Origin of the sequence: Emticicia sp. TH156, from assembly GCF_002855535.1 — a bacterium.
In the GTDB taxonomy this organism is placed as follows: Bacteria; Bacteroidota; Bacteroidia; order Cytophagales; family Spirosomataceae; genus Emticicia; species Emticicia fluvialis.
Genome location: NZ_PKRS01000011.1, coordinates 115343 through 173013 on the forward strand (window position 1 = coordinate 115343; position 57671 = coordinate 173013).

At 42.8% G+C, this 57671-nt stretch carries 52 protein-coding genes and 1 tRNA gene (2 of these 53 running past the window's edge); 32 read left to right on the top strand and 21 right to left on the bottom strand.

The features are described 5' to 3' along the window. Positions 1-413: the 5' end (the start) of a cupin-like domain-containing protein gene (locus tag C0V77_RS19485; protein WP_101728143.1), read on the bottom strand. It extends 439 nt beyond the left edge of the window; only the first 413 of its 852 coding nucleotides appear in the window; it begins with the start codon at positions 411-413; the stop codon falls past the left edge of the window. Positions 414-730: 317 nt separating this feature from the next. On the opposite strand from C0V77_RS19485, the gene C0V77_RS19490 reads away from it, so the two are divergent. From C0V77_RS19490 to C0V77_RS19515, 6 genes are all read left to right on the top strand, one after another. Further along, the gene (locus C0V77_RS19490) at positions 731-1219 is read left to right on the top strand and encodes a DUF4442 domain-containing protein (RefSeq protein ID WP_101728055.1); all 489 of its coding nucleotides are present in this window, start codon (positions 731-733) and stop codon (positions 1217-1219) included. A 186-nt stretch (positions 1220-1405) separates the two neighbouring features. Next, positions 1406-3814 carry a 3-hydroxyacyl-CoA dehydrogenase/enoyl-CoA hydratase family protein gene (locus tag C0V77_RS19495; RefSeq protein WP_101728056.1) on the top strand — a complete coding sequence of 803 codons (2409 nt, stop codon included), beginning with the start codon at positions 1406-1408 and terminating at the stop codon, positions 3812-3814. Between the two features lie 80 nt (positions 3815-3894). Continuing rightward, positions 3895-5073 carry an acetyl-CoA C-acyltransferase gene (locus C0V77_RS19500; protein ID WP_101728057.1) on the top strand — a complete coding sequence of 393 codons (1179 nt, stop codon included), beginning with the start codon at positions 3895-3897 and terminating at the stop codon, positions 5071-5073. Positions 5074-5212: 139 nt separating this feature from the next. Continuing rightward, the gene (locus C0V77_RS19505) at positions 5213-6010 is read left to right on the top strand and encodes an SDR family NAD(P)-dependent oxidoreductase (RefSeq protein ID WP_158237977.1); all 798 of its coding nucleotides are present in this window, start codon (positions 5213-5215) and stop codon (positions 6008-6010) included. 54 nt (positions 6011-6064) lie between these two features. Then, complete coding sequence (locus C0V77_RS19510; RefSeq protein WP_101728059.1) at positions 6065-7294, top strand: MFS transporter; 1230 nt, start codon at positions 6065-6067, stop codon at positions 7292-7294. A 13-nt stretch (positions 7295-7307) separates the two neighbouring features. Continuing rightward, positions 7308-7916 (top strand): DUF1684 domain-containing protein, encoded by a 609-nt coding sequence (locus tag C0V77_RS19515; protein WP_101728144.1) that lies wholly within the window; start codon positions 7308-7310, stop codon positions 7914-7916. On the opposite strand, the gene C0V77_RS19520 is transcribed toward C0V77_RS19515, so the two are convergent. Genes C0V77_RS19520 through C0V77_RS19530 form a run of 3 tightly spaced genes read right to left on the bottom strand, consistent with a single transcriptional unit; the run spans position 7913 to position 10392 of the window. Then, positions 7913-8545 carry an acetyltransferase gene (locus tag C0V77_RS19520; protein ID WP_101728060.1) on the bottom strand — a complete coding sequence of 211 codons (633 nt, stop codon included), beginning with the start codon at positions 8543-8545 and terminating at the stop codon, positions 7913-7915. The genes C0V77_RS19515 and C0V77_RS19520 overlap by 4 nt on opposite strands. A gap of 52 nt (positions 8546-8597) precedes the next feature. After that, a complete protein-coding gene (locus C0V77_RS19525) occupies positions 8598-9524 on the bottom strand; it encodes a hypothetical protein (RefSeq protein ID WP_143706137.1) in 927 nt (308 codons plus the stop codon). A 4-nt stretch (positions 9525-9528) separates the two neighbouring features. Beyond that, positions 9529-10392, bottom strand: coding sequence for a DUF58 domain-containing protein (locus C0V77_RS19530; protein ID WP_101728062.1), 864 nt, complete (start codon positions 10390-10392; stop codon positions 9529-9531). A gap of 117 nt (positions 10393-10509) precedes the next feature. Here C0V77_RS19530 and C0V77_RS19535 point away from each other — a divergent pair, with 117 nt between their 5' ends. Beyond that, positions 10510-10869, top strand: coding sequence for a DUF4296 domain-containing protein (locus C0V77_RS19535; protein ID WP_101728063.1), 360 nt, complete (start codon positions 10510-10512; stop codon positions 10867-10869). A gap of 26 nt (positions 10870-10895) precedes the next feature. Continuing rightward, complete coding sequence (locus C0V77_RS19540) at positions 10896-11630, top strand: polyprenol monophosphomannose synthase (RefSeq protein WP_101728064.1); 735 nt, start codon at positions 10896-10898, stop codon at positions 11628-11630. A gap of 1 nt (position 11631) precedes the next feature. Here C0V77_RS19540 and C0V77_RS19545 read toward each other — a convergent pair whose 3' ends face one another. From C0V77_RS19545 to C0V77_RS19565, 5 genes are all read right to left on the bottom strand, one after another. After that, positions 11632-13407 carry a MutS-related protein gene (locus C0V77_RS19545; protein WP_101728065.1) on the bottom strand — a complete coding sequence of 592 codons (1776 nt, stop codon included), beginning with the start codon at positions 13405-13407 and terminating at the stop codon, positions 11632-11634. 57 nt (positions 13408-13464) lie between these two features. Beyond that, positions 13465-14658, bottom strand: coding sequence for a serine hydrolase (locus C0V77_RS19550; RefSeq protein WP_101728066.1), 1194 nt, complete (start codon positions 14656-14658; stop codon positions 13465-13467). A 70-nt stretch (positions 14659-14728) separates the two neighbouring features. Continuing rightward, a complete protein-coding gene (locus C0V77_RS19555) occupies positions 14729-15235 on the bottom strand; it encodes a hypothetical protein (protein WP_101728067.1) in 507 nt (168 codons plus the stop codon). Positions 15236-15300: 65 nt separating this feature from the next. Beyond that, entirely contained in the window at positions 15301-16164 is an 864-nt protein-coding gene (gene mreC, locus C0V77_RS19560) for a rod shape-determining protein MreC (RefSeq protein ID WP_101728068.1), read from the bottom strand. A gap of 72 nt (positions 16165-16236) precedes the next feature. Further along, on the bottom strand, positions 16237-17268 hold the full coding sequence (locus C0V77_RS19565) for a rod shape-determining protein (RefSeq protein WP_101728069.1): 1032 nt from the start codon (positions 17266-17268) through the stop codon (positions 16237-16239). A 327-nt stretch (positions 17269-17595) separates the two neighbouring features. Here C0V77_RS19565 and C0V77_RS19570 point away from each other — a divergent pair, with 327 nt between their 5' ends. The 7 genes from C0V77_RS19570 to C0V77_RS19600 all read left to right on the top strand — a co-directional run bounded on the left by C0V77_RS19570 (position 17596) and on the right by C0V77_RS19600 (position 26836). Further along, positions 17596-19089, top strand: a complete 1494-nt coding sequence (locus C0V77_RS19570) for a GH3 auxin-responsive promoter family protein (protein WP_101728070.1) — start codon at positions 17596-17598, stop codon at positions 19087-19089. 179 nt (positions 19090-19268) lie between these two features. Continuing rightward, positions 19269-20663, top strand: coding sequence for a rhodanese-like domain-containing protein (locus C0V77_RS19575; protein ID WP_101728071.1), 1395 nt, complete (start codon positions 19269-19271; stop codon positions 20661-20663). Positions 20664-20914: 251 nt separating this feature from the next. Beyond that, a complete protein-coding gene (sppA, locus tag C0V77_RS19580; RefSeq protein ID WP_101728072.1) occupies positions 20915-22684 on the top strand; it encodes a signal peptide peptidase SppA in 1770 nt (589 codons plus the stop codon). 137 nt (positions 22685-22821) lie between these two features. After that, positions 22822-23424 (top strand): ribosome biogenesis GTP-binding protein YihA/YsxC, encoded by a 603-nt coding sequence (gene yihA, locus C0V77_RS19585; RefSeq protein ID WP_101728073.1) that lies wholly within the window; start codon positions 22822-22824, stop codon positions 23422-23424. A 115-nt stretch (positions 23425-23539) separates the two neighbouring features. After that, complete coding sequence (locus C0V77_RS19590) at positions 23540-23998, top strand: DUF5606 domain-containing protein (RefSeq protein WP_101728074.1); 459 nt, start codon at positions 23540-23542, stop codon at positions 23996-23998. A gap of 161 nt (positions 23999-24159) precedes the next feature. Beyond that, complete coding sequence (locus C0V77_RS19595; RefSeq protein ID WP_101728145.1) at positions 24160-25161, top strand: SDR family NAD(P)-dependent oxidoreductase; 1002 nt, start codon at positions 24160-24162, stop codon at positions 25159-25161. Positions 25162-25423: 262 nt separating this feature from the next. Then, positions 25424-26836 (top strand): tetratricopeptide repeat protein, encoded by a 1413-nt coding sequence (locus C0V77_RS19600; RefSeq protein ID WP_101728075.1) that lies wholly within the window; start codon positions 25424-25426, stop codon positions 26834-26836. Between the two features lie 57 nt (positions 26837-26893). On the opposite strand, the gene C0V77_RS19605 is transcribed toward C0V77_RS19600, so the two are convergent. Together C0V77_RS19605 and C0V77_RS19610 are read right to left on the bottom strand one after the other, a co-directional pair. Next, complete coding sequence (locus C0V77_RS19605) at positions 26894-27988, bottom strand: phosphotransferase family protein (RefSeq protein ID WP_101728076.1); 1095 nt, start codon at positions 27986-27988, stop codon at positions 26894-26896. Positions 27989-27991: 3 nt separating this feature from the next. After that, positions 27992-29476: a DUF4301 family protein gene (locus tag C0V77_RS19610; RefSeq protein WP_101728077.1), complete on the bottom strand. Its 1485-nt coding sequence runs from the start codon at positions 29474-29476 to the stop codon at positions 27992-27994. 92 nt (positions 29477-29568) lie between these two features. Here C0V77_RS19610 and C0V77_RS19615 point away from each other — a divergent pair, with 92 nt between their 5' ends. From C0V77_RS19615 to C0V77_RS19640, 6 genes are all read left to right on the top strand, one after another. Next, the gene (locus tag C0V77_RS19615) at positions 29569-30819 is read left to right on the top strand and encodes a glutamate-5-semialdehyde dehydrogenase (protein ID WP_101728078.1); all 1251 of its coding nucleotides are present in this window, start codon (positions 29569-29571) and stop codon (positions 30817-30819) included. Positions 30820-30902: 83 nt separating this feature from the next. Next, positions 30903-32549 carry an alpha-glucan family phosphorylase gene (gene glgP, locus C0V77_RS19620; RefSeq protein ID WP_101728079.1) on the top strand — a complete coding sequence of 549 codons (1647 nt, stop codon included), beginning with the start codon at positions 30903-30905 and terminating at the stop codon, positions 32547-32549. Between the two features lie 177 nt (positions 32550-32726). Further along, on the top strand, positions 32727-33122 hold the full coding sequence (locus C0V77_RS19625) for a hypothetical protein (protein WP_101728080.1): 396 nt from the start codon (positions 32727-32729) through the stop codon (positions 33120-33122). A 262-nt stretch (positions 33123-33384) separates the two neighbouring features. Further along, positions 33385-34521, top strand: coding sequence for an efflux RND transporter periplasmic adaptor subunit (locus C0V77_RS19630; RefSeq protein WP_229236331.1), 1137 nt, complete (start codon positions 33385-33387; stop codon positions 34519-34521). A gap of 11 nt (positions 34522-34532) precedes the next feature. Continuing rightward, on the top strand, positions 34533-37685 hold the full coding sequence (locus tag C0V77_RS19635) for an efflux RND transporter permease subunit (RefSeq protein ID WP_101728082.1): 3153 nt from the start codon (positions 34533-34535) through the stop codon (positions 37683-37685). A gap of 16 nt (positions 37686-37701) precedes the next feature. Next, the gene (locus tag C0V77_RS19640) at positions 37702-39117 is read left to right on the top strand and encodes an efflux transporter outer membrane subunit (RefSeq protein WP_158237978.1); all 1416 of its coding nucleotides are present in this window, start codon (positions 37702-37704) and stop codon (positions 39115-39117) included. 57 nt (positions 39118-39174) lie between these two features. On the opposite strand, the gene C0V77_RS19645 is transcribed toward C0V77_RS19640, so the two are convergent. The 3 genes from C0V77_RS19645 to C0V77_RS19650 all read right to left on the bottom strand — a co-directional run bounded on the left by C0V77_RS19645 (position 39175) and on the right by C0V77_RS19650 (position 42823). Next, positions 39175-41607: a TonB-dependent receptor gene (locus tag C0V77_RS19645; RefSeq protein WP_229236332.1), complete on the bottom strand. Its 2433-nt coding sequence runs from the start codon at positions 41605-41607 to the stop codon at positions 39175-39177. 50 nt (positions 41608-41657) lie between these two features. Then, on the bottom strand, positions 41658-41792 hold the full coding sequence (locus C0V77_RS23495; RefSeq protein WP_255408982.1) for a hypothetical protein: 135 nt from the start codon (positions 41790-41792) through the stop codon (positions 41658-41660). A 128-nt stretch (positions 41793-41920) separates the two neighbouring features. Next, positions 41921-42823, bottom strand: coding sequence for an AraC family transcriptional regulator (locus C0V77_RS19650; protein WP_101728085.1), 903 nt, complete (start codon positions 42821-42823; stop codon positions 41921-41923). Between the two features lie 233 nt (positions 42824-43056). Here C0V77_RS19650 and C0V77_RS19655 point away from each other — a divergent pair, with 233 nt between their 5' ends. The 5 genes from C0V77_RS19655 to C0V77_RS19675 all read left to right on the top strand — a co-directional run bounded on the left by C0V77_RS19655 (position 43057) and on the right by C0V77_RS19675 (position 46581). Beyond that, positions 43057-43851, top strand: a complete 795-nt coding sequence (locus tag C0V77_RS19655) for a (Fe-S)-binding protein (protein ID WP_101728146.1) — start codon at positions 43057-43059, stop codon at positions 43849-43851. 80 nt (positions 43852-43931) lie between these two features. Next, positions 43932-44438, top strand: coding sequence for a hypothetical protein (locus C0V77_RS19660; protein ID WP_101728086.1), 507 nt, complete (start codon positions 43932-43934; stop codon positions 44436-44438). A 20-nt stretch (positions 44439-44458) separates the two neighbouring features. Continuing rightward, positions 44459-45493: an Atu2307/SP_0267 family LLM class monooxygenase gene (locus C0V77_RS19665; protein ID WP_101728087.1), complete on the top strand. Its 1035-nt coding sequence runs from the start codon at positions 44459-44461 to the stop codon at positions 45491-45493. 24 nt (positions 45494-45517) lie between these two features. Next, positions 45518-46009 (top strand): GAF domain-containing protein, encoded by a 492-nt coding sequence (locus tag C0V77_RS19670; RefSeq protein ID WP_101728088.1) that lies wholly within the window; start codon positions 45518-45520, stop codon positions 46007-46009. Between the two features lie 2 nt (positions 46010-46011). Further along, the gene (locus tag C0V77_RS19675) at positions 46012-46581 is read left to right on the top strand and encodes a bifunctional precorrin-2 dehydrogenase/sirohydrochlorin ferrochelatase (protein WP_101728089.1); all 570 of its coding nucleotides are present in this window, start codon (positions 46012-46014) and stop codon (positions 46579-46581) included. 51 nt (positions 46582-46632) lie between these two features. Here the strand turns inward: C0V77_RS19675 and C0V77_RS19680 are convergent, their stop codons facing one another. After that, on the bottom strand, positions 46633-48393 hold the full coding sequence (locus tag C0V77_RS19680) for an ABC transporter ATP-binding protein (RefSeq protein WP_101728090.1): 1761 nt from the start codon (positions 48391-48393) through the stop codon (positions 46633-46635). Between the two features lie 190 nt (positions 48394-48583). Here C0V77_RS19680 and C0V77_RS19685 point away from each other — a divergent pair, with 190 nt between their 5' ends. The 6 genes from C0V77_RS19685 to C0V77_RS19710 all read left to right on the top strand — a co-directional run bounded on the left by C0V77_RS19685 (position 48584) and on the right by C0V77_RS19710 (position 53941). Continuing rightward, positions 48584-49264 (top strand): hypothetical protein, encoded by a 681-nt coding sequence (locus C0V77_RS19685; protein WP_101728091.1) that lies wholly within the window; start codon positions 48584-48586, stop codon positions 49262-49264. A gap of 13 nt (positions 49265-49277) precedes the next feature. Then, positions 49278-50447 (top strand): glutathionylspermidine synthase family protein, encoded by a 1170-nt coding sequence (locus C0V77_RS19690; protein ID WP_101728092.1) that lies wholly within the window; start codon positions 49278-49280, stop codon positions 50445-50447. 58 nt (positions 50448-50505) lie between these two features. Beyond that, positions 50506-51414, top strand: coding sequence for an alpha/beta hydrolase (locus tag C0V77_RS19695; RefSeq protein ID WP_101728093.1), 909 nt, complete (start codon positions 50506-50508; stop codon positions 51412-51414). A gap of 82 nt (positions 51415-51496) precedes the next feature. After that, positions 51497-52195 carry a hypothetical protein gene (locus tag C0V77_RS19700; protein WP_101728094.1) on the top strand — a complete coding sequence of 233 codons (699 nt, stop codon included), beginning with the start codon at positions 51497-51499 and terminating at the stop codon, positions 52193-52195. A 118-nt stretch (positions 52196-52313) separates the two neighbouring features. Beyond that, a complete protein-coding gene (locus C0V77_RS19705; protein WP_101728095.1) occupies positions 52314-52667 on the top strand; it encodes a YciI family protein in 354 nt (117 codons plus the stop codon). Between the two features lie 47 nt (positions 52668-52714). Continuing rightward, positions 52715-53941 (top strand): RNA polymerase sigma factor, encoded by a 1227-nt coding sequence (locus tag C0V77_RS19710; RefSeq protein WP_101728096.1) that lies wholly within the window; start codon positions 52715-52717, stop codon positions 53939-53941. Positions 53942-54014: 73 nt separating this feature from the next. Here C0V77_RS19710 and nusG read toward each other — a convergent pair whose 3' ends face one another. From nusG to C0V77_RS19740, 6 genes are all read right to left on the bottom strand, one after another. Continuing rightward, positions 54015-54566 carry a transcription termination/antitermination protein NusG gene (gene nusG, locus C0V77_RS19715; RefSeq protein WP_101728097.1) on the bottom strand — a complete coding sequence of 184 codons (552 nt, stop codon included), beginning with the start codon at positions 54564-54566 and terminating at the stop codon, positions 54015-54017. A gap of 21 nt (positions 54567-54587) precedes the next feature. Next, entirely contained in the window at positions 54588-54770 is a 183-nt protein-coding gene (gene secE / locus C0V77_RS19720) for a preprotein translocase subunit SecE (protein ID WP_101728098.1), read from the bottom strand. Positions 54771-54795: 25 nt separating this feature from the next. Continuing rightward, positions 54796-54866: transfer RNA gene (locus C0V77_RS19725), tRNA-Trp, on the bottom strand. A 130-nt stretch (positions 54867-54996) separates the two neighbouring features. After that, complete coding sequence (gene tyrS, locus C0V77_RS19730) at positions 54997-56316, bottom strand: tyrosine--tRNA ligase (RefSeq protein ID WP_101728099.1); 1320 nt, start codon at positions 56314-56316, stop codon at positions 54997-54999. Positions 56317-56456: 140 nt separating this feature from the next. Beyond that, positions 56457-57158, bottom strand: a complete 702-nt coding sequence (locus tag C0V77_RS19735; RefSeq protein ID WP_101728100.1) for a porin family protein — start codon at positions 57156-57158, stop codon at positions 56457-56459. Positions 57159-57223: 65 nt separating this feature from the next. Further along, positions 57224-57671 carry the end of an S-adenosylmethionine:tRNA ribosyltransferase-isomerase gene (locus C0V77_RS19740; protein ID WP_310587054.1) on the bottom strand. Its footprint extends 770 nt past the window's final position, so the window shows 448 of its 1218 coding nt (coding positions 771-1218); the start codon falls outside the window, past its right edge — the gene reads right to left on this strand; the stop codon is at positions 57224-57226.

Here is a 57671-nt window from a genome sequence, read left to right on the forward strand (position 1 = left end):
AGATTCACTTCTGAATTCTGCCCGCCAAAGAACATAAATTTATAGCTTTTCAGGAAACCGTCCATAATAGTAGGAAAACGGATATCGTTGGCAAGCTCAGGTACTTTTTTGAAAATATCGAACAGGAAAATCCTGAGGTCGGTAGGTCCTTTCTCTATCAGGCTCAGGTACTCGCCAAAAGGCATCGTTTTTGCCGCCTGAAAGTAAGTTTTGGTGTCGTGCACGTGGTTGTCAAACAGCGGCACTTCAATGTGTCCGTAATTTTTTTTGAGCCATTCAAAAGTCCATTTATCTAACGCGGGCCAATCTTTTACAAGGTCGGTAAATACAACCGGCTTTTTAGGCTTGAGATAATTTTCTATGAACTCTTCACGACTTAAGTTGCTGCGTCTTTCAATGGGTATAAGTTCCATAACAATGAATTTAATTTTTATCGAATAATACAAATCAATAAAAACAATAAACAGTAGAGTGTTGTAATTGAATGCTGTTAATAAAAACCATTGGCGCAAAAAAATGGTTTCAAAAATACTTCTGCTGCTTAAAATTTTTATAATATAATTATTCGGAAATTTATTATAATAAATTTTACATTCTTATTCTTTCATAATATTTTCTTTGCTGTATCTTTGTAAAAAATTATGCTTGCATACTATTTTTACACGGCGCAAAATCAGTTGTTCAAAATTCTGGCAGCGTCAAATATCAATAAATCTTTTGCTCAAAATTGATGGAATTTAACAATTTTCTTAACCGAAACCTTGCAAAGATTCAGAAACTGCCCGTTTTTCTGCAAGGTAAGGTACGAGATTATTCCATCGGCCGGCTCGTCAAATTTGTAGGTACTGCCGGCATACATTTCAATAAAATGAGTTGCCGCGAGGTCGTAATTACACTTCCAAATAAACCCAGGGTTCAGAATCATATCAGACAGATACACGCAGCAGCCAGTGCACTTCTGGCAGAAACCGCCACGGGCATGGTTGTAGGTATGAATATACCTGATACCAGCATACCCCTGATGAAAAGCATGTCTGTAAAGTATATTAAAAGAAGCCTGGGCCAACAAAAAGCAGTAGCCACCCTTACTGCTCAGCAAATAAGCCAGATTCGTGAAACCGCAAAAGGAGATGTGAATGTGGCAGTAAAAATTACTGACGAAACGGAAGAAGAAGTGGCTGTAGCTGAAATGATATGGGCCTGGATTCCGAAAACCTGAATCCGTCGATTAGTGGTATAATTTAAGCGGTGAATGTTGCTGATAGTGAGATTTTTTTGCTTATTTGATTACGTTTAGGCAGGAGTTAAAACAGACAACATTCGGTTTCAGGCAGAAAACTGAGTTTTATCAATTATAACGGAGTTAAGAAACCATTTAAGATTAAGAAATAATATTCAATCAAAAATGAATCGTAGTATAAAAAAAGTAGCTGTTTTAGGTGCAGGTATTATGGGAAGCCGAATAGCCCTGCATTTCGCTAATATCGGTGTGGAAGTACTATTGCTAGACATGGTACCGAAAGAAGCGGCTGATGCCGAAAAGGATGGTGAAATTTTTACCAGCCAGCCGGGTATTCGTAACCGTATTGTAACAGACCTGTTTCAGGCTGCGGTAAAGGCAAGCCCTTCGCCCATTTACAGCCAGAAATCGTTGTCGTTGGTTTCGTTGGGTAATTTTGATGATGATATGCCCAGAATTGCCGATTACGATTGGGTTATTGAAGTTGTTGTAGAAAGGCTGGATATTAAAAAAGCGATTTACGAAAAAGTGGATGAGTTCCGTAAACCCGGTACACTTGTTACATCCAATACTTCGGGCATACCTATTCAGCTAATGGCCAAAGGGCGCTCAGAAGACTTCCGTAAGCACTTCTGTGGTACGCACTTCTTCAACCCTCCGCGCTATCTGCGTTTACTGGAAATTATCCCAACCGGAGATACCGACCCTGAGGTAGTCAACTTTTTGATGAAATACGGCGACCTCTTTCTGGGTAAAACCACTGTACTTTGCAAAGATACACCGGCATTTATCGCCAATCGTCTGGGTATTTATGCCATGGTGCAAACCATCAGAGCCGCAGAAGACATGGGTCTGACCGTTGAAGAAGTAGATAAACTGACTGGCCCGGTTGTTGGCAGGCCGAAATCAGGCACGTTTCGTCTGTCTGATATTGTCGGGCTTGATACCACCGTCAACGTTTGTAATAACCTGTCGAAAGTGCTGCGTGTAGATGAATCAAAGGATGCATTCCAGCTTCCGACAGTTATGGCCAAGTTGCAGAAAAACAAATGGCTGGGCGACAAAACCGGACAAGGCTTTTATAAAAAAACAAAAGATGAAAACGGCAAAACGGTTATTCTGGCACTAGACCTGAAAACCTTTGAATATAAACCATCTGAGAAAGTAAAATTTGCCACGCTTGAAAGCACCAAAAGTATCAGTAACCTGAAAAAACGTTTTTCGGTTTTACTGAATGGTAAAGACAACGCCGGAGAATTTTACAGAAAAACATTTGCTGATTTCTTCCGCTATGCAACCCGTCGTATCCCCGAGATTTCAGATGAACTTTACCGCATTGATGAGGCCATCTGTGCCGGATTCGGCTGGGAGATAGGTCTGTTTGAAACCTGGGATGCCATAGGTGTACGCAACATGCTGAAAATCATGGAAACAGTAAACATGAAACCGGCCACCTGGGTTTATGAAATGCTGGAAGAAGGATTTGAAAGTTTCTATAAAATAGAAGACGGCCAGCGTAAGTATTATGATATACCAAGTAAGACCTACAAGACCATTCCAGGAACAGAATCGTTCATCATTCTTGATAACCTTCGCCAAAGCAACGTTGTCTGGAAAAACGCCGGCTCAACCCTGTTTGATTTGGGTGATGGTATTGCAGGTATAGAATTCCATTCAAAAATGAACACCTTTGGCCCGGAAGTGGTAGAGGGACTCAACAAAGCCTATGCCGTTGCAGAGAAAGATTTCAGAGGGCTGGTAATTGGCAATGACTCTAACGAGGCGTTTTCGGCAGGTGCCAATCTGGCCATGCTGTTTATGTTTGCAGTTGAACAGGAGTATGACGAAATCAATCTGATGATAGCGCAGTTTCAGCAAACCATGATGCGCGCCCGCTATTCTTCTATACCTGTAGTTACGGCTGCACACAGCCTTGCTCTGGGTGGTGGCTGCGAGCTAAACCTGCATGCCGACCGCGTAATAGCGCATGCCGAAACCTACATGGGGCTGGTTGAACTGGGCGTAGGGCTGATACCAGCCGGTGGAGGTACCAAAGAAATGGCCGTTCGCTGCTCTGACATGTATCAGGCAGGTGATATCGAACTAAACATATTGCAGAGCGTATTTATGAATATTGCGCAGGCTAAGGTTTCAACCTCGGCTCAGGAAGCATTTGATATGAACTACCTGAAAGCCGGTAAAGACCGGATAGTGCTGAACCGCAGCCGCCTGATTGCCGAAGCAAAATACGAAGCCATTAAACTGGCCGAAGGCGGATATACCCAGCCAAAAATGCGCACCGATATTAAAGTACAGGGTAAAACCGGGCTGGCGCTTTTTAAAGCTGGCATACAAGGCATGCTGATGGGCAAGTACATCTCTCGCCATGATGCAAAAATTGCAGAAAAACTGGCTTATGTTATTTGTGGTGGTGATTTAAGTTACCCTCAGAAAGTATCTGAGCAATACCTGCTTGATTTGGAGAGAGAGGCGTTCTTATCGCTAACCGGCGAAAAGAAAACCCTCGAGCGTATGCAGGGGCTACTGAGTGGCGGTAAACCACCAAGAAATTAATCACTAAAGTTTCATTGAACTAATTCCTTTTTAGCAAGGAGCTTTTATCCTTGCAGAAAGCTTTATAAAACGAACAAAACATGAATGCATATATAGTGGCCGGCTACCGTAGTGCTGTCGGCAAAGCACCCAAAGGTGTATTTCGTTTTACACGCCCTGACGACCTGGCCGCTGAGGTAATTAAACACCTGATGGCCAGCATACCTAACCTTGACCCGGCACAGGTAGACGACGTTATTGTAGGTAACGCCGTACCGGAAGCCGAACAGGGAATGCAAATGGCACGTTACATATCTTTATTGGCATTAGGCAAAAGTGTACCAGGGGTTACTGTAAACCGTTACTGCGGCTCTGGTATTGAAACCATTGCCATTGCTGCTGCCAAAATACATGCTGGCCTGGCCGATTGTATTGTTGCCGGTGGTACAGAGTCAATGTCGCTGGTACCAACCATGGGCTGGAAAACCGCATTGAACTATAACCTGGCCACCATGCACCCCGACTACTACATTGGTATGGGCTTAACGGCCGAACAGGTGGCGCAACAATTTAATATTTCACGCGATGAGCAGGATCGTTTCTCTTACTATTCGCATCAAAAGGCACTGGCCGCACAGGCAGCAGGCAAGTTTGATGAAGAAATAGTACCAATAACCGTTAAAGAAACGTTTTTTGACGAAACGGCCGGTAAGAAAAAAACAAAAGAATATGTTGTAAATAAAGACGAAGGCCCCCGGGCTGACACCAGCCTTGAGGCCCTGGCTAAACTTAAGCCTGTGTTTACCATGGGTGGCAGCGTTACAGCAGGTAACTCTTCTCAAACGTCTGACGGAGCTGCCTTTGTTGTGGTAATGTCGGAGAAGATGGTAAACGACTTAGGGCTTAAACCCATAGCACGTATGATGGCCTATGCTTCGGCAGGGGTTGAGCCACGCATAATGGGTATAGGCCCTGTGGCTGCTATCCCGTTGGCTTTAAAACAGGCAGGCTTAACTCAAAATGATATTGATATCATTGAGCTGAACGAGGCCTTCGCTGCTCAATCCTTAGCAGTTATTAAAGAACTTGACTTAGATTTGAACATAATTAACCCGAACGGCGGTGCAATTGCTTTAGGCCATGCACTGGGTTCAACCGGTGGCCGCTTATCGGTACAGATTATCAACGAGCTGCGCCGTCAGAACAAAAAATATGGTATGGTAAGTGCCTGCGTAGGCGGTGGACAAGGCGTGGCAGGTATTTATGAGTTTCTTAACTAAGGTCTTTGGTTTTTATCTACTCAGAGGCTGCCTTTTCAGGTGGCCTCTTTGTTTTAAAAGGCACTTCAATTTTAAAGGGTCTCCCCTCTCCATCCTCTATAAAATTTATTACATTTGGTTTTCCATATTCTATTCAACCATGCGATTAAAAAATAAAATTACCCTTATAACAGGAGCCGGACGAGGTATTGGAGAAGCCATAGCCCTGGGCTTTGCCCGGGAAGGAGCCGACGTAATTATAAACGAAGTAGCAGGCGCCACTTATGCCGAAGAAGTGTCTGCCCAAATACGGGCTATGGGCAGGCGTTCTGAAGTAATTTATGCGGATATTTCAAAGGTGGTTGAAATCAGAGAAATGTTTGGGCTGATTACCCAAAAATTCGGCAAGCTGGATGTACTGGTAAACAATGCTGGCATAACCGGCTGGAGTGATTTCTTTGAAACAGACGAAACCGTGTTTGATACCGTAATGGGCGTAAACCTGAAAGGTACGTTGTTCTGCTCAATAGAGGCAGCCAAAATTATGCGCGCCAACGGTGGCGGCAGTATTATTAACATTTCAAGTATCTGTGCGGCGTTAAGTGTTAAAAACCTCATTACTTATTCAACCAGCAAGGGTGGTATACATGCCATGGCAGAACAAATGGCAGTAGAACTGGCACCATACAATATCAGAGTAAATACCTTTGGCCCCGGGCCAATTAATGTTGATAGAAACCTGAGAGAAGACCCCAACTACCGTACCAACTGGGGTGGCGTGGTACCTTTGGGCAGAACCGGTGAGCCGGAAGAAATGGTAGGCCCTGCGGTTTTTCTGGCCTCTGACGATTCAAGCTTTGTATCCGGGCAGTTGTTCTTTGTAGACGGAGCCTGGAGCGTGCAAGGTAAAATACCAGTAAACAGTATGGATAGCCAATTGGCTAACAGCAACAAATAAGGAACCAGCCAGGGCCTGTTTGCGTTGACAAATAGACCCTGAATATGTTTCAAAATGAGTTCAAAAGAAAAACTACTACTTTTTATACTGGCCTGCATTAATTTCACACACATTGTGGACTTCATGATTATGATGCCACTCGGCCCACAATTAATGCAGATTTTTAATATTTCTCCCCGTCATTTTGGTTTCATTGTTTCAGCTTATGGGCTCAGTGCGGGTATTTCGGGTTTTCTGGCTGCCTTTTTTGTAGATAATTATGACCGCAAAAAAGTAGTACTCTTTGCCTATATCGGCTTTGTGGCAGGTACATTTGCCTGTGCCTTTGCCCCAACACACCAGTTTCTTATTATGGCGCGCATCATTGCTGGTACTTTCGGCGGTCTTATCGGCGCCCAGGTGATGTCTATCGTAGCTGATACCTTTGATTACGAACGCCGCGCTACTGCCGTAGGTTATATTACCACTGCTTTTTCTGTTGCCTCTGTGGTAGGCATACCCTCAGGTTTGTTTCTGGCCGCTAAATTTGGCTGGCACACACCATTTCTGGTGGTGGGGTTTCTGGGTATTTTGGTTATTTTTCTCATTATCCGTTTCGTACCCAATCTTGACAAACATCTGAGGAGCAGAGAAACCAGGCCTAATCCGCTGAACGTCATAACCAATATATGGAATAATCCTAACCAGATGAAAGCCCTCTGGCTCTCAACTACCATCATGCTGGGGCATTTCAGTATTATTCCTTACATTTCTCCTACGCTGGTGGCAAATGTAGGTTTTAGCCAGCAGAATATCTTTCTTATCTATCTGGTTGGTGGACTGCTGACCATTTTTACAGCACCCATGGTAGGCAAACTGGCCGACAAAAGAGGCAAGTACCCTGTATTTGTAGTTTTTGCGTTGCTGTCTATGATTCCTATTTACCTAATCACCAATATGTTTTCAGGCGCGGTGTGGGCAGTTTTATTAGTAGCTGGTATTTTCTTTGTTTTCTCAAACGGCAGGCTGATTCCTACACAGGCTATTATTTCAAACGTGGTTAATCCGCAGCAAAGGGGTAGCTTTATGGCTATCAACTCTTCGTTGCAGTTACTTGCACAGGCGCTGGCAGCCAATATAGGCGGTTTTATAATTCATAAAACCGTCTCTGGCTATATTGAAAACTATGCCTATGTAGGGTACTTTGCCATAAGTATGATATTTATCAGTATTTTTATTGCCCGTTTGGTGAATCCAACAGCCCGGCCAATTGTTACTAATAAAAACACCGTAGATGTTTCATAAAAACTGTAAAACTATGATACGGATAACTACCACATTGGCCTATGTATTCATGTTTTTTGCGCTGAATACATTTGCTCAGGATTTTAAAACGGAAATTGAAGAGTTCAGAGAAAATTACAAGGAAGAATTTCTGAAGTCGAAGTTTTCGCCGGTAAAAAAAGAAGACTTTCAATATCTGCGCTTTTACGAACCTGACGAGAAATACAGGGTAGAATGCCAGTTTACAGCCACTGCTGCCGGCAAGCCATTCAAGATACCGACTACTACGGGCGAAACCAGAACGTACACAAAATTCGGAGAGCTGACCTTCAGGCTGGATGGTAAGAATTATACCCTTGCCGTTTATCGCTCTCCTGATTTACAACGTATACAACAGTATCGTGACTACCTGTTTATACCATTCAAAGACCAGACCAACGGCAAGGATACTTACGGCGGCGGCAGATATATAGATTTACGTATGAATCAGCTTGAAAAAGACGTTATCATTCTTGATTTCAACAAAGCCTATAATCCGTACTGCGCTTTTGGTGATGGCTTCAGCTGCCCGATACCTCCTCGTGAAAATCACCTGAAGGTGCCGATAGAAGCCGGTGAAAAAAATTATGCTAAGATAAACTAGATTTTCTGTGCAGGGTTGCCAAAAACAGTGGCATTGTCGGCCACGTTTTCTACCACCACCGAGCCTGCACCCACCCGGGCATTTTTGCCTATTCTGATGCCGGTAACAATTACGGCACCCGAACCTATAAACGCGCCCTCTGCTATATCTACATTTGTGTTTATAATAGCGCCTGCGCCAATGTTTGCAAAATCGGCTACTTTAGCTTCAGCATCAATTACCGCACCCGATTGAATGATACAATGGTTGCCAACCTTGGCAAACGGGTTAATAACTGCATTGGCCATAACCAGATTACCATGCCCGATAATGGCTTCTTCTGATACCACCGCCCGGTCATGAATGGCGTTTACGGGCATTACTTTGCGGCGTTCGTTCAGTATCTCTACCAGTTTCTTCTTAACTTTTGTGTTGCCAATGGCCACAAAAGCTTCGGTTTTCTGGCCAATAATTTTCAGGAAACCGTCATCGTCTGTATCTCCCAAAACTACAATTTCACCTATTTCGGTATTATGAAGCTTTTTGTCATCATCTAAAAAACCATATACCAATACATTGTTTCGGTTGAAAATATCGAGGGTAATCTTGCCGAGCGAACCTGCTCCAAAAATTAAAATAGGATTTTGCATAATTAAAAATGCTGTGCTTTATAAGCGAGTACCTAACCGGAGATACCCTTATTTATGATTTCAAAATTAGTTCTTCTCTGCGTTTCCGGTATAATTCAACAGCCGTGTTTAACAAAACGTTCATTGCTAAGGGCATATAGGTAGAAAGTATGCCACCATAAATTGCTGTGTCAACATCCCGCAGCGACTCCTCTAACGATTCACTTGGCAGCCGGTTGATAATTTCTTTACTGGTGTATGACGTATAAGGCCGGTCTTCCAGCCATTCCAGGTGTTCTTTCCACATAACCAATGCACGGGCAATATTGGCGCTGTCTAATGTGCCGCGCGCAATTTTCCGGTAGCTGTTCACAAAATCTTTATGACGCCGGCCAAAAAGAAAAAGTCTGTATTGTTTCTCAATCCACTTACCAAAAAGGGCATAAATAATACCCAGAAAGCACAACAAACCCAAGATGTATCCCAGAATTTTCGGATAGTTAACCTGCTGCTGCAAGGGCATCAGCGTTGTGTCGGTTTTTAGAGAGAGGGCGTGGGTGTCTGATTTGATCATCTCCTTTAGAAAAACCGAATCAAGGCTCGCAAAAACAGCCGTACAGTCTTTTTTACCCAATAAATAAACAGGCAGGCTGAATTTCTGCGTTTTGCTGATATCAAAGGTAACCAGTGTATACACTACGCTATCGAGGCTCTTATTGTTATTGGTACTGGTTGTAAAATAATTGCGCCGTACCATTTCAAACGGGTAGAAATTATAGGTGGTATCGGGGAAGAACACCTCCTCTGCAGGAGCATGTTTATAACTCAGGGCGTAGTCAAAAGGGCGGCCCAGTTCTACACTATCCGTCAAAAAACGGCCTTTGGGTTTCTGCGCAAACAGGTCTGCTCCTGCACACATAACAAAATAAAAAAGTGTGCTTAGCACCATGCGCATAGCCCATCGAATTTCTTTTGCATGAAACAGACAATTACCCCGCATGATGTTATTTTCTGACTCTGAACAATTGTATAAGCTTTGAAACATAATCTTCGCGTGAGTCAATGGCCAGATAATTGGCATTATGTTGTTTGCAGAGTTTTTCCAGCCGTTCCTGATTATTTTCAAACATCTCTTTCATTTCCCGTTTGAATCTGGGAGACGAAGTATTAAGCCACACCGTTTTTTTGCTTTCTTTATCTAAAACCGGGATAATCCCAAGGCTTGGCAGCTTTATTTCCCGCTGGTCATAAATGTGTATCACCACCAGGTCATGTTTACGGGCAAGGGCTTTCAGGTTATGCTCATAATTGTTGTCCAGAAAATCAGATATCAGAAAAACAACGCTCCGGCGCTTTAAAATGTTGAGTGCGAATCCGATGGCCGACGTTATGTCGGTCTGCTGCGAAAGCGGCTTCATTTTAAACAGACTCAGAATAATTTCGTAGCCGTGTTTCATACCGTTTGATGGTTTAAAATACAGCTCTTTCTGGTCAGAAAAACAATATAGCCCTACATGCCCTGCCTCTTTAATAGCCGAAAGCGATAACACCCCGCATATTTCTTTGGCGGTATCCAGCTTCAGCTGTCCGTTATTTCCTACCTCCTGCGACGCGCTCACATCGAGCATAAAAAAGACCGTCTGCTCTTTTTCTTCCTTAAAAATCTTCACATAGGCGCCATGGCCTTTGGCGGTGGTAATCCAGTCTATGGCTCTTACATCATCTCCATACTGATAGGTACGCAGGTCGCTGAACTCAAGGCCTGAACCCTTAAATACCGACCGGAAGTTTCCGTGCATTTGTGAGTCTACTGCCTTGCGTATCTTAATTTCGTACTTATTCAATTTCGAAATGATATCCTCAACCACCGGTCTTTCAGAATTTACTTACCATTCTTTTTAATCGATTAACAAACTTTAACGTACTCAATCTCTTATTTTTTTCCGTAATTTGTTGTTTAATCTGAAAACGAAGATAAAGTGAAAATGCTGACAAAAAAAATAATCTTACATTTAGCTCTTATTTCAGCGCTCGCTTCATGTATACCAGACCCTAAAATACCGGCAGATGTAATTGACATGGAAACCATGGCTAAGATTCTGGCAGATGTACACCTGACAGAAGCCAAGGTAAACAGGCTCACTTTTAATGATTATGATTCAACCCGGGTGGCGTATGTTGAACTGGAACGCCGCATAATGGCCAAATACAAAGTAGATACTGCAAAGTATAAAAACAGCTATAAATTCTACGTGAAGAATCCGGGACTGATGGTGAAAGTGTATGACGAAACCCTGAATATACTGGACGAACGAAAGCAGAAAAAACAAATAAAAACAGATTGAAGCAACCGCAACACAAATAAAAGTAAATGTTTAAAGACAACCTGGTTATTATACCCACTTATAACGAAATTGAGAACATTGAAGCCATTATCAGAAAAGTTTTCAATCTGGATGAAGCATTTGATATTCTGATAATTGATGATGGTTCTCCTGACGGTACAGGCCTTAAGGTGAAAGAGTTGCAGAAGGAGTTTCCGAACGAACTGCATCTGGTTGAACGCAGCGGAAAACTCGGCCTGGGTACTGCCTATATACATGGTTTTAAATGGGCTATCGAAAAAAAATATGCATTTATCTATGAAATGGATGCTGATTTTTCTCACAATCCTGAAGACCTGGTAAGGTTATATAAAGCCTGCAAAATAGATGGTTTTGATGTGGCTGTGGGTTCAAGGTATATCAAGGGTGTAAACGTTGTTAACTGGCCTATCGGCCGTGTGCTTATGTCTTATTTTGCAGGCGTATATGTAAGATTTGTAACGGGTATGAAAATAATGGACCCTACCGCCGGGTTTATCTGCTACAGGCGTGAAGTGCTGCAAACCATACCGCTACACAAAATAACATTTGTTGGTTATGCGTTTCAGATTGAAATGAAATTTAACGCCTTCCTTTATAAATTCAATATCACTGAAGTACCTATTATTTTTACCGACCGCACCAAAGGAGTTTCGAAGATGTCGACCAAGATTTTCAGAGAAGCGGTATTTGGTGTAATTATGATGAAAGTATGGAGCTGGTTTAAAAGTTTCAAAAGATAAACTACACAATGCCCATCTGTTTCATCAGAAACAAGGCATTCATGTTTTGTGTTACACCTGCTCTCAACTTGTAATCAAACCGCATTTTGTCGTTTTCTATAATTATTTCAAAACAGATATTCTTTATTTTTTCAGGATACTGCGTAGCCATAGCCGTCAGGTCAAGGTCATGTGTGGCTAGCATGCCAAAAACAGTTTTATACTGCACCAGCTTTTCAAGAAACAATTCAGAACCCCGCAACTTGTCTTTTGAATTTGTGCCTTTTAGCAACTCATCCAGAATCACAAATAACTCCTGCCCTGAGGCCAGCAGGTTTACAACCTGTTGCAAGCGGAGCAATTCGGCATGGAAATATGACTCGCCTTCATCTATTGAATCAGAGATGCGCATACAGGTATAAACCTGCATCGGCTTAAACACAAACCTTTCGGCTCTGACGTTCGCGCCTGCCATAGCCAATATCATATTAGCACCTATGGAACGTAAAAAAGTACTTTTACCCGCCATATTGGCTCCGGTAACGATAAATATCTGCTCCTCTTGATTAATGCTGAAATCGTTGTTTACGCTTTTGCCCTTTTTTAGCAGCGGATGCCCCAACTGTGTGGCATCAAGTATCACGGCGTCTGAAATCTGAGGCACCGTGTAGCCATCGTTGGCAAAGTTGAAGCAGGCAATGCTTATCAGCGCTTCCCATTCATGCAGTATGGTAAAGGCATTCAGTATTGAATCGTTGTACTGAACTTTCCAACTTTCAAAACGGTGCGCACATTGGTAATCCCACAGAAACAAAGCATTCAAAACAGGGGCAAATACACTGTTACGGATGGCAAAATAGGCCGATACTGTAGCCAGTTTTTGAATAATAACCGATGTCTGCACAGGTTTTGACAGTTCTGCCTGTTGGCTACTCAATAAAGTAGCAGAAAATGGCTCATTCTCAATCAACCTGAACATCTCTGTGTATTTCTGCAGATTGGAAGCATTCTTGCTGATATTCAAATAAAGTGAGGTCAGTTTCTTCTGATTCACAAAAGAAAAAACTGATTGGGCTATCAAAGTAAGCAGCCATACCCTGAACGTAATTATATCAAACAACCACAAGCCCAATAAAATGGCATTGATGGCCGGCACCAGCCAAAGTACAAATCTGTATCTGCCCAGTAAATTAACGGGTTCTGTTTTTAGCCATTTAAGCAGCTCCTGGTATCTCTTTTCGTCTTTTTCAAGCAGGTTGCCGGTTGCAAGAAAATCAACCCTCCAAGCTGCTTTATTGCTTAGTTCGGCAATGGCAGTTTGTCTTTCTTCAATGGCTTGTCTTTGCAAAAAAGGGAATTTCAACTGTTGGGCCAGCGTATCCCTGCCAGACTGCGTAACGGTTCGATTCAGTAACTGAAATAGCGAATGCCTGCCGAATATATCAAGGTCGAACGAAAAAAAATGTGACTTATCGTGGTACTCCTTTCCATCTTCAAACTGGTCATAGACACCATTTACAGCCGCTGTTTCTTTTTCGCAGACTTTGAGCATAGACTCATGAAATTCTATACGCTCAATAATTTTCTGGTGATAGTTCACAAAAAACAAAAACCCGGCAAGCACCAGAACAGCACCCGTAACAAGCGCAACAGAAGACCCGTCTCTAATGATAACAAACAGAATGTATAACCCGGCAATGGCCAGAAAAAGCCGTAGATAAGAAATGATAGAAGAAGTTGATTTGTTTTTTTTTATAAACGCAGTAGCGTGGTCTGCTATGGGCTGATAGCTCTTCATTTTGTTTTTTAGGTTTTACCCGGTGTATATAATACCTGCCTTTGAATAAAAAAGTTCTTATTCATCCAGGATATTTTCTTCTACTGTTGACTTCTTACCTTCATTCATAATATCAACAATCTCTTTTATATTGTACACCGAACGATTGTAGCGATTGCTCAGCAGTATAATTACGAAATCCTCCCGCAAGTCAAAAAACATAATTGTATTGTAGCCTTTCCACCAGCCGGTGTGGTACACGTAGTCGGTTTGTTGTTTGGCATTCACCCATAGCCTGAATCCGTAGCCGTAATTGCGCAAACCCGGATACTCAAAACTCCTTGGCAGTATCATTTCTTTCAACGATTCCTTTGATATAATCCTGTTATCTCTTAAAGCATTATACCATTTCAGCAAATCACCGGCGGTTGAAAACACGCCTTTGTCGCCGGTTATATCGTCATAATAATCTTTTGGTAACCTTTGCCCGAACTGGTACCCATAGGTACGGTTGATATTGAGCGAGTCATTTTTAGAGGTAGCAATGAAAGAATCTTTCATGCCCAGCGGCACAAAAACATTCTGGCGCATGTATTGGTCAAAGCCCATACCTGTTACTTTCTCTACCAGTGCCGCTAAAATGGCAAAATTGGTATTGTTGTAACTAAAGAAATGATCGGGCAGGTTAAAAATTGCCGGGGTAGGTTTAGTAGTGGCAAACCACTTCATCATTTCCTGGTTGGTTGGGTAAATTTTGTCGCCTCTAACAACCTTATCAAAAGTATACTGATAATAAGGTAAACCTGAGCGGTGGCATAGCAGACTTCTGATGGTTACACCCTCATAGGGGAAATCGGGGTAATAGTCTTTAACTGTGTTGTCAAGCCCAAGTTTGCCTTGCTCGCTCAGTTTCATTACAGCTACTGCGGTAAATGTTTTGGATAGTGAGGCCAGCTGAAATTTAGATTGCAGGGTATTTCGGACGGTGTCTTTAAAATTGGCGTAGCCATAAGCATTTTGGTACACTACAATGCCCTTCTGCGCAACTAGCACGGTTCCGTTAAAGCCCTGAGCCTGTTTCTTTTTCATTACTTCTTCAATCAGCCCGGCTTTTATATCGGCTTTGATGTCTTTTCTGATACGTGCTTCTCTCTTTCGGATCGTAGCGCTGTCTACAGATGGTTCAGACGAAGAAGCATCAGTAGATTTTTGTTGACAAGAAAAACTGAAAACAGAAAATAGAATGGCAAGAATATATAGCTGAAAACGCATTTTTAAAACCCAATAAATAAGTTTTACAATTACTTTTTATACGATTCAAAAAATCGTTTTTAATGGCCTGTCAGTTTCCTCTAACGTACTGCAGAATAATAATCATAAATGAAGTAAACACAACACTGCTGATTACCTTGAGAATGGTGATAAGAAAAAACGTAAAACCGCCCGCTTCAATAAAAAACAGAGCCGTGTGATGTATAAGGGTAAGTATAAAAATATATCTCACAAATCGTTCTGCTCCCATGTCTTTCAATGAGATAACTATCTCGTTATCAATGCCTTTGGTTGGAAGCAAAAACTTAACAATATTGCCGCGGCTATACCCTACCAGCACACTTGCAGCTGCATGCACCCCGGCTGTATTATAGAAAATATCAACCAGCAAACCGGTAAGAAAACTTATCAGAATAACCCAGAGGGTCGGAATCTCATAAGGCAACAATAGTATACAGGCAACATATACAAAACAGAAGGCCACATCAAAAAATACAAAATTGCGGAGCACCACTATCTGTAAGATGAGGTAAATGAAAAAGGTTACTATTAACTTTATGACGGTCTGGGAGTTCATTTAAAGTCTTGCGTATAATTGATACAATGCACAACGGGTACCCGCTGTATGGCTGGTCTGCAATATTATTTTTTAACTTCGGGTCTGGTCGATTCTTCGAGTTTTTCCTGCTCTTTTTTCAACTTGTTATTCACTACATACACGTACGATATGTTCTGAAAATCAGTTGCCAGCTCTACCTCAATATCAAAAAATGCTTCATCCTGCTTGGTGCCTATTTTGCTGATTCTACCTACCATGGTTCCTGAAGGGAAAATCACGTTCTGTTCAGATGTCATCACGGAGTCACCTTTCTTGATAGGCTTGAATCGCCCGATAGTCGTCAGCTCAATAGACCGTGGGTCCAGCCCTTCCCATTTGGCAATACCTAATGCTTTTTCGTTTTTGGCGCGCAGGGCTTCGCTTCTTACCTCGCTTGAAACATTAAATTCTGAATGCAGAATGGAATACACACGCGAGAAGTGGTCTGAACATTGCATAACCTGCCCAACCACACCTTGCGGACAAATAACGCCCATACCGGGTTCAATGCCGTCTAGCTTGCCCTTGTTAATAGTAAGATAGTTCTTAGACAAGTTAACCGTATTATTAACAACCTTGGCAACCTTAAATTCAAACCGGGTAGCATAGGCCGAATCAACCTTGTAATAGTCTCCCTCGCGGCCTTTTAATTCCTGCATGGCAATCATGGCGCGCTTCAGCTCGGCATTTTCGGTTACCAGCTGCTCGTTTACATTACCGAGGTTCATATAACTCTTCACATAGTTTGATACCTCCAGGGTTTTGGCAGCGTAGTAGTTTGAGGTATTAAAGAATGAGACATCCCAGTAATAATCGTTTTTCACTATCAGCCAGAAACTCAGCAATTCTAAAATCACAAACAACAGGAAATTTCGTATCCGATATATCAGACGGAAGAGTTGCGACATAAGTCTTTATAAATTAAAACTATAAGCTACGAGTAATTCAACCCGTAGCTTATAGTTTGAAGATTACTAAATCTACTGAACAATAACGGCTCTGTATTTTTCAATATTTTTCAACACTTCTCCGGTACCGCGCACCACAGCACGAAGCGGGTCGTCAGCCACATGGATAGGTAATTTTGTTTTTATAGCCAGACGCTTGTCTAAACCATGCAACAAGGCGCCACCACCGGTAAGATAGATGCCGTTTTCGTAAATATCGGCAGAAAGCTCTGGCGGAGACATCTCCAATGCACGCATGATAGCCTCTTCAATTTTAGAAATTGATTTGTCAAGGGCGTAGGCAATCTCGCTGTAAGTTACTTTAATTTCTTTCGGAATACCCGTCATCAGGTCACGGCCACGGATTTCAATATCAGCCGGCGGATTATCCAGGTCTGGCAAAGCAGCTCCTACCTGAATCTTAATAAATTCTGCCGAACGCTCACCAATCAACAGGTTATGCTCGCGGCGCATGTAATCAACAATATCTCTCGTAAATAAATCACCTGCAATACGGATAGACGCCTCACACACAATACCCGAAAGCGCTATAACTGCAATTTCGGTAGTACCACCACCAATATCGGCAATCATTGAGCCATTGGGTTGTTCAATATCAATGCCAATACCAATAGCTGCTGCAATGGGTTCGTGCACCATGTAAACCTCTTTGGCTCCGGCGTGCTCGCATGAATCTTTTACCGCACGTTTTTCAACCTCTGTAATGCCTGACGGAATACAAACCACCATGCGGTGCGACGGCGAAAAAAACCAGTTACGACCGGTTTCAATCATTTTTATCATTCCCCGAATCATCAATTCGGCGGCGGTAAAGTCAGCAATTACACCATCTTTTAACGGACGGATAGTTTTTATATTTTCGTTCGTTTTTTCATGCATTTGCATTGCTTTATGACCAATGGCCAACACTTTTCCGGTAATCTTGTCTAAAGCAATAATTGAGGGTTCATCTACAACTATCTGGTCTTTGTAGATAATAAGGGTATTTGCCGTACCCAGATCAATCGCGATGTCACTCGTGAGAAAATTAAACAATCCAGCCATATTGAGCTTTATGAGTTAATAAGTTTTTTAAATTTGCCCGCAAATTTACAATTATTATTTGCAAACTTCTGTGAAAAATAAATTTTTTACTTTTTAATTGGCCGAATAATATAAATACTTTGCAGGGCATAGAAACCCGCCGTTTTTTTATTTTCCTTAAGTTTAGGCCCTTAATTTTCGTAGTATGTTGGCATGGCGCCGTTTAATCGTTTCTAAGGCGCTTTTACCTCCTTTTTTATGTTTTGCAAGCGATGCAGTATTAAAACTTACCAAACTAATAACGACCTGTAAACAATATTTATTCTAAACTCCTATATTTGCCATATTATGGGAATACGGTCAATTTTAAGCAAACCGCTGGCAGCTTATGTTGTTGCCAAGCAAAAAAAATGGATGGCCCGTTCGGCAGAAGTGCAGGCCGGATGGAGAAAAACGCTGGTTGAAAAAGCAACCGATACAGCCTTTGGCAAAGACCATTATTTTAAGGATATCAGGTCTTATGACGATTTCAAGCAGGCGGTTGCTGTAAGAGACTATGAAGACATAAAAGATTATATCAGTCAGATTCTCGACGGCCGTGAAGATGTTCTCTGGCCGGGTAAACCGCTCTATTTCGCTAAAACCTCTGGTACTACCTCTGGCACCAAGTTTATCCCCATTTCAAAAGAATCTATCCATAATCATATTAACTCGACCAAAAACGCTTTGCTCAATTATATTCATGAGACAGGCAAATCGCAGTTTCTGGACCACAAACTTATTTTTTTATCAGGTAGCCCGGAGCTGAAAGAAAAAAACGGTATACATATCGGCAGGCTGTCCGGAATCTCTACCCATCACGTACCTGCTTATCTGCAAAGCAACCGGATGCCGTCTTTTGAAACCAATTGCATTGAAGACTGGGAAGAAAAACTGGAGAAAATAATTGATGAAACCATCAATCAGCCCATGAGCCTCATATCGGGTATTCCGCCCTGGGTACAGATGTACTTCGACCGCATTCAGGCTCGCACGGGTAAAAAGATAAAAGATGTGTTCCCTAATTTTGAATTGTTCGTTTATGGCGGTGTTAATTTTGAACCCTACCGCGCTAAACTGTATGAGTCTATCGGCAAAAAAATTGATTCGGTAGAGCTTTTTCCGGCTTCTGAGGGATTCTTTGCCTATCAGGATAAACAGGGTGACCCTGGTATGCTGCTGCTGTTAGACACTGGCATTTTCTATGAATTTATACCTATTGACGAATATTTCAACGAAAAACCAACCCGCCTGAGCATTGAGCAGGTAGAACTGGGTAAAAACTATGCGCTGGTAATAAACAATAATGCAGGTTTATGGGGTTACTCTATCGGCGACACCGTGAAGTTCGTATCCCTGAACCCTTACAGAGTAATAGTATCTGGCCGTATCAAGCATTTTATTTCAGCCTTTGGCGAACACGTGATTGGGGAAGAAGTAGAAAAAGCTATGAAGTTTGCTTGCGAACGCCATCCGGAAGTAGAACTGATTGAGTTTACAGTGGCGCCAATGGTAAGCCCGGCAGAAGGTTTGCCCTACCATGAATGGCTTATTGAATTTGCCACACCGCCAAAAAACATAGCTCAGTTTGCCGAAGACCTCGACAAACGAATGACCGAACTGAACGTTTATTACGACGACCTCATAACCGGAAGCATTCTTCAGCGCCTGGTTATTACACCGCTGCAACGCGACGCCTTTATTACCTTTATGCGTTCTCAAGGTAAACTGGGTGGGCAGAATAAAGTCCCTCGTTTATCCAACGACCGCAAAATTGCCGACGTGCTTGGCAAAATGGTTTAGCCGATTGCCATCTCAATCATTAATCAATAGTTTTGGCTGGCCCTGCGCTTTGCGCGGGGTTGGTTTTTTTTGCCCGGGCTACTGAAGTATCTTGTTGATTCGGCACCTGATGAATGGCAGATGAACAATTTTTTATAAATTCACGTTGACAAAAGCAAACAGAACACATCAACAAAAGCATGAAAGTCGAACAAATCTATACGGGCTGCCTGGCTCAGGGTGCCTATTATATTGAATCAGACGGAGAAGCTGCCATTATAGACCCGCTGCGCGAAGTAAACACCTACCTCAACAAAGCCCGTAAAGACGGAGCCACCATAAAATACATATTTGAAACCCATTTTCATGCCGATTTCGTATCCGGGCATCTGGAGCTTTCGCAAAAAACACAGGCGCCCATTATTTATGGCCCCAATGCCAATCCTGCTTTTGAAAGTATCATTGCCACCGACGGACAAACGTTTCAATTGGGCAGAATAAAAATAAAAGTGCTGCATACACCGGGGCACACCATGGAGTCTTCCTGTTATCTGTTGTTTGACGAACAAGGAAAAGAATACTGCATTTTTACCGGCGATACCCTTTTTATAGGCGACGTAGGCAGACCAGACCTGGCTCAGAAGTCGGACCTGACGGTAGAAGACCTGGCAGGTTATTTATATGATTCGCTGCGTGAAAAGATTATGCCCCTGCCCAACCACCTGATAGTGTATCCGGCACACGGGGCGGGCTCGGCATGCGGCAAAAACATGAGCAAAGAAACCTACGACACCCTCGGTAATCAGAAACAGGTAAACTACGCTTTGCAGCAACAAACCAAAAAAGCGTTCATCAATGCCGTAACAGATGGTTTAACGCCTCCTCCTTATTATTTCCCTAAAAATGTACAGCTAAACAAAGCAGGCTCAGCAAGCCTGGAAGCCGTAATGCAGACCGGCATGCAACCATTGTCGCCAGCGGCTTTTGAGGCAGCAGCCAACGAAACCGGTGCGGTAATTATAGACACCCGCCAGCCTGAGTACTTTAAAGATGCCTTTGTACCCAACAGTATCAATATTGGCCTGAAAGGCGACTTTGCCCCCTGGGTTGGCACGCTGATAACCGACATTAATCAGCCGATACTTTTTTTAGCCAACGACGGCACCGAGCAAGAAGTAATTACGCGCTTATCAAGAGTTGGTTATGATAACATTATAGGCTACCTGAAGGGCGGCATAGAAGCCTGGCAGGCAGCAGGCAAAGAAACTGATAATATTGTTTCTATTTCGGCAGAGCAATTTGCCGAAGAATATAAAAAAGGTAATACGCTGGTAAAAGATGTACGCAAGGCTACTGAGTTTGAGACCGGGTTTGTAGCCGGTGCCATGAATGTTCCGCTGGCTTACATCAGCGAAAACATGGCCGAGTTTTCTAAAGACCAGACCAACTACATACACTGCGCAGGTGGTTACCGGTCTATGATTGCCAGTTCAATCTTAAAATCAAGGGGTTTCGATAACGTCATAAATGTTGAGGGTGGCATAGGAGCCATCAGGCAGTTTCTGCCGATGGCAAACACCGTTGCCACTAACTAAAAATCCGGCACCTGTCAACTGAGTTTTACAGGTGCCTTTTTTTATCCTTTCAAATTTCCTCTTAGCTCATACTTCTGCCATTTATCAAAATATCTGTACTTATTAATGTGGCAACATATATTTTTGCAATTAATAATTATTTTTGAAAAACCATCCGGAGCAATACCGCAACTAAACAGCCATCCTGAAGTTTTGAAAAAGTAATGCTGATACATGAAAACACTAAATTAACTATACCGTTTTAAAAAATTATGTTACAATTCCTGAAATACGTCTTTGCGACAATCGTTGGGCTGCTTTTGTTTTTTGTAGTTTGTTTCTTTATTCTGGTGGGCATTGGCTCATTGATGTCAAGTTCTGACGAAAAAACATTTGTATCAAAAAACTCCGTTCTAAAATTAGACCTTAATCAGATAATCCGCGAGAACACACCTCAGGAGGACCCCTTCACCGAGCTTCTTTCAGGTGGCAGAGGCCCCGGGCAGATAGGTTTACCTCAAATAAAAGAAGCTATTGCAAACGCCAAACTAGACCCGAACATCAAGGGCATATACCTGCATGCAGAGTACCCTACAGCCGGCTTTGCTACGCTTGAGGAAATAAGAGGGTATTTGATTGACTTTCGGAAATCAGGAAAGTTTATTTACTCTTATGCCGAAGTGATGTCTGAGGGCGCTGTCTATTTATCAAGCGTGGCCGACAAAAGCTACCTTAACCCAAGTGGCGGCCTGGATTTTAACGGACTAAGTGCCAAATATACTTTTATGAAAGGCCTTTTTGAAAAAATAGGCGTGAAGCCCGAGATTTTCAGAGTTGGTGAGTATAAAAGTGCCGTTGAGCCTTTCATCAGAACCAATATGAGTGATGCCAACCGCGAGCAGACACAATCTTTTATAAACGACATAGCCGCGCGCTTCTATGGAGACATCTCGGAATCGAGAAAAATCCCAATGGAAGAACTGAACAATATTCTTAACAACGCATTGATTCAGGAACCGTCTGATGCCGTAAAATACAAACTAATAACCAACACAGGCTACTGGGACGAATTTGAACAGGCATTGAGAAAAGCTGCCGGAGAAGAAAATGATAAGAAAATATCTTACATCAGTATTCATAAATATCTGAAAGCCGAGAAGTTTGTTAAGGAAGGAAGCCTGTCAAACAGAATAGCCGTAATTGTAGGAGAAGGAGATATTGTAACCGGAGAAGGCGAAGATGGCTCTATAGGTTCAGACAAAATCATTAAAGAATTGCAAAAAGCCCGTAAAGATAACAAGGTGAAAGCCGTCGTGATCAGAATCAACTCGGGTGGCGGTAGTTCGCTGGCGTCTGACATCATGTGGAGAGAAATAGAATTGACCAAAAAAGTAAAACCGGTTATTGCCTCAATGGGCGACTACGCCGCTTCCGGAGGATACTATATGGCTATGCCTTGCGATACCATTGTGGCACGCCCTACAACCATAACCGGGTCTATAGGTATATTTGGTATGCTTTTCAATGTTGAAACCCTGATGAACCAGAAACTGGGTATTACTTTTGACGGCGTGGGTACACACCAATATTCAGATTTTCCTTCAGCGACCCGCACCATGAGCGATGCCGAAAAAATGATGATTCAGAACAGTGTTAACCGCGGCTACGAAGAGTTTACATCAAAAGCAGCCAAAGGCCGCCACATGAGCATTGAGAAACTGAAATCTCTGGCAGGTGGAAGGGTCTGGACAGGCAAACAAGCCAAAGAAAATGGTCTGGTTGATGTTCTAGGAGGGATGGATGTTGCCATCAGTATTGCAGCTAAAAAAGCAAAATTAAAAGAAGGAGACTACCGGGTGAAATACTACCCGATACAGAAGACCGGAATTGAGGCTTTTATGGAGAAATTCGGCAAGGAAAGAGAAGAAGAAAAACTAAGGGCATATCTGGGTACACTGGCGCCATTGGCAAAACAGGTAAAAACCTTACAAAGCATGGATAAACTACAGGCCAGAATACCATTTGAAATGGAGATAAAGTAACCGTTGCCCGTAAAGCAAGGCTTACAAACCGGAAGAAGAGAGAAAAAAGTACTACCTTTGTGCTTTATTCTCTCTTCTTTGTTTAAAAGAATGAGATACCCAAGTCAATAATTTGTATTGGCCAACAGAGAAATGTTATGAAGCAAACAGAAGCCAAATTTGTACAGAGTGCCTCCGACTACCGTAAGAGCCCCAAACCTTTACTGCCCGAATACGCATTTATCGGCCGGTCAAATGTAGGTAAATCTTCATTGATTAATATGCTTACGGCAACCAAAAATCTGGCTAAGACCTCGCAGACACCCGGCAAAACCCAGCTTATCAACCATTTTATGGTTAATAATGCATGGTTTCTTGTTGACTTACCCGGCTATGGTTTTGCTAAGGCTCCGAAAGCCGAACGCGACAAATGGGATAAAATGATTTGGGACTACCTGGCCTACCGCGAAAACCTGATGTGCGTATTTGTGCTGATTGACATCAGAATTGAACCACAAACCGTTGACCTGAACTTTATTGATGCACTAGGCGAGAAAGACATCCCGTTCTATATCATATTTACCAAGGCCGATAAAGTAGGCAAAGTTACAGCCGAGCAAAACATTGATTTATTCAAAAAAACAATGCTAATGACCTGGACCAAGGTACCGCCGTACTTTGTAACCTCGTCAGAAAGAAAAACAGGCCGTGAAGAATTATTGAAAGCAATAGAAGAGTTAAATCAGGCATTTAAAAAATAATTTATAATTTTGCAGCCGCATTAGCCGTTGGTTGTCTGACTCCGGCTAAATACTGAATTCTTTATTCAATTACTCAAACAATTTGAGGCTTAGCCTTAAAAAAGCTTAAAATCCAATGGAATTACTTAGAGACATTGCCCATATATCGGGAAAAAGCGGATTGTACAAAATTTTAAAGCCAGGCCGTAATGGCGTAATTGTAGAAACCCTTGATGACAAAAAACAACGTGAAATGGCAAGCGCCAATGCACGGGTTTCTGTTTTAAAAGATATTTCAATCTATACCGAAGACCACAATAAGTCAATACCACTTTCTGATATTTTCCTGAAAATCAGAGAAGTGCATGGAGAGACTGTTGAAGAAACCTACAAGAATTTCTCAAACAATCAGCTTTTTGATTTTTTTGCAGAAATAGCGCCTGATTTTGATCGCGAGCGCGTTTATGCGTCTGATGTTAAGAAAATCATCACCTGGTATAACGTTCTTTCTAAATATTTACCTGAAATTTTTAAAGCGCCAGCGGCTGAAGAAGTAACCGAAGCCACACCGGCGGCTGAAGAAGCAAAAGCGTAATCTTCTGTTTACAGCACCCAAAACTCCCTTGTTGGCTTACAGTTCAATAAGGGAGTTTTTGTTTGCATGCCCTTTGCCAAAACCATTCACTGCTTTTTTTTAGCAGTTTTGCTATTACCTTTGCAAAACATAGAATACAGGCCAGTTTAATAGATATCTATATGAAACGCATACTTATTACCGGAGCAAACGGACTTCTGGGTAGTGCAACAGCCAGACGATTTGCCCAAGAAGATTTTGAAGTACTGGCTTTATGCCGTGCAGAAAGCGACCTGAGCTCATTGAAAGAAGTAGCGGACAAAATAAAAATTGTTGAGGGCGACATTCTGGACATTAAATCGTTAGAGCAGGCTTTAGAGAAGGTAGATTTTGTTGTGCACACCGCGGCGGTGGTTTCTTATGCGCCCAAAGACAAAGACCGTATGCTGAAAGTAAACGTAGAGGGCACCGCCAATGTAGTAAACACCTGCCTGATGCACGGCGTAAAAAAACTTTGCCACATAAGCTCTATAGCCGCTTTAGGAAAACCAGACGTGCAGTTAAAGCTAACATCCCCATCAATTGAAATAGACGAAAACCAGAAATGGGAAGAATCGCCGATTAATTCACATTATGCCAAAACCAAGTATCTGGCCGAGCTTGAAGTATGGCGCGCTAATGCAGAAGGCCTGCCTGTGGTAGTTGTAAACCCATCGGTTATTCTTGGCGAAAGCGACTGGGGCAAAAGCAGCACACAGTTGTTTAAATATGCTTATGACGAGCATCGTTACTATAGCGAAGGCAACCTGAACTATGTTGATGTAAATGATGTGGTAGAAGCTGTTTATCAGCTCATTAACTCTGACATTGACGGAGAAAGGTTTATTCTGAACGGTGGAACAGTGAGTTATAAAGACTTTTTTACAAAGGTAGCAGGCTTGTTTAATAAAAAACCGCCAACCAGAAAAGTGTCTCCGGTTCTTACTGAAATCATCTGGCGTTTAGAAGCCTTCCGCTCTATGCTTACAGGTAAAGCTCCGCTGATAACCAAAGAAACAGCCAAAAATTCGCAGATGAAATTTGTTTACAAAAACTCCAAAATACAAAACGCCTTGCATTTCAGGTTTACTGATTTTGACGAAACCTTAAAGCGGGTAACTGTGTTTTTATTAAAGAACCGATAGTGTATTTAATAAAATTGATTTTCAATAATTTAGCTGGAAGGCCAAAAACCAAAAGAAATTAAATTGGCCCTGACTATTGACTTCTAACAAAAAAACATTATATTTAATCATTATTCTTTTCTATTTGTCATTATTGAAAAGCTTAATCAAAACACTTTTATTTTTTTTAAAGCCCGTTTATATATGATTAAGACTTATCTGAACAAATTTTTATAAAATTACCGTCCTATGGTTGGGCCGTAAAAACTTTGGGTAATCTTACATGCAACACGAATTCAGCGACAGATTCGAAAACTTCGATGACGCAGATGTAAAAGCGACTGTCGAACGTTTTGAAGGAATGCTCAAAAGCGGAGAAACGGTCTTCTTTGACGAGGAAACGTTTGAACAAATATCTGAATACTATATTCTGGCAGGTCAATGGGAAATGGCCATGAAAGCCTGCTCAATGGGTTTGGAACAATACCCCTACTCACTTGATCTTCTTTTAGACCAGGCCCAGATACATGCTAATTACGAGCAGTTTGAAGCAGCGCTGGAAGTGCTCGACAGGGCCTCGACATTCAACCCCTCAGACAACGAAATTACCTATATGCGTGGTGTAATCTGTAATATGATGGGTAGTTATGAAGAAGCCGTAGAGTACCTGAGAGAGGCTCTGTTGATTTCAGAAGAGCCGGAATCTGTCTATTTTCAGCTTGCGCAGACCTACCAGAACTGGCAGAAATTTGAAGAAGCGGCGCATTTCTATAAAAAAGCAATCAAGTATCAGTTTAATGAAGAAATAGCTTTCTATGAGCTGGTTTTTTGTCTTGAACAACTCAAAAAACTGGAAGAAAACATCGCTTATTTTCAGGAACTGATCGATAACAACCCCTATTCTTACCTGGCATGGTTTGCATTGGGTATGGTATACGGCAGGCTCAATAATCATTCAGATGCAGCCTATGCCTATGACTACTCGGTTACAATTAACGAAAAATTTGCATCAGGCTGGTTTAATCTTGCCTACACCTACATTAATATGGAAAACCATATTGATGCCAAAGAGTGTTATCTGAAAGTACTTAAATATGAAAAACCTACAGCTGAAGTTTATACGCACCTGGGCATTGCCTGCGAAAAACTGGAGCAGTTCGATGAAGCATACAAGTATTATAACGAGGCAATAAATCTGGATGAAAACTGGGACGAAGCCTGGTTTGGTCTGGGTTCAGCACTGTATGAATTAGGGCGCTGGTATGAGAGTTATCATTTTACCCGAAAAGCCATTAAGCTGAACGAAATTAATGCCGATTATTGGTTACTATTGGCAGACACCGAGGCAAAAATGGGGAACTTAGTATCAAGCAACGAAGCCTACACTCATGCCATAGAACTAGACCCAAAAAACATAGACACCTGGCTAAGCTGGTCTTTATTGTTTTTTGAACAGAACGAATACAGCAGGGCATTTGAAATTATTTATGATGGTATCAATGAAATACCCGACGATGCCGATTTGTTTTACAGGGCGGCAGTTTATCTCATTCTTGACGGCAACTTCAACGAAGCCTATCATTATCTGGAAACCGGCCTTACTCTTAATTATGACGCCCACGCTCAGGTTTATGATTTTTTCCCGAACCTGAATACCCAGAAGGCATTATTCAGAATTATTGAGCAATACAAATAAAAGCAAAAAGGCTACCTGAAATCAGGTAGCCTTTTTTGCCTAATCATAATACCGTTCTTACAGCATCTTGCCTTTATCTACCGATACTGTACCTTTATTTGACAAAGCCTTTACACCAAAAATAAGGTCGGCAAAGCGCTCATCTTTGGTAAGCCCTTTTTTATAGCGGCCATATATCTGCTGAATCACCACTGCGTTTTTGAAAAGCCCAAATACGTAGAAGTACAGAATATTAGATACATCTCTTCCACTTTTTTCAGCGTAGCGGTCTGCAAACTCCTGGCGGGTCATATTACCCGGCAACCATGACAAATTAAAGCCTTTCTCAAACATACCATCGGCGGCCTCAGCCCAGTAAGACAGCGTGGTGCCTAAATCCATCCGAGGGTCGCCTACAGTTGTCATTTCCCAGTCCAGCACAGCCAGTATATCGGCCCAGTCCTGAGCATTCAGCACCAGGTTATCATACTTGTAGTCATTGTGTATCAAAGTAGGTTTCCCTTCCGTTGGCATATTAGCTTTCAGCCATGCTGCCAGATTATCCATGGCCGGAATCTCATCCGTTTGAGACACCAGATAACGCTTATACCAACCATCAACCTGCCTTTGAATATAACCTTCAGGCTTGCCAATGCTTATCAGCGCCGGATACCCCTCTTGCTGTGCCTCAATATCTATGGCATGTAAATTTACCAAGTTATTGCATAAAGCTTCAGACATTTTACGCATCAGCGCAGGCGCAAGGGTGTTTATCAGTTTTGGTGCATCTTTAGCTCTCAGAATCACCCCTTCAACGCGCTGCATGATATAAAAAGGGCAACCCATTATGCTTTCTTCTTCTGTGAAAACAACAGGCCGGGGTATTTTTTTGTACCCGCTATTTTGCAAAGCAGTCAGAATCTTAAACTCCCGGCCCATATCGTGGCCGCCTTTTATATCTTTTGCCCCAAAAGGGGGTCTGCGTAAAACATAATCCATACCTGACGTTTTTAACAGGTAAGTAAGGTTTGAGTACCCTCCCGGAAACTGCGCTATTTCTACAACCGGTTCAAAATCCGGCAACACCCCGCTTAAAAAATCATTGAGTTTCTTCAAATCAATTTCTTCGCCCTGCCTGATGCCGGTTGGAGAATCTATCGTGATAGAGTTCATGTGTCAGGCTGGTTGGTGCTCGTTTCTTAACAAGTCGTTTACCGTTTTAACCGGGTTAAAAGTAATGAGAGGTACCTCAACAAAAAGCGTGTTCCAGTCAGACATCGCACCATTCCATAAGCCAGGCAATTCTTGCGCCTTCAGGTCTTTACCACTCTGCGACTTCTGGGTAATAAAGCCGGTTTGCGGGTCGCGGAAATGCAACAGGTTAAATTTATTGCCTTTATAATCTTTTACCGAGCATACCAGATCCACCGGGTTAAAGTGTGTGGCTTTCTGAAAAATCTCTTTCTGTTCAGGGTTATCCAGATCAATCTGCGCCGATTCCACAACCTGTAATGACACAGAGTTGTCGGGGTCTTTTGCCCAGAAAGGCCCACCCCCTGGCTCGCCAACGTTTTTCACCATACCACAAAGGCGTATCGGCCTATTCAGTTTACGTTTACAGTAATCGGCCTTGGCATCAAACGAATACGCTCCGAAGCCTTCCGGAGGTAGCGTACAAAGTTTAGTTTCAAGAAAGTCCAGTATTTCGGCTAGAAGGGCTTCGTTTATTTCTTCGTTATATAGTTTCTCAAGATACCCGAAAATCTTATCCTGATACTCCAGTAACACACCCGCCAAAGCTTTTTTATAGAGAATAGTTTCTTTTTTAAGACGGTCAGGCACCACATTGTCAACGTTCTTGATGAAGATAATGTCGGCTTCCTGTTCATTCAGGTTTTCAAGTAATGCGCCATGCCCGGCAGGTCTGAACAACAACTCATCATCTGCCGTGCGAAAAGGCGTATTATCCAAATTTACGGCAATGGTATCAGTTGACGGTTTTTGCTCAGAGAAACTGATGCTATATTTTACACCATGTTCTGCTTCATATTTTGGCAGTACAGCGTCAATCAGCTCAACAAATTTTTTTCTGTGTTCTGGCGAAACTGTAAAATGGAGCCTCACTTCTTTGTTACTGTTGGCATATCTGGCACCTTCAACCAGATGCTCTTCTACCGGGGTGCGTGCGGCTTGTCCATAACCATGAAAATGCAAAAGGCCCTTCGGCAAATTACCATAATCAAGTCCTTTGCTAGTCAGTAAATGCTCCAGCACCGTTTTATAATCGGCCGATGCCTCCCCAATGGTTTCAATCAGCTTGTCATAAAAAGCAAAATCTTTCAGGCGTTCCAGAAACTCATTTACTGATTTATCCATCTTGCCCTCATCTTTGGCCGAAAACAAAGATTTAAACATACGGGTAGCCGCACCAGATGCCGGCACAAACTTCAATAATTTCAAATCATTGGCTCTAGAATCAAAGTAACCGGCATATTTATCGGCCTCAGAGTCAGAAAGAGAGATAATGCCATCACCAATTGTGGCTGCTTTAATTACATTCAGATACGGAAACCCCTTCTTGAAATTTTCTATCTGTTGCTGAATGGTTTCAAGGCTTGCCCCGCGTTGTGTTATTTTGTTAATGTCTTTTTCAATAAGCATGTTACTTGTGAGTATTTATACTTTCGTTTGTAATTATTGCGATGTAATTTTACGAAAAATTAGAATCAAGGCAATACATTGGGGCGAAATTTATGAACAGCATTCTTCCACTTCTTCAGGCTACACAACAGGCATCGGCAGGTATCAGAAATTTACCAGCAATACAGAAAGCACAACTACTGAACAGCCTGGCCAATGGCATTGAGCAGTCGAAAGAGCTCATTATGGCAGAAAACAAAAAAGACCTTGACCTGATGGATAAATCAGACCCCAAGTATGACCGCCTTCTGCTGAACGAAAGCCGTATTCAGGGCCTTGCCGATTCTTTAAGGGAGGTAGCTCTTTTACCCGACCCCACTGGTGAAGTTATGCTTAATAAAAAGCTGGAAAACGGCCTGAATATTAAAAAAATAGCAGTACCGATGGGTGTGGTAGGCGTTATTTATGAGTCAAGGCCTAATGTTACTGTTGATGTTGCCGCACTTTGTCTGCGGTCGGGCAATGCCTGCATGCTGAAAGGCGGCAAAGAAGCCAGTTTTTCTAACCAATGCCTGGTTAGCCTTATACATCAGGCACTTGAAGAAGCAGGCTTAGCCAGAGAGGTGGTATTGCTGCTACCCGTTGACCGTAAGTTTACTGAAGAACTGCTCAAAGCCACCCGTTTTGTAGATATTATTATTCCGCGGGGTTCAGACTCCCTCATTCAGTTTGTACGCCAGAACTCGCTGATTCCCACCATTGAAACCGGCGCTGGTGTGGTACACACTTATGTAGAAAAAACAGCCGATTTGGGGAAAGCCAAAAACATAATAATCAATGCCAGGGTATCGCGCCCGTCTGTTTGCAATTCGCTTGATTGTGCCATTATTGACGAGCACATTCTTGGTGATTTTCTACCTTTACTGATAGAAGACTTAAAGCAGTGGAACGTAGAAGTATATGCCGATGCCCCCGCATTTGCAGTACTTAAAGAGGCAGGTTATACCAACCTGCATGAGGCAAGAGCCGAAGATTTTGGCAGAGAGTGGCTTGATTATAAAATTTCTATTAAAACCGTAAAAGGCATTGACGAAGCTCTGGCGCATATCCAAAAGCATTCATCAAGGCATTCGGAGGCTATCCTGACAGAAAACCAGGCACTGGCCAATCAGTTTTTGGCAGAGGTAGATGCCGCTGCTGTGTATCATAACGCTTCTACCCGTTTTACGGATGGCGGGCAGTTTGGTTTAGGCGCCGAGATTGGTATCTCTACGCAAAAACTCCATGCGCGAGGGCCATTTGCTTTAGAAAAACTGGTAACCGAAAAATGGGTAATAACCGGCAACGGACAAGTGAGATGGTAAAGGGCTGGTATAATTTTTTTAATTGATTGAAATTTAAAAATGTAATTGTTGGTAATATTTGCCGAACAAACACCTGAGTAAGTATGAAAAACCTTCCTGAGCAATTGGCTCATCCTTATACTTTTGCACCTCAATTCAAAAAATCTGCTGTTTATTTCTGTATGGAATTTGCCATAGACCAGGCACTGAAAACCTATTCGGGTGGGCTTGGGTTTCTGGCGGGTTCTCACATGCGCAGTGCGTTTCAGCTAAAACAAAACCTGATAGGCATAGGCATCTTGTGGAAGTATGGTTATTACGACCAGGGGCGGAATACTGATAACAGCATGGCGGTGCAATTCCGCGAAAAAATATATAGTTTCATTAAAGATACAGGCATCCGTTTTCAGATAACTATTCAGAATCGCCCTGTCTGGATAGCAGCCTATTTTCTGCCGCCTCAAACTTTCGGCACGGTACCCATGTTCTTCCTTACCAGCGATACTGACGGTAATGACACCTGGGCGAGAGCCATTTCATACAGATTATATGACGCCGACGCCAATACAAAGATTGCGCAATGTATGATATTAGGCCTGGGAGGTATGAAATTGCTGGACGAACTCAATTATGAGCCAGAAACTTATCATTTTAACGAGGCCCACGCCGTTTCGGGCATTTTTCATTTGTATAAAAAACTGGGCAATGCCGCAGAGGTAAAAAAAAGACTGGTGTTTACCACGCATACACCCGAAGAAGCTGGTAATGAAAAGCACGACATCTACCTGCTTGAAAGCATGAGCTTTTTTAACGGCATACCCACCAACGAAGTCAGAAAAATTACGGGCATAAAAGATAACATTTTCAATCATTCACTGGTAGCGCTCCGGTTCAGCAAAAAAGCCAACGGGGTGTCAAAACTTCATGGCGAAGTGTCGCGAACGATGTGGAAAGGCTACGCAGGGGTTTGCGAAATAACCCATATAACCAATGCCCAGAATAACCTTTACTGGGCCGATAAAACGCTTGAAAAAGCCAGAAAAAAGGCCGATACAAAAACAATAGCAGACCGAAAAAAAGAGCTGAAGAACAGCTTGTTTAAAACCGTGGCCGACCAGTGTGGCAAACTTTTCAAGCCCGAAGTACTCACTATTGTATGGACAAGGCGCTTTGCCGGATACAAACGCCCTGATTTGTTGACCAGAGACCGCGAGCGTTTTGAAAGACTGATGAAAAACCCACGATACCCGATTCAGTTTATATGGGCGGGCAAACCTTACCCCTTTGACGAAGGCGCCATCAATACATTTAATCATCTGTATTATTTAAGTCATCTTTTCCCAAACATGGCTGTGCTGACGGGTTACGAGCTGGCATTATCAAAGACCCTAAAAGACGGGGCTGATGTGTGGCTCAATACGCCTGTGGTAACGCGCGAAGCATCGGGTACAAGCGGTATGACCGCCGCCATGAACGGAGCGCTTAATTTGTCTACCTTCGACGGTTGGATTTGCGAATTTGCTACCAAACAGAATTCTTTTGTTGTTCCTGTTGCCCCGGGGTACCCCGAGCAGGACAGAGATACACAGGATATCAAAAACTTGTTTGATGCACTTGAGCAGCATATTTTACCAATGTATTATGACAAACCAGCTGAATGGCAGCAAATGGTATGGCAAAGTATGCAAGACGTAAATGCCTTTTTTGACTCAGACCGCATGGCAACCGAGTATTACGAAAAACTCTACTAGGCATTTCCGGCAGGTTCAATCTTTGAGGGTATCAGAGGGGCATTCCTTCTGATACCCTTTTTTTTTTTGATTGCCAATAATCTATTCCTAATAGATGCACTTCTTTCGTTTGGTCGATTAAATCAAGTCGTTTATAGAGAAATTTAGCAGTTTTTTGAAACCCCGGCAGTGCATTAGTTGTTAATATCTATATTTGCAACAGATATCCTTTTTCTGGTGAAAGACATGAGGCCGGTATTTAAGAAAAAAACTACTACATACGTACATTTTTTATTACTGCTGATGTTCTTATTTATTTGCAGACAGTTCGTAAGTGATGCCTTCCGTATCTATGAACTCACAACAAATGAATCAGAGCTGTGTCTGGATATTAGCATTGAAGATAGTTGTTCTTTTGAAACCAACTTTTATGGTTTGGAAGACGCCGATGAATACATCAGCTCCGGATTTTTCAATCCTGTGGTTGCTGAACACAAACCTGGTAAGGAAGCTGCCTTTTCCGCCTCCCTTGTACATGAAGTGTACCTGGGCCTGAACACTCCCCCTCCCGAACAATCAGATTTGTTCGCCTGAACTTACCGTAGCTACATACTTCCGCAGCCATTACAAGCTGCTGGTGAGGCTGTTGTAACAAAAGTAACATTTTAGCTTCCAACACAAAACACCGTTTTTCTTTGTGGCAAAGTCTTTGTCGGGCTACTGCTATGTATATCATTGTACGATTCCAACAAAAGACTTTGACTTTCAAAGAATTTCTAGGAATAGCCATTTGTATACGATAAATTTAATTTAACACACGCGCTACATTAAATAATATGAATCACCAAGAATGTTTATGAAAAATCTTACAATTACACTCTCGATGCTTATTCTGGCATCTTCCTGCAGCACAGACGATGGTCAGAAGCAAGCTCAGGAGACGGAAAAATTTCCGGTTACATCCCCCATTGCCATCGATACCACACTCCCGATTGACTACGTGGCAGAGATTAACGCTGTTCAGAACGTAGAAATCAGAGCGAGAGTAAAAGGATACCTGGACCACATCTATATTGACGAAGGCAAGTATGTAAAACAGGGCCAGCTATTGTTTACCATTAATAACCCAGAACTGAACGAGAACATCGCCAAGGCATCGGCTGCACTTAAAAGCACCATTACTGAATTAAAAGCCGCAGAACTGGAACTAAAGAATGTACGCCACCTGGTAGAAAAAAATGTGGTTTCGAATACTGAACTTGAAATGGCAAAAAACAAAGTTGAACTGGCCAAAGCCAAAGTAGAAGAAGCACAGGCCAACGAAACTTTTGCCAAAATTCAACTTACATATACGCAGGTTAAAGCGCCTTTCAGTGGAATTGTAAACCGGATTCCGAACAAAACAGGAAGCCTGATAGAAGATGGCACGCTGCTTACCAGTATTTCTAAAAACGACGAAGTATTTGCCTACTTTGATGTGTCTGAAAAAGAATACCTGAATTATGCCAATGGCCTGAAAGCAGACCAGGAGCAATCTAAAAACGTAACCCTCATACTAGCCAACGGCGAGGAGCATCCGTTTAAAGGACGAATAGAAACCACTGAAGGTGAAATAGAACAAAGCACGGGCAATATAGCTTTCCGCGCCAGATTCAGTAACCCCGACAAGATTCTGAAACACGGTGCCAGCGGTAAAGTACGCTTGCTAAGAAAATACAAAAAAGCACTGATTATTCCGCAGAAAGCCACTTTCGAAATTCAGGATAAGATGTATGTCTATGTCATTGACAAAAGCAATAAGGTCAAGATAAAGCCCATTACAACCAACAGCCGGATGCCTCACTTCTATATCATAGATTCGGGTTTGTCGCCTGATGACAAGATTATCTACGAAGGTATCCAGAATATCAAAGACGGTATGACCGTTGAACCACAGTTTGTGGAAATGAACGAAATATCAAAAGACCTAGTGGCCAACAATGCCATAAAATAACCCTGATAAACATGTTTACAAATTTTATTAACCGACCGGTTCTGTCGTTGGTTATATCTATATTTATTGTATTGCTGGGGGTTCTGGCTATGATTGGCCTGCCTATTACACAGTATCCGGACATTGCCCCTCCGGCCGTTTCAGTTATAACCAAGTACACCGGCGCTAATGCCGAGGTATGTGCCAAAGCCGTAGTAATGCCACTTGAAAGAGCCATTAACGGGGTGCCGGGTATGACCTACATGACCTCCATGTCTGGTAACGACGGAACCAGCATCATACAGGTATATTTTGAAGTAGGTACCGACCCCGACGTGGCAGCCGTAAACGTACAGAACCGCGTTACAACCGTATTGGACGAATTACCCGAAGAGGTAATTAAAGCCGGGGTATCAACAGAAAAAGAAGTAAACAGTATGTTGATGTACATCAACCTGATTAGTTCTGACACCTCTCTGGACGAAAAATTCATTTATAACTTTGCCGATATAAACGTTTTGGCCGAACTTAAACGAATTGACGGTGTAGGTTTTGTTGATATCATGGGCTCGCGCGAATACGCCATGCGTGTCTGGCTGAAACCCGCCCGCATGGATGCCTATGAGATTTCGGCCGAAGACATCATCAAGGCGCTAAAAGAGCAGAATGTTGAAGCAGCCCCCGGTAAAATAGGTGAGAGTTCCGGTCGCCAGTCGCAATCATTACAATATGTATTGCGCTACACAGGTAAGATGACCAAAAAAGAACAATATGAAAATATTGTGATTAAGGCTTCCGAGAACGGTGAACTGCTTCGCCTGAAAGACGTGGCAGACTTAGAATTTGGTTCGTTAGATTACGACGTGCTTTCAAAGGAAAACGGCAAACCATCAGCCGCCATTGTTTTAAAACAGAGACCGGGCTCAAATGCCAGTGAGGTAATTGCCAATATAAAATCCCGTCTCGAATTCCTGAAAGAAACAACATTCCCGCCGGGCATGACCTACACCATCAGTTATGATGTTTCTCGCTTTCTTGATGCATCAATTCATGAAGTAATCAAAACCCTGATTGAGGCTTTTATTCTGGTAGCCATTGTCGTTTTCCTGTTCCTGCAAGACTTCCGCTCTACCCTTATTCCGGTACTGGCGGTTCCTGTTTCTCTGGTAGGTACTTTTGCTTTTATGCAATTGTTTGGCTTCTCTATTAACCTGCTTACCCTGTTTGCATTGGTGCTGGCCATTGGTATTGTAGTAGACAACGCCATTGTAGTGGTAGAAGGCGTGCATGCCAAAATGGAAGAAAAACATATTGGCCCCAAAGAAGCCACCATTGAGTCGATGGGTGAAATCAGCAGTGCCATCATTGCCATTACATTGGTTATGTCGGCCGTGTTTGTGCCGGTGGCCTTTCTTTCCGGCCCTGTAGGTGTATTTTACAGGCAGTTCTCGGTCACAATGGCTATTTCCATTGTTATTTCGGGTGTAAATGCGCTTACGCTTACCCCTGCACTATGTGCATTGATGCTGAAAAACCCACATCTTGAAAAGAAAAAAAGCAATCTACTGACGCGTTTCTTTGATGGCTTCAACCGGAGCTACGATAAACTATCTGACAAATACAAAACACTTCTCGGCCTTATTGCTAACCGCAGGCTGGTAACCGTGCTTGTTCTGGGTGCCTTTTGTGTGGCCACCTGGGGCGTTGGCAAGGTGTTGCCTACCAGCTTTATACCTACCGAAGACCAAGGCACCGTTTATGTAAACGTAACTACGCCGGCAGGGGCTACGCTTGAGCGCACCGAAGAAGTAATGAATGAAATAGACCGCATTGCGCAGAAACTTCCGGAGGTGGAATCCATCTCAAGCCTTTCTGGCTTTAGTATGATGACCGACGGTGTAGGTGCGTCGTTCGGTATGAGTACCATCAACCTGAAATCCTGGAGCGAAAGAAAAGCTACTGCTGACGATATCATTGCGCAACTGGTAGAAAAAACCAAGCATATTAAAGGTGCCGAGATTCAGTTCTTTCCGCCTCCTGCTGTGCCAGGTTTTGGTAATGCCAGTGGTTTTGAAATGCGCCTGCTAGATAAAACCGGTACAGGTAACCTGCAAAGAACAGCAGAAGTAACAGAATCCTTTATGGAAGAGCTCCGTAAACGGCCTGAGATAAAAGAAGTGTTCTCCAGCTTCAACCCTAATTTCCCGCAGTATCTTATTCATATTGATCAGGATATGGCAGCCAAAAAGGGCATTTCGGTGGATAACGCCATGAGCAATCTGCAGTCGCTCATTGGTAGTTTTTATGCTACCAACTTCATTCTCTATGGGCAGATGTACAAAGTAATGATTCAGGCCGACCCGAAGTATCGCGCCCAGCCTGATGATATCATGAAGTTACGTATCAAGAATAAAAATGGTGAAATGGTACCCTACTCCATTTTCAGCCGTATTGAACGCATTTACGGCCCTGAACAGCTCACTCGTTACAATATGTATTTTTCAGCGATGTTAAACGGCGAGTCTGCCGACGGCTACAGTAGTGGTGATGCCATCCGCGCTATTGAAGAAGTGGCGAAAGAAAAACTTCCGCGTGGATACTCCTACGAATGGTCGGGAATGACGCGCGAAGAGGTATTATCCGGCAATCAGGTAATTTACATCTTTATTATCTGTCTCATCTTTGTGTACTTATTGCTGGCTGCTCAGTACGAGAGCTTCATGCTGCCTTTGCCTGTTATTCTTTCATTACCAGTGGGGGTATTCGGCTCGTTGTTCTTCTTATTCCTTTTCGGGCTTGAAAACAACATTTATGCACAGGTGGCCATGGTAATGCTCATAGGTTTGCTGGGCAAAAACGCCATCCTGATTGTTGAGTTTGCCGTATTGCAACAAAAAGAGGGCAAATCTGTACTGCAGGCTGCCATTGGTGGTGCGGTAGCCCGTTTCAGGCCAATCCTCATGACCTCCTTTGCCTTTGTGGCAGGTTTAATTCCGCTTATGTTTGCTTCAGGTGCAGGTGCTATCGGTAACAAAACCATTGGTACTGCGGCCGCCGGAGGTATGCTGTTCGGAACCATTTTTGGGGTAATTGTTATTCCGGGGCTGTACATCATCTTTGCAGGTACATTTAATCGTAACAAAAAAGCTAAAAAAATCACTGAAGAAGCTTATGCCGAAGCCTAAATATATTTACACGCTCATGGCAGCTGTCTTATTAGGCGGCTGCAAAATAAAACAGAATTTACCAGACCAAAAACCAGTAAACCTACCACAGCAATTCAGTGCCAAAGCCGGGGCAGATGCCCACAAACTGGCCACTCTGAATGAGTTTTTTAACGACCCTGCCCTTACTGCCCTGATAGACACAGCGCTTAAGAATAATTTTGATTTGCAGGTGGCCCTTCAAAATATTGAGTTGGCGCGTGCGGGGGTACGTTTCACACAGGGTATTGACAGACCTGATTTATCAGCTGCCCTGTCGGTGGGTTCACGTAAGTTCGGTAATTATACAATTGATGGCGTAGGTAACTACGACACCCAGTTTTCTACGAATCTGGATAGCAAGCAAAAGTTGCCTTCACCCAGTATCCCCGATTTTTTCGTGGGCTTACAGTCATCATGGGAAGTTGACTTATGGGGCAAGCTGAAAAGTAAGAAGAAAGCAGCAGCTGCCCGTTTTATTGCCAGTGAACACGGCCGCAACCTGGTGGTAACCTCAATGGTTGCTGAAATTGCCGACGCCTATTTTGAATTATTGATTCTTGACAACGAACTGAAAATACTTGAAGATAACATCCGCCTGCAACAGGAAGCGCTGGATATTGTAAAAGTAATGAAACAGGCCGGTGAAGCCAATCAGTTGGGTGTAGAACTGATGAGCGCCCAGTTGTTGAGTTCACAATCTTTAAAAATTGAGGTAAAACAGAAAATTATTGAAAACGAAAGCCGGATTAATTTCTTATCCGGCAGGTTCCCGCAACCAATTGCACGAAGGGCTGCAGCCTGGGAGACAGTGGTTCCACCAAAACTATCGGCTGGCATTCCTTCACAATTACTTGAAAACCGACCCGATATAAAACAGGCCGAGTTTGATTTAATAGCCGCCGATGCCAACATATATTCAGCCAGGGCAGCATTTTACCCGTCGCTCAACATCAATGGCAGTATGGGTTTGCAGGCATTCAGGGCAGCGGTACTTTTTAATCCGGGTTCGTTTGCCTACAATGTGGCCGGTGGTTTGTTTGCACCTTTATTGAACAGACGCCAGCTGATTGCCGAGTTGATGGCATCTGAGGCAGACCAGAAAATTGCCTACACTAATTACAGAAAAACAATTGTGAATAGTTTTACTGAGGTGTATAACTACCTGAATCTGATTGAGAATACCAATGAGATGTATGAGTTGAAGTCGAAAGAGGTAGAAGTATTGAAAGTAACCATCAACACATCGGTAGAATTATTCAAGTTTGGCAGAGCCACTTATCTGGAGGTAATTACGGCACAAAAAAATGCCTTGCAGGCGCAAATAGAACTAATAAACCTGCGTAAAAGTCAGTTTGAAGGTGTCATCGGGCTTTATAGGGCTTTAGGTGGCGGATGGAAGAGCGTAATATAATTAACCCCACCCGACCCCTCCCCCATTAACGGGGAAGGGCCGGGAATGGGGTTATCATCAGGCCTTCACACGTTTCTGCTCACTTTCTGAACCACCGCTCTGGCGTAATTTCAGGTTTTGCCCTTTATTGAATCTAAACGAAAAAGATAACGTTACCACACGGGTATCTAAATAACTGAACCAGCTGGCCGCTGCATTTTTGATATTGCGGATGTCTCCGCCCACCTGATTGGTATAAAAAACATCGTTTACGTTCAGTTTTAATGTACCCTTGTCTTTCATTATTTTGGTAGAGACCCCGGCCCTGACCGAGCCGATAGGAATTACTAAAAACTGACCCGACAAAACTTTGGTCTGATACGACCCTGCCAGTTCGGCACTCCATTTTTTGTTAATTGTAAACTGATTGGTAGGTACTGCAACCCAAAACCAGCGCGACTCGTTCAGGGTTTCGGTATAAATCGGTCCTTCAAATGTATTATTAAGATAGGCCGTATACAGTTGCACGGTCCACCACTTGGTAACAGGATAAGAGCCGTTCAATTCTATCCCATAAGATACCTGTTTCGCAAAATTGCCGGGCCGGCTATAATAAATATTGCCCCTTTGCTCGTTGGTTTCCGAAATCACATTCTCAATTATGCTATACTGAAGCGTTGCTGTAACAAAACTGTTGTAAGTATAAGACAACTCAAAATTATACGAAAACGTAGGCTGCAAAAACGGATTACCACCGTAATACGTAAATCTGTCCATCGGATACGTAAACGGATTCATGTCTTTATAATTAGGCCGGTCTATTCGTCGGCCGATAGAAAGCCCGACAACATGCTTTGAGGCAGAATCTAGCCTGTACTGTGTATAAAAGGTAGGAAACAGATTGGTGTAGTTTCGTTTAAAAGACGAATCTTTCACAACAATATTGCCCAGTTGATTGCCGGTTATTTTGGTGTTTTCAACACGTAAACCTAACTGCACCGATATTTTCTTAAAATCTCTGGAGTAGTTGGCATATACTGCATTGATGTTTTCCTTATACTGAAAGTTATTAGAGAATGTATAATTGGGCTGCTGCTGCCCATCTGCCACATCATAAAAATCGGCAATATTGCCTGTTTTTACAAAACTGGTTTTTGCCCCGGTTTCTACCCTGCCACCTTTTGTCATCGGATGCAGATAATCTACTTTAAGCGCTCTGATGCTTATGTCAGAAGGTAAATTTGAAGCCAGAATGGTCTTGCCGGCAAGGCTCCCGTCAGGGTTCAGATTACTGTTTTCAAGTACCTGTTCAATGGTTGACTTATACACAATATTATCTACATTAGCCGATAGCTCTCTGCCCTTACTATTCAGCTGATGCGTCATATTCAGGTTTATGCTGCCATTTTTAAATAAAATATCCATAGGGTTATAGGCATCTACCAAACCGGTAATACTGCCCTGTCCGTCTCTGATAACCGCCGTATTTTTCACATTCCGGCTCGATGGGTTAATGAAACCACTTAATGCTATACCCAGCGTAGTTTTTTTGGTTACGTAATAATCGGCCCCAATTCTCAGATTACGGCTTCCGTTCGACGGCCGGATGTATGAGTTCTGAACAAAGGTTGAACTCAGCTGACCTGCATCCGTGAAATACTTGCGGGTAATAGTCAGATCCTGATAGGTATTGTTCTGATTCACACTCAGATTAGAGAAGAAATTGAATTGATTGATGCGGTAGTTGAAATTGAAACTGTTGTTGGTACGCAGGTTCTGACCCTGCCCATACGACAGATTCAAACCGCCATTCATACCTTTAGCTACATTTTTCTTCAGGCGGATGTTAATAACCCCCGAATTACCGGCTGCATCATATTTAGCCGGTGGATTAGGCATGATTTCGATAGACTCAATAGTAGAAGATGGAATAGTCCGCAGGAAATTGGCCAAGTCTGCTGCCGACAAATAAGTGGGCTTGTCATCAACAAATACCACAACGCCGCTTTTACCTCTCAATGATATATTTCCGTTTACATCTACCATTACACCCGGGGCTTTTTCAAGCACCTCAAGCGATGTTACCCCTGCATTGCTTATCAGGGCATCGGGGTTAACTACGGTTCGGTCAATTTTTTGTACTACAAAAGCCTTTTGAGCTGTTATGGCTACTTCCTGCAATTGGTTGTCGCTGTCAGCAAGGTTAATAGTGCCCAGGTCAAGAGTAGGGCTTTGGCCGCTTAAAATTATTTTATCTGAAACAAACTTAGCCATACCTACAAAACTGACTGAGATTTCGAGGGAATCGTATCTCAGTTTTTCAAATTCAAACTTACCATCAGCATCTGTAAAGGTAGATTTTACGATAACGCCCTTCGGGAATTTCGACAACATAACTGTTGCCCCGACAATGGCTTCATTTTTACTGGTCTTTACTATACCCTTAATGTTACCGTTTTGTGCGGTTGCCGTCATGCTGACGAATAATAATAGTAATAGCTTTTTTATCATAATGTATGGTGTGAGTTTAACGTTGGTAATGCTGTAAACGTGGCTTATGCTTAATTCAGTACAGCAAACAGCCATTGGCCGGCGGCATAGCCGGCTTTGAATATTACAATGGTGCTGTACACAATTGAAACAACCAACAGAACCCTGAAAGTTTTGGATTGAAGAAACGCTTCTTGCTTTTTCATAATAAGTAAGATTTTAGGATTAGTAAAATTTTGTAAACAAAGGTAGCAATTGCCCCATAAAGCAATTTGTCAAATTCTGCTAATTCGTACTTTACATCTTTAAAATGCCGCTATCTGGCTTTGAAAGACTAAAAACGCTTTCCTTTTAAAAATGCTGATGGCGGGCAGCCGAAATATCTTTTAAATGCCTTGCTGAAGGTGTGTATATCGGCAAAGCCTGATTGCGTTGCTGCTTCTGATACAGCGTACCGGTGTTGCAGTAAAATACTTTTGCCAAATTCCAGCCGTTTTTTAATGATATACTGGTTGGGCGACATCCCAAAAACTGCCTTGAAAAGACGGTAAAAATGGTATTCTGAAAGGCAAGCCTCTTGTGCAATAGTTTTGATTGACAAAGGCAACATAAAGCAGGCGTTTATATAATCACGTCCTTTTTGCACACGCCGGTACAAATCCTTTCTGGTATCTGGTTTTACACCTGGTATAGCCCGCAGGTGTCTGAAAACCGGAAGCTGGTCTTGTATAATCTTTTCGGCAATAGTGTAAAAGAACTCATCTGAAATACTATCCTGCTCAGCCAATCCACTACGAACAGTTGCCGTAAGCTGTCTTAAGTATTGCCCAAGCAGGGTTTCAGTATCCCGGTAACCACTTTCAAAAAAGTAGGCCGAAACAAAAAAATTGCCTAGTTCTGCATCACTAAAGGCCGTATCAGGGCGTTTCCAACCGGCAATAACTTCGGCTATCAGCCGGGGGCTTATGTTAATGCAAATACCTTTTACGTTTCGGCTCTCATCCACCTCAACCTTGCCTTCGCAGGTGTCGTTAGTTAGCAGATAATCACCCGCTGTAATGGGGTAGCTATGCCCGTTCAGCTGATACCTCTCAATGCCTTCAACCACATACTTGATGGCAAACCCTTCCGATTTTACGGGCTCATAAAATTGCCTTAATGATGAGAAAACTAACGAATTACCATTCATTTTCACTACATCAAGGGTGTTTCCATCTTCATTAAATAAATGAATCATAGGCTCGCAGGTTCAATACGCAACAAATAAACATGGATAATGACCCGATGGCAGGCTTTTTTTGATAAAAGGCTGTTTTTGTAGAAGAATGACATAACAAATCAGCAGACTTTTATTGGCAGCATACTTAACTGCACATTTTAATAATATTTTGCTCTATTATTGCAAATATTATGCAAGCATACTATTTTTGCTATAAGCCTCAGTCTGATGGGGCGACTAACGACAAAACTATGACAGACGCTACAGAATATAAAGTACCTACCATGGCAGAAATGGCCGCTCAGGGAAAAGAACCTGAAGTGCTTTTCTGGGTTGGATGTGCCGGTTCTTTCGACGACCGCTACAAGAAAGTAACCATTGCTTTTGTAAAAATTCTGAATAAAATCGGGGTGAATTTTGCCGTATTGGGCACAGAAGAAAGCTGCACCGGCGACCCCGCCCGCCGGGCTGGTAACGAGTTTACCTTTCAGATGCTTGCCCAGCAGAACATTCAGGTGCTGAATGGCTACGGCGTTAAGAAAATAGTAACGGCGTGTCCGCATTGTTTCAATACACTCAAAAACGAATACCCCGAGTTAGGCGGCAATTATGAGGTAATACACCACTCGCAATATCTGCAACAACTCATCAACGACGGCCGCGTGAAGATTGAAGGCGGCGGCACATTTAAAGGCCAGCGAATTACTTTCCATGACTCCTGCTATCTGGGCCGTGCCAACGATGTTTATGAAGCGCCACGCCAGATTCTGGCAACGCTGGATGCCGATTTAGTAGAAATGAAACGTTGCCGTACCAACGGCTTGTGCTGCGGTGCCGGAGGCGCGCAAATGTTTAAAGAACCCGAAAAAGGTTATAAAGATATTAACGTAGAACGCATTGAAGAAGCACTGGCAACCGGTGCCAAAACCATTGCAGTTGCGTGTCCGTTTTGCATGGTTATGATGTCTGACGGCGTGAAAAACAAAGAAAAAGAGCATGAGGTGAAGGTGTATGATCTGGCCGAATTGCTGCTTCAGACGCTTTAATACTTCCCTATAAGATACTAGGCTCATAGAACTTTTACAGGCAGATTGAATGTTTATCTAACAGAATAAAAACCTGTAGTATGTATATTTCTTTTGAACAATTACCTCAGAGCGCGCGCATCTGGATATATCAGGCTAACCGTACACTAACCGATAATGAAGTTTCTTTAGTAGAAACGGCTCTTCAACCTGCTGTAACCAAGTGGGCGGCTCATGGCACTGCACTTTTAGCTTCAGTAAAAGTACTGCTGAATCGTTTTGTAATTATTGCCCTTGACGAAAGCCAGTACGAAGCCAGCGGTTGTTCAATAGATGCTTCAACCCGTTGGTTTAAAGAAATGGGCGCACAACTGAATGTTGATTTCTTCGACCGCTCGCAGGCCTACCTTGATGGTAGCGAAATAAAAACTTTTTCTATTTTCCAGCCTAAAAAAGCTATAGAAAGCGGATTAATCGCTGCTGATACAATTGTTTTCGTAAACAACAATCATATTCAAACATTGGCCGACTTGTCAACCAACTGGCAGATTAAAGCATCTGAAAGCTATCTGAAAAGATTTTTCAATAACGTCAATATCCCGGCATAAAACTCCCACAACAGATTTTCATGGAATTAGGTATCAGTACATTTGGCGAGGTGCATCCTGATGGTGTAGCAGGTAAAGCAGTTAATGCACACGAACGCATGCAGGAGTTAATTGCAGAAGGCAAACTGGCAGACGAGGTAGGCTTAGATGTTTTTGCAGTAGGCGAGCATCACCGCCCTGATTTTATCATTTCAGCGCCCGAAGTGGCTTTGGCTGCCATTGCTGCGGTTACTAAAAATATACGTTTGTCAAGTTCAGTAACGGTTTTAAGCTCTGCAGACCCGGTACGCACATTCCAGAACTTTTCTACGCTCGACCTCATCTCTAACGGTCGTGCCGAGATACTGGCAGGCAGGGGTTCATTTACAGAGTCGTTTCCACTATTTGGTTATGATTTGCAAGACTATAACGAGTTGTTTATAGAAAAACTCGATTTACTTTCAAAAATCAACCAGTCGGAAATCATCACCTGGAAAGGCAAACACAGAGCGCCCATTTACAAATTGGGTGTGTATCCAAGACCCATTCAGGAGTCATTGCCCATCTGGCTTGCCGTGGGTGGCACTCCGGCATCGGCTATCAGAGCAGGTAAAATGAACCTGCCTATGACACTGGCTATCTTAGGAGGCAGACCCAGCCAGTATGTGCCGTTTGTAAACCTTTACAAGCAGTCGTTCAAAGAAGCCGGGCATAACCCTGCCACTTTTCAGTTAGGTATCAACTCGCAGTTTTATATTGCCGACACCTCGCAGGAAGCGGAGGACGAGTTCTGGCCGTCGTACGAAAAACTGATGAACCGGGTGGGTAGAGAACGCGGGTGGTCGCCCATAACCCGTGAGCATTTCGAACTTTCATGCTTACCTGACGGCCCTTTGTTTGTAGGTAGTCCGCAGCAGGTAATTGACAAAATACTTTATCAGTCAGAACTATTTGGCCATACACGCTTTCTGGCACAGATGGTAAAGGGAGACATTCCTCACGCCAAAATATTAAAAACCATTGAGCTGTTTGGCTCAGTAGTAGCCCCTGAGGTAAGAAAAGCCTTGAAAGCATAAGAATAATTTTAAAACCGGAAATTGATGGCCGAGACCTTATATATACCGCAAACAGCAACTCGCAAAGAGATTTACGACAGCCTGTTGCCCCAGGTAGAAGCACTAATCAGTACAGAAACAGACACCATTGCCAATCTGGCCAACATAGTGGCTGTTTTGAAAGAGGCATTCGGTTTTTTCTGGGTAGGCTTCTATATGAAAAAAGAGAATCAATTGGTGCTGGGGCCGTTTCAGGGGCCCATAGCCTGCACACGCATTAATTTTGATAAAGGCGTATGCGGCTATTGCTACCGCACCAGAGAAACAGTGATAGTACCTGATGTAGACAAATTTCCAGGGCATATTGCCTGTAGTTCGGCCTCAAAATCAGAAATCGTAGTACCTGTTTTTGACCACACCGGCCAGGTAGCTATGGTGCTGGATGTTGACAGCGATGAACTGGATGATTTCTCGGAGGTAGATAAAGACGGGCTGGAGAAAATGATGCTAATGCTTCAAAAAACTTTTACAATTTAATTATGAATACGCTTTTTCCAATATTTCTGAAACTTGAGCACCTGCATACGCTTATTGTAGGCGGTGGAAACGTAGGTCTTGAAAAGCTGGAAGCCGTATTGAAAAACTCACCCAAAGCGAAAATCACACTGGTAGCACCTGAGATAAGAGAAGAAATCAGGCATCTGGCACAAAGCCATGACCTGACCCTCGTTTTTGAAAAATATGACAGCCAGTACCTCAATGGCATTGATTTGGTAATTGCCGGAACAGATGATAAATCGGTGAATCAACAGGTACAGATAGATTGTAAAACCAGAAAAGTACTGGTTAATATTGCTGATACCCCCGACCTGTGCGATTTTTACCTGAGCTCGGTTGTGCAGAAAGATGATTTAAAAATCGCCATTTCAACCAATGGTAAGTCGCCGACTTTTGCCAAGCGTTTCAGAGAAATACTGGAAGAAATCTTACCCGGTAATCTTCAGGAAACCCTCGACAACCTGCAGGCCATCAGAAACAAACTGAAAGGTGATTTTCAGGATAAAGTGCAGAAACTGAACGAAATTACCAAGGTGATGCGAAACCAATAAAAAATGCCCCGGAGCAATCAGGGGCATTTTTTATTCGCAAATTCAACTGTTTCAGGCTACTGCCAAGGTATTCTTACGCTCCCCTATCTGCTGTCTCCACATAGCATAGTACAAACCTTTTTCGGCCAGCAGTTCTTCATGCCTGCCTACTTCAATAATACGGCCCTGCTCCAGAACAAAAATTTTGTCGGCGTGCATAACAGTACTCAGGCGGTGCGCAATCATAACGGTAATGTAATCTCCCAGCGCTGTTACAGCTTTTACGGTATTGGTAATTTCTTCTTCGGTAAGGGAATCGAGGGCAGAGGTAGCCTCATCAAAAACAAAAATTTTCGGGTTCCTCAACAATGCTCTGGCAATTGAAAGCCTTTGTTTTTCTCCACCAGAAATCTTAATGCCACCCTCACCAATAATTGTATCAATACCATTATCTGCACGGGCAAGCAATGTCTGGCAGGCAGCTTTACTGAGTGCCTCCATAATTTCATCATCAGTGGCGGTTGGATGTGCAAACAAAAGGTTTTCTTTAATTGTGCCAGAAAACAACTGGGTATCTTGCGTTACAAACCCAATCTGTGTGCGTAGCTCTTCAATATTGATTCGGTCTGACGGCAGGTTATTGTAATGAATTACTCCGCTTGATGGATTATACAAGCCTACCAGCAACTTCACCAAAGTGGTTTTGCCAGAGCCTGAAGGCCCCACAAAAGCAACGGTTTGCCCTTCGTTTACTTCAAAGTTCACTTGGTCTAGTGCATTGGCGTTTGCAGTTAAATGCTTAAAACTCACATTGTCAAATTTCAGATGCCTTACCACACCCAGATGTGTCGGAAACTCAGGTGTTACTTCAATCGGCTTTTTCAGCAATTTGTCAAAGTTATTTAATGAGGCCTCAGCTTCCCGATACGCGATAATCACATTGCCAATTTCCTGCATAGGGCCAAACACAAAAAACGAATAGAACTGTAAACTCAGTAACTGCCCTACCGTCATCTGATCTCTGAAAATCAGGAACAGTAAAATAAACAGGATACACTGGCGCAAAAAATTAACAAACGTACCCTGTATGAAACTAATACTGCGAACGCCTCGCACTTTTTTCAATTCCAGTTGAAGAATCTTGAACGTATTCTGGTTTAATCGCTTAATTTCCTGCGCTGTTAGTCCAAGGCTTTTAATTAACTCTATATTCCGTAATGATTCAGTTGTGGTACCAGCCAGCGCCGTTGTTTCTTTTACAATAACACCCTGAATCTCCTTTATTTTCCTGCTTAGTACCCTCGTAAGGGCTGCCAGTGAAAAGGCACCTGTAAAGTATATGGCTATCAGCCATGAATTAACACTTAACGAATAGATAGTCAGGAAAACAATACCCACTAAAGACGTAAACGCCACATTAATAAAAGAGGTAATAAACTTCTCAGAATCGGTACGCACTTTCTGCAAAACAGATAGTGTTTCTCCGCTTCGCTGGTCTTCAAATTGCTGATAAGGCAATTTAAGGGTGTGTCTGAGGCCATCAGTAAACACACTGGCGCCCAGTTTCTGAATTATCATGTTTACCACGTAGTCTTGCAATGTTTTGGCAATACGGCTTACCATAGCCACACCAATAATGGCCAGGAGCATCAGCAGTACCCCTTTCATAAAGTCAGGCTCGGCAAAATCTTTGGCCCTATTGGCGTATTTATCAATCAGTTTCCCAAAAATATAAGGATCCAGTAAAGAGAAAGTCTGGTTAACAGCCGCCAGAAACAATGCCAGCACCACCTGCCAACGGTAGCGGCTTAAATAATGTAAAAGAAGTTTCATCAGATTTTTCTTTGGAAATGTAGTAGGTTATAAAGCATCAACAAACTGCCTCTCTAAATAATTCCAATCGTTTTCAGACTTGCTACATCAATTTTTACCCACATTTTTAGTAGAAATAACCGTTCTTCCAATCCAGCTTTGTTTATCTTTACTTTTAGGAAACCTTTGTTACTCAAAACTAAACCGAATTATGACACCCATTAGTACCCGTGCTTTCATCAGGAAAGTAAAGGATATTACCATCAGCAGTACATTGGCACTGGCTGTTTTAGGAAGCGGCTTTACCTTGCAGAGTTGCAACAACGACTCTGACAGCGACTATGAATATGAAGAAGTAGAGGTTTTTACAAAAGGGGTAAGAACTTATATAACTGAAACGGCTAAAGGTGAGTTTAAAATTACCGACGAGATTGAAGTACCGGCCGATAGCTCAAAAGCCATTGTAACTTATCTGGATGGTAAAAAGGATACACTTTCGCCCAGAGCAGTAAAGGCATTGATTGATAACGAAGTACGTACAAATGCCAGCCGCATAGGGCAGAACAACAATCTATCTAATGCCTTGCTCTATGGAGGGATGGGCTACCTGCTGGCCAAAACCATGAGCCCCAATTATGCGCAATACAGGCCAGACATCAACACCTCTAACGGTTTCAGCCAGGGTTCAGGTTCCAGAAGAGATTCATCTTCTCATCGCAGACATGGATATTATGGTGGCGGTATGATGAGGTACTATGCTACCACGGCCGCCTTCCAACGCTCAGGCGAAATCCACCAGAGCATTAACCATTCAAGAACCACTATGGCCAGGCCGGTGGGTGGCAAAACCGGGTTTTTCCGCAGTTCAAGCCACGGCAGCCATCATTCATAAATAAATCTGATACATGAAATTTAGAAAATTACTGATACCACCACAAACCTCATTACGAAATGCCGGTTGGGACTGGATGTTGGGTGAAGATACATTGCCGTATATTACAGATGATGCCGTAATAGTTACAGAGCAGGAAGCAGAAGCATATTATGAAGCAGCCAACGAGCTATACGAACTTTACATTGAAGCCGCTCAGCACGTGCTGGATAACAACCGGCTGGAAGAATTGGGCATACCTGAAAATCTGCAAAAACTGGTAAGATACTCATGGGACGCCGACAAACACTGGCATTTATATGGCAGATTTGACCTGAGCGGCGGATTGGATGGACAGCCCATAAAGCTGATAGAATTTAATGCTGATACAGCTACCTGTATTCCGGAAACAGCCATTGTGCAATGGGCATCGCTGAAAGCTAATAATCTGGACGAGAGCAGTCAGTTCAATACCCTTTATGAAAGCCTGGTAGAGAATTTTAAGCAGTTACAGATTGAGAATCCGGGGTTTGAGCCCACGTTGCTTATCTCAACCATGAGAGATTTCCCGGAAGACGACACCAATATGCAGGTATTGGGAGAGGCCGCCAGAGAAGCAGGATTTGAAGTAGCTTTTGAATATATAGACGAGGTGGAGTTTTCTGCCATTGAAGGTATCTACAAACAAAACCCTAAAGATGGCAGCTTTACCAGATATGACTATTGGTTTAAGCTGATTCCGTGGGAATATATTGGCTGGGACGAACCGGAACTGACAGATATACTGACCGAAATAGTTATTAACCAAAAAGCGGTGGTACTAAACCCGGCCTATACCCTGCTGTTTCAGTCGAAGGGCATTCTGAAAGTTTTATGGGAGCTAAACCCAGGCCACCCGCTTTTATTACAGACGGAATCTCAAGTGCTTGCTGGCAAAGCCAGTGTAGAAAAAGTGTTGTTTGGCCGTGAAGGAGCCAACGTGAGAATCCTGACAGCCGACGGTGCATCGCTTGAACATAAAGACGGTGAATACTTTGAACAGAACACTGTTTTTCAGGAATACACCGAATTTCTGAAAGATAATGCCGGTAAATATTATCAGGCAGGAGTATTTTTTGCAGGTGAAGCCTGTGGCCTGGGTTTTAGAAAAGGAGGTAAAATTATTGACAACACCGCTCAGTTTTGTGGGCATGTAATTAACTAACTTTGTTTCCCAATCGGGCATTTTGTTTATATTTATAATTTAAACCAATAGTTAAATCATGAAAAGCCCGGTTACTTCGCTGCTTTTATGCATTTTAATTTCTTCTTTTACATTCGGGCAGCCAGCAAATAAGGTTATCTCGTTTTTTCCGGCAGGTACCCGGCTTCATGGTAATATACCTTACGCTAAAGATACCCTGCAAAAGCATCTGTTGGATATTTACTTACCTGCCAATGCCAAAGCCGGTATGCCGCTGGTGGTATGGGTGCATGGTGGTGGCTGGATGCAGAACGATAAATATGCCGACATGAGCTACATGAAGAAGACCATTCATGCGCTGCTCAATAATGGTTTTGCTCTTGCTTCTATTGATTACCGCCACAGCACACAGGCTGTTTTTCCGGCACAAATACAAGATTGCAATCAGGCAGTTGAGTTTCTATATCAGAATACCGGAAAATATGGTTATAACAAAGACAAAATAGCTCTGATGGGCTTTTCGGCAGGTGGGCATCTGGCTTCTTTGCTGGCGCTTTCGCATAACAATCGTGTGCCTTCGTTTTTTGCTGCCGGAAGAAAGAACTCATTTAGAATTGCTGCTGTGGTAGATTTTTACGGGCCTGCTGATTTTCTGGCTATGCTAAAACCAGAACAACCCAATGGCACAGTTGATGCCGTAAGTATGCTACTTGGCGCCTCACCAATTGACCGACCAGACCTGGCAAAACAGGCCAGCCCTGTTACTTATATAGATAAAAATGACCCACCATTCCTGATTATTCAGGGCGAAAAAGACCCTTCTGTTCCACAGAATCAGTCTAAGCTACTGAGCTCATGGCTAACGTTAGCGCAAGTAAAAAATCACCTGATTATTGTAAAAGATGCGCCGCATTACGGCGAAATGTTTGATGAAGCCTACATCAAAGACAAGATTATTGATTTTCTGAAAACCGAATTCAAATACTAAGCCATTTTAGAAATTCGTTTAAACCATATTTACAGGCCTTAATAAGCCATATTCTTTTCTGGTCTCAGTTAATAATTTAAAAATGGTAAACAAGCGCAGGTGGTTTATTAGTATTGTGGTATTGGTTGTTATGGCAAGTGGCATCTGGCATTATTTCAGCCTCCCCAAAAACGTAAAAGAAGTTGAAGGCCTTGCCGAATATGACTCTCTGGCTCAGCAGCCCCCTTTCAAAAAAATAGTTTTGAGACCCTTTAAACATGTAGTAGTTAATTGCGACCTTGGCCCTGTGAAAGTGTATCTGGAGGCCGACCGGAAATCATATATTGAAATGCACCGCAATTTTATGAAATATGTTGAAATAACTTACACAGGCGATACGCTGATTATACACACCCTTAAAACTCCCAAATCAACCAAAGAAAAGCCCATACAAAGACAGATTTACCTGCATTCGCCCGATTTGCAATCTTACTGGGGCGAAGCCACCCAGACCATCTTCTCAGACTTTGCTACCAATAGACTTACAGTCAATAGCCGGAGCAGTTATATCCGCTTTGTTAGCTGTGAAATTGAGAATCTTACACTCACAACCAATAAGGCCTGTAATTATGTGCTAGACCCAAGCTGTTCTTTTAACCATGTTTTTGCGCGCATCAATAAATCAAGTGCACTTACCTGTCTGGCACGTGTGCAAACAGAATTAAGGCTCACAGCTGTCAACCTTACATACATAACACTCAGCCAGCAGAATGCTTCTAAGTTAAGGATTGTGAAAGATTAATGGCTTCCATGACAAGCATTGGTATTTTTATGTTAATTTTCGATTGCCCTGTCCAATCCGCTTCAACTCAATTGATATGTTATTGAAAACATTTCAAAACCATTAAACGCTTAAAAAAATGGACGAATACCTATTGATTTTCAGACATGAAGATGGCAGCAAGGTGGCATCTCCCGAACAAATGCAGGTTTGGATGAAACAAACTATGGACTGGATTGGCGGCATTGCGGCTCAGAACAAATTTGTAGGTGGCAATGGCTTGCCTCACGACCACGCCAGAGTAGTACATCATAACAACCTAGTAACCAATGGCCCGTTTGGTGACATAAAAGAAACACTCGGTGGGTACATTATTGTAAAAGCCGAATCGATAGACGAAGCCGTTGAATTTGCTAAAGGATGCCCTGTTTTGCAGGGAGAAGGCAACACCGTAGAAGTAAGAAAGGTGGCTAAAGGTGATGGTGTTCATTAAAAATCAGCGTAGCCCTTCCCGTATAGGTAAGGGCTCACCCAAACCCTATGCAGCATCAGGAACTCATACCACATTTGTTCAGAACCGAGTTCAGGAAGATAACCGTGGTGTTGTCAAAACTGATGGGTATAGCACATATTGAAACCGCCGAAGACATAGCCGGTGATACCTTTCTGCTGGCCTTTGAAACATGGCCTTACCGGGGCATCCCGCCCAACCCTACCGCCTGGCTCTATGCGGTTGCTAAAAACAAGGCCAGGAATACCATGGCCCGTAATCAGATTTTTAATGAAAAAGTGGGGCCTATGGTTTCATCAGAAGAAACCGGGAGCCAGGAGGTAGATATTGACCTGTCAGACAAAAACATGACAGACAGTCAGCTTCAGATGCTCTTTGCTGTGTGCCACCCCTCTATTGCTATTGAAGCGCAGATAGGGCTGGCATTGCGCGTTCTTTGCGGTTTTGGGATAGATGAAATAGCCACGGCTTTTCTGACTAATAAAGAAACCATCAATAAACGGCTTTACAGAGCAAAGGAGAAACTGCGAACCGAAAAAGTAGCCATTGAGTTTCCGCCTGAAACTGAGATACCCAGCCGGTTAAATGCTGTGCTGCGCACCCTGTATCTGCTCTTTAATGAAGGTTATTATTCCGAAAGCCAGAATGCTATACTCCGCAATGACCTTTGCCTGGAAGCCATGCGGCTTACCTATATGCTCATTGAGAATGAAACCACTAACAAACCGGAGGCAAACGCCTTGCTATCATTGATGTGTTTTCATGCCTCAAGGTTTGAGGCGCGTAAAAATGCAAACGGAGAAATAATTCTATACCAGGAACAGGATGAGAGTCTATGGAACAAAGAATTGATTGAAAAGGGAATGTATTACCTGCACCTGGCTAGAAAAGGCCATCAGGTGTCCAGATATCATCTGGAAGCAGGCATTGCCTACTGGCATACCTTTAAAGCCGATACTTTTGAGAAATGGGAGCAAATACTAAGGCTTTACAACCAGCTTCTGATGCTGGAATACTCGCCCATAGCGGCATTGAACCGCACCTTTGCGTTCTATAAGGTGCATGGCAAAGCAAAAGCTATTATCGAGGCCGGGAAATTGAATCTGCCCGATAACCCCTATTACTTTACCCTTTTGGGTGAGTTATACAAAGATACCGACACAGCTAAAGCCAGAAAACACTTTGAGTACGCGTATCAATTAGCCAAAACACAGGCTGACAAACAGGTAATAAAGCGACAGATAGAAGCTTTATGAGCCAGGTAGAACCTAAAAACAAAAGTCCCTTCTACTTGCGCAGAAGGGACTTTTGTGCGAATAATATCTTGTATTACATCTTTTCTACTTGTACGTAACCAAGTTCTACAGGAGTACTGCGACCGAAAATCTTTACGCTTACGCTTAGTTTTTTCTTGTCTTCGTTGATTTCTTCCACAGTACCGTCGAAACCACTGAATGGTCCGTCGATAACTTTCACATTCTCGCCTTTTGTAAACGTTAATGTTGGAGAAATCACCTCACCTATAACCTCTTCCTGTACACCTAAGATACGGTTAATTTCTGACTGACGGAGAGGCTCCGGAGTCATTGAGGTACCGTTGTTACGGCCAAGAAAGCCAATCACACCCGGCATACTTTTAATCATGTGTAATACCTCACCATTGTTCAGGTCGGCATTCACAAGAATATAGCCCGGAAAATAACTTTTCTCACGTACACGTTTTTTACCGTTACGTACTTCGGTTATTTTTTCCGACGGAATTAAAATTGTAGGAACCAGATCACTTAATTTGCGACGAATGGCTTCATTCTCGATGTAGGACTTAATCTTCTTCTCCTGCCCCGAAACTGCTCTTACAACATACCAATTAATTTCGCTCATCGTTAGCAAAAATTTAAGGTTTTACACTGATTGATAAAACAAACGGAGACCGTTCTCAATCAAAAAATCAATAACACCCACAACCAAAGCAAAAATAATTGATGCCACCAATACAAGTGTAGCACTTGATTGCAGCTCACTCCACTTTGGCCAGGTTACCTCTTTGGTTACTTCTACCCAAGAGTTTTTGAAAAATTCTACCATAAAATTTTTATGTTCTTTTTACTTGCACGGGCACCAGGATTCGAACCCAGACCAAAGGTTTTGGAGACCCTCGTACTACCCTTATACTATGCCCGTGTATATTACCAAAAATCCTTTGGGGTTGCAAAGATAGATAGTTTTTTTATTCTTGCCAAATCAATCAATAAAATAACTAATAATCTTTGGTAATATTTTTATTTGCTGCATCAACCGGCGTCTGCCGGTATCAGCTTATTTTCACAATATGATTCTTCTTGCCCTTCCCTACCAGCAGATATTTGCCCTGCAGTAATTGCAAAGACGATAACGCCAGTTTCTCGTCGGTAATTTTCTCTTTATTAATGCTCACCCCGTTACCCTGAATGGCTCTGCGGGCTTCGCCTTTAGAGGCATATACTTCATTGCGGGTTACTGACGATATCAAATCAAGCACGTTGGTGCAGGTATCCCACTCTTCTTTACTGATTTCAGTTTGAGGCACACCTTCAAAAACACTGGTAAAGGTATTTTCGTCCAGACTTTGCAGGGTTTCAAGGGTAGCTTTTCCAAATAAAACCTCCGACGCCTTCACGGCCAGCTCATATTGCGCTTCACCGTGTACCCGAATGGTTACATCTTTACCTAAGGCCTTCTGGGCAAATCTCAGATGCGGCGCTTCGGCATGCTGCTTTTCAATCTCTTCAATTTCAGCTTTTGAGTATAAAGTAAATACCCGCAATAAACGCGGCACATCGGCGTCGTTCTGGTTAAGCCAGAACTGGTAGAAAGCATAAGGCGAGGTCATGCCCGCATCTAACCATACGTTGCCACCTTCAGACTTACCAAACTTGGTTCCGTCTGCTTTGGTTACTAATGGGGTAGTCAGTGCAAATGCCTGATAATCTGCCGCATCCTCGCTGTTATCTTCGCCGGTAATGGCCGATTCTTTTCTTCTGATAAGCTCTGTACCGGTTGTGATATTACCCCACTGGTCAGAACCGCCCATCTGAATACGTACGCCTTTATTTTTATATAGCCAGTAGTAATCGTAACCCTGCAACAACTGATATGAAAACTCGGTGAACGAAATACCGGTTTGCAAACGGTTTTTTACAGAGTCTTTAGACATCATGTAATTAACCGTCAGATACTTGCCTACTTCGCGCAGAAACTGCAAAAAGCCTATTTCCTTAAACCAGTCGTAGTTATTTACTATCTCGGCCGAGTTTACCCCACAATCAAAATCCAGAAATTTAGACAATTGCGCACGAATGGCATCCTGGTTTTCTTTCAGTGTTGCTTCTGACAAAAACTGACGCTCGGCCGATTTACCTGAGGGGTCACCTACCATTCCGGTTGCTCCGCCTACCAGTGCATAAGGTTTGTGGCCTGCCAGCTGAAAATGTTTCAACAACATAACAGTTGCCAGATTACCTATATGTAACGACCTGGCCGTTGGGTCAAACCCGATATACCCGGCGGTCATTTCTTTGTTCAGCTGGTCTTCTGTGCCCGGCATGGCGTCTTGCAACATACCACGCCAGCGTAATTCTTCAATAAAATTCATACTCAACCGATTCGTCGGCACGCCCGCAAGTGGCGGGAAATTTTAAACGTATATTTAATAAGCGTGCCACGCTTTGCGGGGCGTGGCACTTATTTCTGTTGCAAACTTACAAACGATTTAACAAATCATCGTTACTAAATTTATTTCTTTTTTTTCTTGTCGCCGTGTTTCCTCCACCAGTTGAAATAATCACTGAAATTATAAGTTGCCGAAATTTGAAGCGTTCTGTTCTGGAATTCCAAAGGTATCGGGGCCTTGCCAGTCGGGGTGTAAGTTTTATTGGTTGTATTAGATAAACCATGAACATACCGGATATTAATACTAAACAAATGAGCCACATCCAGCATATCAATTCGCAGGCCACCTACCACGTTCAGGTCATGCTGGTTATACGGCCCCCGGCTGGTTCCGGCATTTATGGCATAGCCGTACTCTGGCCCTGCCACAATTGAAATATTTTTGGCTACCTCATAACCAAATAACACAGGTACGCTAATGTAGCGGTACTGATTACGTAAAATGGTATTGCCGGTTTCGGCAAAATTGGTAGATGCCTTAAAGCTGCCCCCTCTTACCTGATAATATACTTCTGGCTGGATACTGAATTTCTTCAGATTAAGACGATAGAACAAACCCGCATTGTAGTCATTTCTGAACTTGGGTATAATATTACTGGGGTTATCAACAATAATTGTTTTCGATATACCCGTACCCACTTTAAAGCCATACTGGCTCAATGGCCGTATCTGGGCAGATGATAGCAAACTAACGATAAGAAGCAGCGAAGTGAGACCTACTGTAAGTGTATTTTTTGATTGCTTTTGACTGTGTATTTGTTCCATCAGCGGATATTAAAGATATTTTTAGAATAGCGGTTTTAAACCATAACGAAATTTGATTGGCAAAATTACGGAATCAGTAGCGAAGAATCACCATAACTGAGAAAACGAAAGTTATTTTCAAGTGCAAAATCATAGATTGTTCTCCAGTTATCGCCTACCAAGGCCGCTACAAGCAGAATAAGGGTTGAGTCTGGCTGATGAAAATTGGTAATAATTCCTTTACAGATTCTGAACTGATAGCCCGGAAAAATGAAAATCTCGGTTTCGCCAATCAGTTGTTCTATGTTTTTCAGGTCCATGTAGTTCAGCACAGCCTGCAACGATGCCTCAATGCCGACTTCGTTCTGCCATTGATACGGAAACAGCTTTTCAATAAAGAAAGTCTCATCCCCTTCCAACAGTTTTACGCCAAACCAGTACAGGCTTTCAAGCGACCTCATAGAGGTTGTGCCCACTGGTATCACAAATGCCCTATTGGCAAGCAGCTTTTTTATAAAGTCTTTTTCAAACACA

Excerpts from the sequence above, each read along its gene's own strand:
- C0V77_RS19655 (WP_101728146.1), top strand. The coding sequence starts at position 43,057 with ATGACAGACGCTACAGAATATAAAGTACCTACCATGGCAGAAATGGCC.
- sppA (WP_101728072.1), top strand. The coding sequence starts at position 20,915 with ATGTTACAATTCCTGAAATACGTCTTTGCGACAATCGTTGGGCTGCTT.
- C0V77_RS19505 (WP_158237977.1), top strand. The coding sequence starts at position 5,213 with ATGCGATTAAAAAATAAAATTACCCTTATAACAGGAGCCGGACGAGGT.
- C0V77_RS19595 (WP_101728145.1), top strand. The coding sequence starts at position 24,160 with ATGAAACGCATACTTATTACCGGAGCAAACGGACTTCTGGGTAGTGCA.
- C0V77_RS19610 (WP_101728077.1), bottom strand. The coding sequence starts at position 29,476 with ATGCTTATTGAAAAAGACATTAACAAAATAACACAACGCGGGGCAAGC.
- yihA (WP_101728073.1), top strand. The coding sequence starts at position 22,822 with ATGAAGCAAACAGAAGCCAAATTTGTACAGAGTGCCTCCGACTACCGT.
- C0V77_RS19535 (WP_101728063.1), top strand. The coding sequence starts at position 10,510 with ATGCTGACAAAAAAAATAATCTTACATTTAGCTCTTATTTCAGCGCTC.
- C0V77_RS19555 (WP_101728067.1), bottom strand. The coding sequence starts at position 15,235 with ATGAACTCCCAGACCGTCATAAAGTTAATAGTAACCTTTTTCATTTAC.
- C0V77_RS19635 (WP_101728082.1), top strand. The coding sequence starts at position 34,533 with ATGTTTACAAATTTTATTAACCGACCGGTTCTGTCGTTGGTTATATCT.
- C0V77_RS23495 (WP_255408982.1), bottom strand. The coding sequence starts at position 41,792 with ATGAAAAAGCAAGAAGCGTTTCTTCAATCCAAAACTTTCAGGGTTCTG.
- C0V77_RS19490 (WP_101728055.1), top strand. The coding sequence starts at position 731 with ATGGAATTTAACAATTTTCTTAACCGAAACCTTGCAAAGATTCAGAAA.
- C0V77_RS19495 (WP_101728056.1), top strand. The coding sequence starts at position 1,406 with ATGAATCGTAGTATAAAAAAAGTAGCTGTTTTAGGTGCAGGTATTATG.
- secE (WP_101728098.1), bottom strand. The coding sequence starts at position 54,770 with ATGGTAGAATTTTTCAAAAACTCTTGGGTAGAAGTAACCAAAGAGGTA.
- C0V77_RS19545 (WP_101728065.1), bottom strand. The coding sequence starts at position 13,407 with ATGAAGAGCTATCAGCCCATAGCAGACCACGCTACTGCGTTTATAAAA.
- C0V77_RS19540 (WP_101728064.1), top strand. The coding sequence starts at position 10,896 with ATGTTTAAAGACAACCTGGTTATTATACCCACTTATAACGAAATTGAG.
- C0V77_RS19550 (WP_101728066.1), bottom strand. The coding sequence starts at position 14,658 with ATGCGTTTTCAGCTATATATTCTTGCCATTCTATTTTCTGTTTTCAGT.
- C0V77_RS19645 (WP_229236332.1), bottom strand. The coding sequence starts at position 41,607 with ATGATAAAAAAGCTATTACTATTATTATTCGTCAGCATGACGGCAACC.
- C0V77_RS19735 (WP_101728100.1), bottom strand. The coding sequence starts at position 57,158 with ATGGAACAAATACACAGTCAAAAGCAATCAAAAAATACACTTACAGTA.
- C0V77_RS19615 (WP_101728078.1), top strand. The coding sequence starts at position 29,569 with ATGAACAGCATTCTTCCACTTCTTCAGGCTACACAACAGGCATCGGCA.
- C0V77_RS19710 (WP_101728096.1), top strand. The coding sequence starts at position 52,715 with ATGCAGCATCAGGAACTCATACCACATTTGTTCAGAACCGAGTTCAGG.
- mreC (WP_101728068.1), bottom strand. The coding sequence starts at position 16,164 with ATGTCGCAACTCTTCCGTCTGATATATCGGATACGAAATTTCCTGTTG.
- C0V77_RS19685 (WP_101728091.1), top strand. The coding sequence starts at position 48,584 with ATGACACCCATTAGTACCCGTGCTTTCATCAGGAAAGTAAAGGATATT.
- C0V77_RS19600 (WP_101728075.1), top strand. The coding sequence starts at position 25,424 with ATGCAACACGAATTCAGCGACAGATTCGAAAACTTCGATGACGCAGAT.
- C0V77_RS19605 (WP_101728076.1), bottom strand. The coding sequence starts at position 27,988 with ATGAACTCTATCACGATAGATTCTCCAACCGGCATCAGGCAGGGCGAA.
- C0V77_RS19705 (WP_101728095.1), top strand. The coding sequence starts at position 52,314 with ATGGACGAATACCTATTGATTTTCAGACATGAAGATGGCAGCAAGGTG.
- C0V77_RS19630 (WP_229236331.1), top strand. The coding sequence starts at position 33,385 with ATGAAAAATCTTACAATTACACTCTCGATGCTTATTCTGGCATCTTCC.
- C0V77_RS19500 (WP_101728057.1), top strand. The coding sequence starts at position 3,895 with ATGAATGCATATATAGTGGCCGGCTACCGTAGTGCTGTCGGCAAAGCA.
- C0V77_RS19680 (WP_101728090.1), bottom strand. The coding sequence starts at position 48,393 with ATGAAACTTCTTTTACATTATTTAAGCCGCTACCGTTGGCAGGTGGTG.
- C0V77_RS19675 (WP_101728089.1), top strand. The coding sequence starts at position 46,012 with ATGAATACGCTTTTTCCAATATTTCTGAAACTTGAGCACCTGCATACG.
- C0V77_RS19690 (WP_101728092.1), top strand. The coding sequence starts at position 49,278 with ATGAAATTTAGAAAATTACTGATACCACCACAAACCTCATTACGAAAT.
- C0V77_RS19665 (WP_101728087.1), top strand. The coding sequence starts at position 44,459 with ATGGAATTAGGTATCAGTACATTTGGCGAGGTGCATCCTGATGGTGTA.
- C0V77_RS19570 (WP_101728070.1), top strand. The coding sequence starts at position 17,596 with ATGGGAATACGGTCAATTTTAAGCAAACCGCTGGCAGCTTATGTTGTT.
- C0V77_RS19515 (WP_101728144.1), top strand. The coding sequence starts at position 7,308 with ATGATACGGATAACTACCACATTGGCCTATGTATTCATGTTTTTTGCG.
- C0V77_RS19640 (WP_158237978.1), top strand. The coding sequence starts at position 37,702 with ATGGCAGCTGTCTTATTAGGCGGCTGCAAAATAAAACAGAATTTACCA.
- C0V77_RS19510 (WP_101728059.1), top strand. The coding sequence starts at position 6,065 with ATGAGTTCAAAAGAAAAACTACTACTTTTTATACTGGCCTGCATTAAT.
- C0V77_RS19660 (WP_101728086.1), top strand. The coding sequence starts at position 43,932 with ATGTATATTTCTTTTGAACAATTACCTCAGAGCGCGCGCATCTGGATA.
- tyrS (WP_101728099.1), bottom strand. The coding sequence starts at position 56,316 with ATGAATTTTATTGAAGAATTACGCTGGCGTGGTATGTTGCAAGACGCC.
- C0V77_RS19670 (WP_101728088.1), top strand. The coding sequence starts at position 45,518 with ATGGCCGAGACCTTATATATACCGCAAACAGCAACTCGCAAAGAGATT.
- C0V77_RS19575 (WP_101728071.1), top strand. The coding sequence starts at position 19,269 with ATGAAAGTCGAACAAATCTATACGGGCTGCCTGGCTCAGGGTGCCTAT.
- C0V77_RS19520 (WP_101728060.1), bottom strand. The coding sequence starts at position 8,545 with ATGCAAAATCCTATTTTAATTTTTGGAGCAGGTTCGCTCGGCAAGATT.
- nusG (WP_101728097.1), bottom strand. The coding sequence starts at position 54,566 with ATGAGCGAAATTAATTGGTATGTTGTAAGAGCAGTTTCGGGGCAGGAG.
- C0V77_RS19525 (WP_143706137.1), bottom strand. The coding sequence starts at position 9,524 with ATGCGGGGTAATTGTCTGTTTCATGCAAAAGAAATTCGATGGGCTATG.
- C0V77_RS19590 (WP_101728074.1), top strand. The coding sequence starts at position 23,540 with ATGGAATTACTTAGAGACATTGCCCATATATCGGGAAAAAGCGGATTG.
- glgP (WP_101728079.1), top strand. The coding sequence starts at position 30,903 with ATGAAAAACCTTCCTGAGCAATTGGCTCATCCTTATACTTTTGCACCT.
- C0V77_RS19695 (WP_101728093.1), top strand. The coding sequence starts at position 50,506 with ATGAAAAGCCCGGTTACTTCGCTGCTTTTATGCATTTTAATTTCTTCT.
- C0V77_RS19700 (WP_101728094.1), top strand. The coding sequence starts at position 51,497 with ATGGTAAACAAGCGCAGGTGGTTTATTAGTATTGTGGTATTGGTTGTT.
- C0V77_RS19650 (WP_101728085.1), bottom strand. The coding sequence starts at position 42,823 with ATGATTCATTTATTTAATGAAGATGGAAACACCCTTGATGTAGTGAAA.
- C0V77_RS19565 (WP_101728069.1), bottom strand. The coding sequence starts at position 17,268 with ATGGCTGGATTGTTTAATTTTCTCACGAGTGACATCGCGATTGATCTG.